At 72.0% G+C, this 46,575-nt stretch carries 39 protein-coding genes and 1 riboswitch; of the genes, 23 read left to right on the forward strand and 16 right to left on the reverse strand.

Going from position 1 to position 46,575, the window contains the following annotated elements; all coding sequences use genetic code 11:
* Positions 1-334: 334 nt before the first annotated feature.
* Positions 335-1,741 carry an alpha/beta hydrolase gene (locus K2X24_RS17535; RefSeq protein WP_292499611.1) on the forward strand — a complete coding sequence of 469 codons (1,407 nt, stop codon included), beginning with the start codon at positions 335-337 and terminating at the stop codon, positions 1,739-1,741.
* Positions 1,738-3,288 (forward strand): GMC family oxidoreductase, encoded by a 1,551-nt coding sequence (locus K2X24_RS17540; protein ID WP_292499612.1) that lies wholly within the window; start codon positions 1,738-1,740, stop codon positions 3,286-3,288. The genes K2X24_RS17535 and K2X24_RS17540 overlap by 4 nt, the downstream gene beginning before the upstream one ends.
* Before the next feature lie 324 nt (positions 3,289-3,612).
* Here the strand turns inward: K2X24_RS17540 and K2X24_RS17545 are convergent, their stop codons facing one another.
* The 3 genes from K2X24_RS17545 to K2X24_RS17555 form a co-directional block, all read right to left on the reverse strand.
* On the reverse strand, positions 3,613-4,491 hold the full coding sequence (locus K2X24_RS17545; RefSeq protein WP_292499613.1) for an SDR family oxidoreductase: 879 nt from the start codon (positions 4,489-4,491) through the stop codon (positions 3,613-3,615).
* A 67-nt stretch (positions 4,492-4,558) separates the two neighbouring features.
* A complete protein-coding gene (locus tag K2X24_RS17550; RefSeq protein WP_292499614.1) occupies positions 4,559-4,780 on the reverse strand; it encodes a hypothetical protein in 222 nt (73 codons plus the stop codon).
* Between the two features lie 87 nt (positions 4,781-4,867).
* A complete protein-coding gene (locus tag K2X24_RS17555; RefSeq protein ID WP_292499615.1) occupies positions 4,868-6,673 on the reverse strand; it encodes a glycoside hydrolase family 15 protein in 1,806 nt (601 codons plus the stop codon).
* Between the two features lie 314 nt (positions 6,674-6,987).
* Between K2X24_RS17555 and K2X24_RS17560 the strand changes: the two genes are divergently transcribed.
* The 5 genes from K2X24_RS17560 (at position 6,988) to K2X24_RS17580 (ending at position 13,627) form a co-directional block, all read left to right on the forward strand.
* Entirely contained in the window at positions 6,988-7,221 is a 234-nt protein-coding gene (locus K2X24_RS17560; protein WP_292499616.1) for a hypothetical protein, read from the forward strand.
* 2 nt (positions 7,222-7,223) lie between these two features.
* Positions 7,224-7,862 (forward strand): TetR/AcrR family transcriptional regulator, encoded by a 639-nt coding sequence (locus K2X24_RS17565; protein ID WP_292499617.1) that lies wholly within the window; start codon positions 7,224-7,226, stop codon positions 7,860-7,862.
* Complete coding sequence (locus tag K2X24_RS17570) at positions 7,859-9,097, forward strand: efflux RND transporter periplasmic adaptor subunit (RefSeq protein WP_292499618.1); 1,239 nt, start codon at positions 7,859-7,861, stop codon at positions 9,095-9,097. The genes K2X24_RS17565 and K2X24_RS17570 overlap by 4 nt, the downstream gene beginning before the upstream one ends.
* A 94-nt stretch (positions 9,098-9,191) precedes the next feature.
* Positions 9,192-12,284 carry an efflux RND transporter permease subunit gene (locus tag K2X24_RS17575; RefSeq protein WP_292499619.1) on the forward strand — a complete coding sequence of 1,031 codons (3,093 nt, stop codon included), beginning with the start codon at positions 9,192-9,194 and terminating at the stop codon, positions 12,282-12,284.
* 113 nt (positions 12,285-12,397) lie between these two features.
* Positions 12,398-13,627 carry an MFS transporter gene (locus K2X24_RS17580; RefSeq protein ID WP_292499620.1) on the forward strand — a complete coding sequence of 410 codons (1,230 nt, stop codon included), beginning with the start codon at positions 12,398-12,400 and terminating at the stop codon, positions 13,625-13,627.
* Positions 13,628-13,653: 26 nt separating this feature from the next.
* Here the strand turns inward: K2X24_RS17580 and K2X24_RS17585 are convergent, their stop codons facing one another.
* Positions 13,654-14,469, reverse strand: coding sequence for an oxidoreductase (locus K2X24_RS17585; RefSeq protein ID WP_292499621.1), 816 nt, complete (start codon positions 14,467-14,469; stop codon positions 13,654-13,656).
* Between the two features lie 239 nt (positions 14,470-14,708).
* On the opposite strand from K2X24_RS17585, the gene K2X24_RS17590 reads away from it, so the two are divergent.
* The 7 genes from K2X24_RS17590 to K2X24_RS17620 all read left to right on the forward strand — a co-directional run bounded on the left by K2X24_RS17590 (position 14,709) and on the right by K2X24_RS17620 (position 24,210).
* A complete protein-coding gene (locus K2X24_RS17590; protein ID WP_292499622.1) occupies positions 14,709-15,764 on the forward strand; it encodes a zinc ribbon domain-containing protein in 1,056 nt (351 codons plus the stop codon).
* Between the two features lie 79 nt (positions 15,765-15,843).
* A complete protein-coding gene (gene putA, locus K2X24_RS17595; protein WP_292499623.1) occupies positions 15,844-19,533 on the forward strand; it encodes a bifunctional proline dehydrogenase/L-glutamate gamma-semialdehyde dehydrogenase PutA in 3,690 nt (1,229 codons plus the stop codon).
* A gap of 155 nt (positions 19,534-19,688) precedes the next feature.
* Complete coding sequence (locus K2X24_RS17600) at positions 19,689-19,967, forward strand: hypothetical protein (RefSeq protein WP_292499624.1); 279 nt, start codon at positions 19,689-19,691, stop codon at positions 19,965-19,967.
* A 137-nt stretch (positions 19,968-20,104) separates the two neighbouring features.
* Positions 20,105-21,190 carry an iron ABC transporter substrate-binding protein gene (locus tag K2X24_RS17605; protein WP_292499625.1) on the forward strand — a complete coding sequence of 362 codons (1,086 nt, stop codon included), beginning with the start codon at positions 20,105-20,107 and terminating at the stop codon, positions 21,188-21,190.
* A gap of 71 nt (positions 21,191-21,261) precedes the next feature.
* Positions 21,262-22,269, forward strand: a complete 1,008-nt coding sequence (locus K2X24_RS17610; protein WP_292499643.1) for an iron ABC transporter permease — start codon at positions 21,262-21,264, stop codon at positions 22,267-22,269.
* Positions 22,270-22,282: 13 nt separating this feature from the next.
* Positions 22,283-23,059, forward strand: coding sequence for an ABC transporter ATP-binding protein (locus K2X24_RS17615; RefSeq protein WP_292499644.1), 777 nt, complete (start codon positions 22,283-22,285; stop codon positions 23,057-23,059).
* 80 nt (positions 23,060-23,139) lie between these two features.
* Entirely contained in the window at positions 23,140-24,210 is a 1,071-nt protein-coding gene (locus K2X24_RS17620) for a hypothetical protein (RefSeq protein WP_292499626.1), read from the forward strand.
* A gap of 60 nt (positions 24,211-24,270) precedes the next feature.
* On the opposite strand, the gene K2X24_RS17625 is transcribed toward K2X24_RS17620, so the two are convergent.
* The 7 genes from K2X24_RS17625 to K2X24_RS17655 all read right to left on the reverse strand — a co-directional run bounded on the left by K2X24_RS17625 (position 24,271) and on the right by K2X24_RS17655 (position 32,638).
* Positions 24,271-25,680 carry a TAXI family TRAP transporter solute-binding subunit gene (locus K2X24_RS17625; RefSeq protein WP_292499627.1) on the reverse strand — a complete coding sequence of 470 codons (1,410 nt, stop codon included), beginning with the start codon at positions 25,678-25,680 and terminating at the stop codon, positions 24,271-24,273.
* 86 nt (positions 25,681-25,766) lie between these two features.
* Complete coding sequence (locus K2X24_RS17630) at positions 25,767-25,970, reverse strand: CsbD family protein (protein ID WP_292499628.1); 204 nt, start codon at positions 25,968-25,970, stop codon at positions 25,767-25,769.
* A 109-nt stretch (positions 25,971-26,079) separates the two neighbouring features.
* Entirely contained in the window at positions 26,080-26,997 is a 918-nt protein-coding gene (locus K2X24_RS17635) for a PhnA-like protein (RefSeq protein WP_292499629.1), read from the reverse strand.
* A gap of 53 nt (positions 26,998-27,050) precedes the next feature.
* Entirely contained in the window at positions 27,051-27,380 is a 330-nt protein-coding gene (locus tag K2X24_RS17640; RefSeq protein WP_292499630.1) for a CsbD family protein, read from the reverse strand.
* A 232-nt stretch (positions 27,381-27,612) separates the two neighbouring features.
* A complete protein-coding gene (locus tag K2X24_RS17645) occupies positions 27,613-29,070 on the reverse strand; it encodes a helix-turn-helix transcriptional regulator (protein ID WP_292499631.1) in 1,458 nt (485 codons plus the stop codon).
* Between the two features lie 138 nt (positions 29,071-29,208).
* A complete protein-coding gene (locus K2X24_RS17650) occupies positions 29,209-31,395 on the reverse strand; it encodes a TonB-dependent receptor (RefSeq protein ID WP_292499632.1) in 2,187 nt (728 codons plus the stop codon).
* A 106-nt stretch (positions 31,396-31,501) separates the two neighbouring features.
* Positions 31,502-31,722, reverse strand: a riboswitch (cobalamin riboswitch).
* A gap of 106 nt (positions 31,723-31,828) precedes the next feature.
* Positions 31,829-32,638 (reverse strand): transporter, encoded by an 810-nt coding sequence (locus K2X24_RS17655; protein WP_292499645.1) that lies wholly within the window; start codon positions 32,636-32,638, stop codon positions 31,829-31,831.
* Between the two features lie 431 nt (positions 32,639-33,069).
* On the opposite strand from K2X24_RS17655, the gene K2X24_RS17660 reads away from it, so the two are divergent.
* The 7 genes from K2X24_RS17660 to K2X24_RS17690 are packed head-to-tail and all read left to right on the forward strand — an operon-like array spanning position 33,070 to position 39,927.
* Entirely contained in the window at positions 33,070-36,000 is a 2,931-nt protein-coding gene (locus K2X24_RS17660) for a monovalent cation/H+ antiporter subunit A (protein WP_292499633.1), read from the forward strand.
* Complete coding sequence (locus K2X24_RS17665; protein WP_292499634.1) at positions 36,000-36,368, forward strand: Na+/H+ antiporter subunit C; 369 nt, start codon at positions 36,000-36,002, stop codon at positions 36,366-36,368. Before K2X24_RS17660 ends, K2X24_RS17665 begins: the two co-directional genes overlap by 1 nt.
* 55 nt (positions 36,369-36,423) lie before the next feature.
* Positions 36,424-38,031, forward strand: a complete 1,608-nt coding sequence (locus K2X24_RS17670; RefSeq protein WP_292499635.1) for a monovalent cation/H+ antiporter subunit D — start codon at positions 36,424-36,426, stop codon at positions 38,029-38,031.
* Between the two features lie 8 nt (positions 38,032-38,039).
* Positions 38,040-38,543, forward strand: a complete 504-nt coding sequence (locus K2X24_RS17675; RefSeq protein WP_292499646.1) for a Na+/H+ antiporter subunit E — start codon at positions 38,040-38,042, stop codon at positions 38,541-38,543.
* Positions 38,540-38,824, forward strand: coding sequence for a K+/H+ antiporter subunit F (locus K2X24_RS17680; RefSeq protein ID WP_055957555.1), 285 nt, complete (start codon positions 38,540-38,542; stop codon positions 38,822-38,824). Before K2X24_RS17675 ends, K2X24_RS17680 begins: the two co-directional genes overlap by 4 nt.
* Positions 38,821-39,162, forward strand: coding sequence for a monovalent cation/H(+) antiporter subunit G (gene mnhG / locus K2X24_RS17685; RefSeq protein WP_238282135.1), 342 nt, complete (start codon positions 38,821-38,823; stop codon positions 39,160-39,162). The genes K2X24_RS17680 and mnhG overlap by 4 nt, the downstream gene beginning before the upstream one ends.
* A 33-nt stretch (positions 39,163-39,195) precedes the next feature.
* Entirely contained in the window at positions 39,196-39,927 is a 732-nt protein-coding gene (locus K2X24_RS17690; RefSeq protein ID WP_292499636.1) for a substrate-binding domain-containing protein, read from the forward strand.
* A gap of 170 nt (positions 39,928-40,097) precedes the next feature.
* On the opposite strand, the gene K2X24_RS17695 is transcribed toward K2X24_RS17690, so the two are convergent.
* On the reverse strand, positions 40,098-40,313 hold the full coding sequence (locus K2X24_RS17695) for a hypothetical protein (RefSeq protein ID WP_292499637.1): 216 nt from the start codon (positions 40,311-40,313) through the stop codon (positions 40,098-40,100).
* Between the two features lie 17 nt (positions 40,314-40,330).
* Positions 40,331-41,203, reverse strand: coding sequence for an inorganic phosphate transporter (locus K2X24_RS17700; RefSeq protein ID WP_292499647.1), 873 nt, complete (start codon positions 41,201-41,203; stop codon positions 40,331-40,333).
* A 241-nt stretch (positions 41,204-41,444) separates the two neighbouring features.
* Between K2X24_RS17700 and K2X24_RS17705 the strand changes: the two genes are divergently transcribed.
* The gene (locus K2X24_RS17705; RefSeq protein WP_292499638.1) at positions 41,445-43,025 is read left to right on the forward strand and encodes an alkaline phosphatase D family protein; all 1,581 of its coding nucleotides are present in this window, start codon (positions 41,445-41,447) and stop codon (positions 43,023-43,025) included.
* Positions 43,026-43,053: 28 nt separating this feature from the next.
* On the opposite strand, the gene K2X24_RS17710 is transcribed toward K2X24_RS17705, so the two are convergent.
* Positions 43,054-43,809 carry a helix-turn-helix transcriptional regulator gene (locus K2X24_RS17710; protein ID WP_292499639.1) on the reverse strand — a complete coding sequence of 252 codons (756 nt, stop codon included), beginning with the start codon at positions 43,807-43,809 and terminating at the stop codon, positions 43,054-43,056.
* A gap of 108 nt (positions 43,810-43,917) precedes the next feature.
* Between K2X24_RS17710 and K2X24_RS17715 the strand changes: the two genes are divergently transcribed.
* Positions 43,918-45,114 (forward strand): MFS transporter, encoded by a 1,197-nt coding sequence (locus tag K2X24_RS17715; protein WP_292499640.1) that lies wholly within the window; start codon positions 43,918-43,920, stop codon positions 45,112-45,114.
* A gap of 19 nt (positions 45,115-45,133) precedes the next feature.
* On the opposite strand, the gene K2X24_RS17720 is transcribed toward K2X24_RS17715, so the two are convergent.
* Together K2X24_RS17720 and K2X24_RS17725 are read right to left on the reverse strand one after the other, a co-directional pair.
* Positions 45,134-45,778: a hypothetical protein gene (locus K2X24_RS17720; protein WP_292499641.1), complete on the reverse strand. Its 645-nt coding sequence runs from the start codon at positions 45,776-45,778 to the stop codon at positions 45,134-45,136.
* 221 nt (positions 45,779-45,999) lie between these two features.
* The gene (locus tag K2X24_RS17725; protein WP_292499642.1) at positions 46,000-46,506 is read right to left on the reverse strand and encodes an ureidoglycolate lyase; all 507 of its coding nucleotides are present in this window, start codon (positions 46,504-46,506) and stop codon (positions 46,000-46,002) included.
* Positions 46,507-46,575: the final 69 nt, after the last annotated feature.

The following is a 46,575-nucleotide window of genomic DNA, read 5'->3' on the forward strand; positions in this document are numbered from 1 at the left end:
CGTTCGGTCCTCAACGACGGCACCTTCGGCGCCGGTACCCTCGGCTGAGCCGCGAACTCGCGGACCTTCCCGATGGCCTGGTACGGGATCGCGCCGCGAGGCGCGGCCCCTTCGCATGCGCGGGCCGGAACCCGCGGTTCGATCGGGTAATCCAGCACATCACGGAAACGTGAGGTTCTCTGCGCGAAGCCATGCGATGGCGCGCGTGCCCCTGCGGAGGTCGTCGTTCTCCGTGGGTTGGCTGGAGTGGAAGATCGTTCCTATCACCGGCTGCTGCCGAACGCCGCGTCGGGGTCGGCTTGAAGCGCCGCGGCCGCGCGCGACTTCCCCGGTCATGACCAGTCAGACGCCCGGACAACCGGTTCTTTTCGGCCTTCATTATCTCGGCGGGAGCGGCCGCGCCTTCGATCAGGTCGCCGCGCGCCTCGCCAGGCGCGTGACCTGCATCGCCCTGGATCTGCCGGGCTTCGGCGGGGCGGAGGCGGCGCGCGGATGGGACGTCGCCGCCATGGCCGACGCGGTGGCGGACCGCGTTCGCGCGGCGGCCCCCCGCCGCTGGATGCTGGCGGGCAACAGCATGGGCGCCAAGGTCGCCCTCGTCCTGGCCCGGCGGGCCGAGGACGGCGCCCCGGGCCTCGAAGGCCTCGAAGGCCTGGTGATCCTCGCCGGTTCCCCGCCCTCCCCCGAGCCGATGAGCGAGGACAAGCGCGCCGCGATGACCGCCTGGATCGATGCCGATCCGGCGACCCGAGCGCGCGAAGCCGGGGCCTTCGTCGATGCCAATGTCGGCGCATCCCTCCCCGACCGGCTGCGCGACGGCGCGGTGGCGGACGTCCTCCGGGCCGATCCCGCCGCCTGGAAGGCTTGGCTCGCGGGCGGCAGCCGCGAGGATTGGAGCGCGCGCATCGGCGTCCTGCGGACGCCCGCGATCATCCTGGCGGGGTCCGAGGACGCCGATCTCGGTGCGCCGGCCCAGGCCGCCCTGACGGCACCGCACCTCGCGCGCGGCCGGCTGGTGACCCTGGAGGGCACCGGGCACCTCATCCCCCTGGAGCGCCCCGACGCGGTGGCGGAGGCGGTGCTGGCCCTCGCCGACGGCGCCACCGCCGCCGTGCCGGAGGCGCCTTCCATCCCGGAGGCCTACGCCGCGCTGATCCGCTCCGAGCGGGTGAATACCCGCCTGCGCGAGGCCCTGCTGGCACGCGCCGAACCCGACGACCCCGCCTACCAGCCCCGGGCCCTCGATCCCGTCGGCCTCGCCATTCTGCGGGCGGCCTGCGCGCGGGTGCTGCCGCAGGACGGTCCCGGCCCCATCGACTTTGCCGCCCGCATCGACGCGCGGCTGGCGAGCGGAGCCGGGGACGGCTGGCGCTTCGCACGGCTCCCTCCCGACCCGGAGGCCTACCGCCTCGCCCTGCGCACCCTGGACGCCGCTGCCCGGACCCGGCACGGCACGCCCTTCGTCGCCCTCGCTGCGGACGCGCAGGACGCCCTACTCGGCAGCCTCGAATCGGGCGCCGTCTCCGGCGACCTCGATGCGGAGCAGATGGGCTTCTGGTTCGAGGACCTGCGCGCGGACGTGGCCCGCACGTATCTGGCCCACCCGGTCGCCCTGGCCCGCATGAACTTCAGCGGCATCGGCGCCGGCGGCGACACCGACCCCCTGCCCGGCTTCCAAGCGGTCGGCATCGGCCAGCGCGAGGCCTGGGAACCGAACGCCCCCCCGGAGACCGTCCGATGAATCTCGATGCGATGCGTCGCCTTGCTACCTCCGAGACCGTCGACGCGGTGGTGATCGGCACCGGCGCGGGCGGCGCACCCCTGCTGGCGCGCCTCGCCCAGGCCGGGCTTTCCTGCGTCGCCCTGGAGGCCGGGCCGAACTTCGACCCGAAGGGGTTCGCCTTCGACGAGACCCTGGCGGACGAGATCTACTGGACCGAGGAGCGGATCAGCGGCGGCGCGACGCCCGAGGCCTTCGGCGGCAACAACAGCGGGACCGGCGTCGGCGGCTCGACCCTGCACTGGGGCGCCTTCACGCCGCGGGCCGATGCCCGCGACCTGCGTCTCCACAGCGAGACCGGCGAGGGCGTCGACTGGCCTCTGGACTACGCCGAACTGGTGCCGTTCTACGAGCGCGTCGAAGCCTTCATCGGCGTCTCCGGCCCGGCCGCCTACCCCTGGGACGAGACCCGCGCCTATCCCCTGAGCCCCGTTGCCCGCAACGCCCCGGCCCAGGCCATGGCGAGCGCCTGCGCGACCCTCGGCGTGCGCTGCGCCGACGCGCCGGCGGCGGTGGTCTCCCGCGCCTTCGCCCAGGAACACGGCCCCACCCGGCCCGGCTGCATCAATTGCGGCTACTGCCACCAGGGCTGCCGCACCGGCGCCAAGACCAGCATGGACGTGACCTACCTGCCGCTCGCCGTCCATCATGGCGCCGAGATCCGGGCCGAGGCCCGGGTCCACGGCATCGAGCGCGCGAAGGACGGCCGGGTGACGGCGGTGATCTACCGCCAGGGCGGGATCGACCATCGGCAGCCCTGCCGCAACGTCTTCCTGTGCGCCGGCTCGGTGGAATCCGCACGCCTCCTACTGCATCTCGATCTGGCCAACGGCAGCGGTCAGGTCGGGCGCAACTACATGGGTCACGTCGCCACCCAGGTCTGGGGTACGTTCGCGCCCGAGATGCGGATGAACAAGGGCTATCCCTCCTCGCTCATCACCGAGGACATGATCCGCCCGGCCGACGCGGACTTCGCCGGCGGCTACCTCGTCCAGAGCCTCGGCGTGGTGCCGCTCACCTTCGCCAATTCCCTGGCGCGGGGCCGCAAGCTCTGGGGCCGGGCGCTCGCCGACCAGCTCGCCCGCTACAACCACATGGCGGGCATCGGCATCAACGGCGAGACCCTGCCCTGCGACGCCAACGTGCTGACGCTCTCCGACGAGGTCGACGCGCTCGGCATGCGCAAGGCCGCGATCAGCTTCGGCTACGGCCCGAACGAGACCCGCCTCAACGCCCACGCGACCCGGTTCCTGAACCGGATCTGGGAGGCGGCGGGCGCCACGGATCTCTGGACCCTGGAGCGCGTCGCCCACACCATCGGCACCTGCCGCATGGGCCGCGACGGCGACACGGCGGTGGTCGATCCCACCGGCCGCAGCTTCGAGGTTCCCAACCTCTGGATCTGCGACGGCTCGACCTTCCCGAGTTCGCTGGCCGCCAACCCGGCCCTGACGATCATGGCGCTCAGCCTGCGCAGCGCCGAGGCGTTCCTGAAGGCGGGACGCTGAGCACAAGCGACCCGGGTGGTGGCTCAGGCTGCCGCCTGCGTGGCTGACCGGACCGATGGACGAACACGCCCGTAAAGAGCTTTTGGCCGACGATTCCGATCACGTTGAACCGTTCCTCTCCGTCGATCTCGCGGACGGAGGGAACGATTAAATGATCTTCGTCCTCGAAGATCCGGTCGCCGAGCGTGAAGCGAAACGGGATGCGTCGCGCGGCTGGCCGCGTCCTTGGCAGGGTCAGACGGGTCTAGCGTCATCTCCGAAAAACGTGTGAAATTTCCGTGCTGATTGTAAAGCCGACTCGCGGCGATCCATGCCCACGTCCCCTCAATACATCGGCGTGCCGCCCGTGACCGGCACCAGCGCCCCGGTCATGTAGCTGCCCTCCCGCGAGGCGAGGAGCACGTAGGCGGGGGCGAGTTCGGCCGGCTGGCCGGCGCGGCCCAGCGGCGTGTCGGAGCCGAGGGATTCGATCTGCTCGGGGCTCTTCACGATGGGCTGGATCGGCGTCCAGACCGGGCCCGGCGCGACGCAGTTCACCCGGATGCCCTTCGGCGCCAGCAGGTTGGACAGGCCGATGGTCAGGCTCGCGATGGCGCCCTTGGTGGAGGCGTAGACCAGCATGGTCTTGTCGGCGACCTTGGCCTGCTGGCTTGTGGAGTTCACGATTGAACCGCCCGGCTTCATGTGCGGCACGGCCGCCTGGGCGAGGTAGAGCATCGCGAAGACGTTGGCGCGGAACGAGCCCTCGAGGTCCTCCGGCGTGACGTCGTCGAGACCTTCGTTGACTACCTGCGCGGCGGCGTTGTTGACGAGGATGTCGAGGCCGCCGAGTTCGGCCACGGTGCGGGCGACGAGGTCGCGGCAATGGGCCGGGTCGCGCAGGTCGCCGGGCAGGAGCAGGACGCGCCGGCCCGCCTTGCGCACCCATTCGGCGGTGTCCTCGGCATCCGACTGCTCGACGGGCAGGTACGAGATCGCCACGTCGGCGCCTTCGCGGGCATACGCGATGGCCACCGCCCGGCCGATGCCCGAATCCCCGCCGGTCACCAGGGCGACGCGGTCGGTGAGAAGCCCCTTGCCGACGTAGCTCGTCTCGCCGTGGTCGGGCGCCGGCCGCATCCGCGAGGTCAGGCCCGGCCGTTCCTGCTGCTGATCGCCGGGAAAGGGCGGCCGGGGACCGGCGTCACGGGGATCGATGGTCATCGGCGGGGCGCTTTCGGTGGCTGTCTTCCGAGGGAGGAGCCCGCCGAGCGGCGGGCCCCGGAGAGGGTCAGGCGGCCGCGTCGTCGGCTTCGAGGATGGTCTCGAGGTCGCCCGTCAGGGCGTCGAGCTGGTCGGAGGTCGCCCGGATCTTGAACGTCGTGCCGTCCTCGGCCTCGACCGCGATCTCCACGTGATCGTCGACCCGCGCGGCCAGGGCCTGCTTGAGGACGTAGGTCGTCACGTCCGTGGTCTTGTGGTCGGTGGTCTTGTGGTCGGTTGTGCTGGCCATGCTGCCGTCTCCTGGCGTGGTCCCGGGCAACGCGGCAGGACGGGGGTCGGATCTGCGACCAAAGCTCCCGCCGGATGCGGCGGCCCTTCAGAGATCGAGGCCCGACAGCGTCGCGGCGGCCTGGATCAGGGCGAGGTGGGTCAGCCCCTGCGGCAGGTTGCCCAGATAGGCACCGGTGACCGGGTCGGCCATCTCCGAATAGGTGCCGGAATTCCGATCGAGGGCGGCCACGAGTGCCTCGAACATGGCTTCAGCCTCCGCCGTCTCCCCGAGCAAGGCCTTGGCCTCCACGAGCCAGAACGTGCAGGCGAGGAAGCAGCCCTCCTCCGCTTGCGCGCCGGTGTAGCGGTAGTGGTAGGGGCCGCGCCCGAGTTCCCGGTCGATGGCGCGGCAGGTGGCGGCGAGCCGTTCGGGGTTGCCGAAGCGGAAGCGCACGGCCAGCGCCAGGGAGGCGTCGAGCTTCTCCGAGCCGGGATGCATGACGTAGGATTGCTGGGCTTCCGACCAGCAGTTCTCGTCGATCCAGGCGGCGACGCGGTCGCGGGCGCGGGCCCAGCGCTCGCGGCAGCTGCCGGGCAGATGTCCGCCATCGGCGAGTTCCACCGCCCGGGCCAGGGCCTGCCAGCAGCTGATCTTGGAGCCGGTGTAGTGCTTGGGCTCCGGCAATTCCCAGATGCCCGCATCCTTCAGCTTCCAGGATTCGGCGCATTGGTCGGCGAGCCCGGCGAGGAGCGCCCCGGTGCGCAGGTCGAGCATGTTGCCGTCGGCGACGAAGCGCTCGGCGGTCTCGAAGATGTCGCCGTAGATGCCGTGCTGGTGCTGGCCCGTGGCGGCGTTGCCGGTGCGCACCGGGCGCGAGCCGCGATAGCCGGCGAGGTCGATCTCTCGCTCGTCGGGCACGCATCCGCCCTCCAGGGTGTAGAGAACCTGCGCCCCATGCTCGCCGATATGGCGCATCAGCCAGGACAGGGCCGCGTTGGCCTCGGCTTGCGCCCCCAGCCGCAGGAACGCCTTGATGACGTAGCCGGCATCGCGGATCCAGGCGTAGCGGTAATCGTAGTTCTTCGAGCCGCCGATGCCCTCTGGCAGGGAGCTCGTGGCCGCCGCCGCGATGGCCCCCGTGGGCGAGTAGAGCAGCAGCTTCAGCGCCAGGGCGCTGCGCAGGACGGGCTCGGCGTAGCGGCCCCGATAGGCCAGCCGCTCGGTCCAGTCCCGCCATTCCTGGCACGACACGTCGATGCGCCCGTCGATCTCGCCGATGGGCGCCACCACCAGGGGCTGGTTCTCGGCCGCCACGATGGCGACGACCTCGCGCTGGCCCGCCCGGACCTCGACGAAGCCCGCGATGGTGTGGTCGTTCTCCGTCTCGATGCGGACGCCGTCGCTGGTGCGGAACAGCCCCATCATGCCGGCGACGTGGAAGGCGGTACCGTTGCTGTTGCCCGAGAGGTAGGGGGCGGCCGTGTCGCCCCGCGTGCCGAACACCAGCGAGACCCGGAAGCGCACGTGCCCCTCCAGGCCCTCGATCCGGCGGGCGAGTTCCGCCCAGGGTAGGCGCCCGGCCGGGCCGCTGTTCAGGCTCTCGGTGAGGCGCGCCCGCCCGGTCCGCGTGGTGAAGACGGTCTCGTGGACGTTGCTGCCGTCGCGGTAGCCGATCTCGGACGTGAACGGCGCCTCCGGCGTGATCGCGAAGTAGCCGCCCTCCTCCGGGCTGAGCAGGCGGTCGAACAGCGGCGGCGAGTCGAGGTTGGGGCAGCACCACCAGTCGATCGAGCCGTCCGCGCCCGAGAGCGCCACCGAGCGACCCTCGCCGATGGCCGCATAGGCTTCGATCGGGAGAAATCCGTCGGTGCGGGCGACGGGACCGCCCGCGCGGGGAAAGGGCTTCAACACGGTAGGGACGGCCTCGGATGGGGGAGCGGAGATACCGGCCGGGGCCGGGCGGGACGCCGCGAGCCGAGGGCCTAAGAGCGTCCCGAACATCCGGACCGGGTCGACCGGGTCCTCCGCGGGGGTCTGGTCGAACCCCTGTCGCCCTCGGCTGTTCCGATTCCGGCTTGCTTCACGTTGACACGTTGGCCCCGCCCGCAGGTTTGCCCCTGTGGCTCGGAGGCCGCATCGCGGTGCCCCCGCGCACCTCCAGAATGAACGCTCATTGACCAGTGAATGAACGTTCAATACGAACATGGAGTCGGTTGGAGGTTGCCATGCTGCGGACCCACGAGGATTTCCCGTTTCAGGTGTTGGTCGCGAAGGCGCGCGCGCTCGTGGCGCCGGATCACCTACTGCTCGGGGCCGTGCTGGTCCTCGGCTGGGCCGCCCTGATCGCCTGGACCGGCAACGGTTCGGTGGGCTGGCAGGCCCGCCTCTGCGCCCACGCGGACGCCGCCATCGCCGCCTGCCGGGTGGTCGCCCCGGCACCGGATGGAAAGGTCCTCTGAGAATGGCCTCGCCGGTCGGCACCCTCATCGACGCGCGCGCCGGCCAGGCCGCGCGCCGGGAACAGATCCTCGACGCCGCCTGCGCCTGCTTCGTGCGCAACGGCTTCCATCGCACCACGATGCAGGACCTCGCCCGCGAGGCCGGCATGACGGCGGGCAACTTCTACCATTACTTCCGCTCCAAGGAGGCCCTGGTGATGGGGCTCGTGCAGCGCGAGCGCGAGGGGGGCGCCCTCCTCGTCACGCAATTGCAACGCGAGGGCGACCGGCGCGGCGCGCTGTTCGGGGTCCTGGAGCAGTATTTCGGCGCCCTCACCCGGGACGAGGCGGTCCTGCGCCTGGAAATCTGGTCGGAAGGAACCCGCAATCCAGCCATCGCGGATCTGACCGAGGCTTCGGAAACGGAGACTCGGACTTGGTTCGAGGATACATTCGCGGCGCTCGCCACGTCGCCCGCCTGCGATCCCGCAGCCCTCTACGCCCTGCTGGCGCCCCAGATGACCGGGGTCGTCGCCAGCCGGGCGATTCTGCCGGATTTCGACATGGCCGGCGCCGTCGCGCAGATCCGCGCCCTCATCGAAGCCGGGCTCGACGGCCGGCTTCCCGCCATCCTCGAGGCCGCCCCGGAGTCCCATCGATGACCGATCCGCGCTTCGCCCTCGGCACGGTCTTGCTGGCCCTCGCCCTCGGGCTGCCGGCCCGGCCGGTGCTGGCGAGCCCCGCCCCGGCGTCGGCGAAAGCCGATCTCGTGCCGACGATCAGCGTCGTCGATGCCAAGCGGCGCGAGATCGTCGAGTCGGTGGTGGTCACCGGCACCCTGGTGCCGCGCGACGAGATCCTGGTGACGCCCGAGATCGAGGGCTACCGGGTCACCGAGGTGCTGGTGGAGGAAGGCGCCCGGGTGGCCCGCGGCCAGGTGCTCGCCCGCCTCTCGCGCGACCTGATCGACCGCCAGCTCGCCCAGCAGGCGGCCCTCGTCGAGAAGGCCGAGGCTGCCGTGCCGCAGGCCCAGAGCAGCATCGAGCAGGCGGAAGCCGCCGAAACCGAGGCGCGTCTCGCCTTCGAGCGGGCCCAGCAACTCCTCAGGACCGGCAACGCCACCGCGGCCGTGATGGAGGGCCGCACCGCCGCCCTGCGCCAGGCCGAGGGCAAGCTCGCCTTCGCGCGCAACGGCCTGCGCATCGCGCGGGCCGACCTCGCCCAGGCGCGGGCCGTGCTCGACGAACTCAACCTGCGTCTGGCCCGCACCGAGATCCGCGCGCCGGAGGCCGGCATCGTCAGCCGCCGCACCGCCCGGGTGGGTCTGGCCGCCTCCGCCACGGCCGAGCCGCTGTTCCGCCTGATCGCCCGGGGGGAGATCGAACTGGAGGGCGAGGTCATCGAGACCAGGCTGCCGCAGCTGCGCGAGAACGCCCCGGCCTGGATCGACCTCGGCGACGGGGTCCGCTTGCCCGGCAGCGTGCGCACCGTCTACCCGGAGGTCGACCGCGCGACCCGCCTCGGCAAGGTCCGCATCCGCCTGGAGCCGGACCCGCGCTTGCGCATCGGCACCTTCGCGCGGGGCGCCGTCGAACTCGCCCGCACCCGGGGCGTGACCGTTCCGCAGGCCTCCGTGCTCTACGGCGGGGCCAAGCGCAGCACCGTCCTGGTGGTCGCCGACGACGTGGTCGAGGCCCGCGAGGTCCGCACCGGCCTGTCCGACGACGACGACATCGAGATCCGCGCCGGGCTCGCCGACGGCGAGCGCGTGGTGGCCCGGGCCGGCAGCTTCCTGCGCGACGGCGACCGGGTCCGCCCGGTGGCCCTGGCCGTACAGGCGCCGGCCGTGGCCGCCGCGCCCTCCCCGCGCGAGACCGCCGAGGCGGGCGCGCCCTGAGCGGATGCCGCACGCCTTCCCCTTATGGGGAGGGAGAATGCGCGCCGATCGACCCGCCCATGAACCCTGAACGCAACCTCCTCCGAGCCCCCCCATGCGCCTGAACATCTCCGCCTGGGCGATCCGCAATCCCATCGCGCCCCTCGTGCTGTTCCTGGTGCTGATCGTGCTCGGCCTCGTCAGCTTCCGCGGCCTCGCGGTCACGCGGATGCCGAACGTCGACGTGCCCATCGTCTCGGTGACGATCACGCAGAGCGGTTCGGCCCCCGCCGAACTCCAGACCCAGGTCACGAAGTGGGTCGAGGACTCGATCGCCGGCGTGCGCGGGGTCAAGCACATCACCTCGGCGATCACGGAGGGCTCCTCCGTCACCACGGTCGAGTTCCGCCTGGAGGTGAACACCGACCGGGCCGTCAACGACGTGAAGGATGCGGTCTCGAAGATCCGCATCAACCTGCCGCGCACCATCGACGAGCCGGTGATCCAGCGCGTCGAGATCACCGGCCTGCCGATCCTGATCTACGGCGTGACCTCGCCCGGCATGACGCCCGCCGAACTGTCCTGGTTCGTGGAGGACAAGGTCGCCCGCGCGCTCCAGGGCGTGAAGGGCGTCGGCGGCGTCGAGCGCGTCGGCGGCGTCGCCCGCGAGATGCGCGTCACCCTGCTGCCCGATCGCCTGCTGGCGCTCGGCATCACGGCGGCCGACGTGAACCGGCAGCTGCGCCTCACCTCCGCCGACATGGCGGGCGGGCGCGGCGAGGTGGGCGGGCGCGAGCAGTCGATCCGGACGCTGGCCGCCTCGCGTTCCTTACGCGACCTCAAGGCCACCTCGATCATCCTGCCCGGCGGCCGCAAGGTGCGCCTCGACGAACTGGCCACCCTTGAGGACGCCATCGAGGAGCCCCGCACCTTCGCGCGCTTCAACGGCGAGCCGGTGGTGGCCTTCGCGGTCTCGCGCGGTTCGGGTGCCAGCGACGCCGAGGTGGCGGCAGGCGTCGAGAAGCGCATCGCGGCCTTCCAGGCCGACTATCCGGACATCCGGTTCGAGACCATCGATTCCTCGGTCTCGGCCACCATCGGCTCCTACGATTCGGCCATGCACACCCTGATCGAGGGGGCGGCTCTGGCCGTGCTCGTGGTGTTCCTGTTCCTGCGGGACTGGCGCGCGACGCTGATCGCCGCCATCGCCCTGCCGCTCTCGGTCTTCCCCACCTTCTGGGCGATGGACGCGATGGGCTTCACCCTCAACGGGATCAGCCTGCTGGCCATCACGCTGGTCACCGGCATCCTCGTCGACGACGCCATCGTGGAGATCGAGAACATCGTCCGGCACATGCGGCTCGGCAAATCGCCCTACCGCGCCGCCATCGAGGGGGCCGACGAGATCGGGCTCGCCGTCATCGCCATCACCGCGACCCTGATCGCGGTGTTCGCGCCGGTCTCGTTCATGGGCGGCATCGCGGGCCGCTACTTCATGCAGTTCGGCCTCACCATCGCGGTCTCGGTGTTCATGTCGCTCCTGGTCGCGCGCCTGATCACCCCGATGCTGGCCGCCTACTTCCTGCGCGACCACGGCCATGCCGAGGCGCGGGAGGGCCCGGTGATGCGCGCCTACGGGCGCCTCGTCGGCTGGTCGGTGCGCCACCGTGTCGTCACGCTGATCGTCGGCCTCGCGCTGTTCGCCGGCTCGCTCGCCTCGACGGGGCTGCTGCCCTCGGGGTTCGTGCCCAAGCAGGACAATGCCCGCACGCTGTTCATGGTCGAGCTCGCCCCCGGCGCCCGCCTGCCCGACACCGTGGCGGTCTCCGACCGGGTGGTGGCGCGCATCCGCGCCCTCCCCGAGGTGGTCTCGGTCTTCGTCGACGGCGGCCGCCAGGCCGGCGGCAAGCGGGAGACCCGGCTCGCCACCCTCATCGTCAACCTGACGCCGAAGAACCAGCGCGCCCGCAAACAGGCCGCCATCGAGACCGAAATCGCTGGCCTGCTCGCCCAGGAGCCCGATATCCGCTCCTGGACCCTGCGCGACGGCGGCCAGCGCGACCTCGCCCTCGTGGTCGGCGGCCCCGACGTCGACGTCGTCACGGAGGTCGCCGCAAGGCTCCAGCGCGACATGGCGGCGATTCCCCACCTCGTCTCGGTGATGTCGACGGCCCCCCTCAACCGCACCGAGGTCCGCATCCGCCCGAAGGCGGGGGCGGCCGCCGATCTCGGCGTCTCCACCGACGCCATCGCGGAGACCGTGCGGGTCGGCACCATCGGCGACATCGGCCTGAATCTGGCCAAGTTCAACGCGCCCGACCGCCAGATCCCGATCCGGGTGCAGCTGCCCGAGAGCGCCCGCGGCGCGGTCTCGCGCCTCGAGAACCTCAAGGTGCCGGCCAAGAACGGCGCCGCCGTGCCGCTCGCGGCGGTGGCCGACATCGAGCTCGACCAGGGCCCCGGCGCCATCGAGCGCTACGACCGGGTGGTGCGCGTGGCCGTGGAGGCCAACATGGAGGGCTCCGACGCGCTCGGCTCGCTCATCGCCCAGGCGCTGGAGACCCCGACCGCGAAGAACCTGCCGCCGGGCGTCACCATCCGGCAGACGGGCGACGCCGAGATCATGGCCGAGGTGTTCTCGGGCTTTCTCATGGCGATGGGGGCCGGGATCATGATGGTCTACGCCGTGCTGGTGCTCCTGTTCGGCTCGTTCCTGCAGCCGCTCACCATCCTGTTCTCGCTGCCGCTCTCCATCGGCGGCGCGATCCTGGGCCTCCTGATCCTCAACATGCCGATCTCGATGCCGGTGGTGATCGGCATCCTGATGCTGATGGGGCTGGTGACGAAGAACGCCATCATGCTCGTCGACTTCGCCGTCGAGGAGATGGCCCGCGGCGTCGACCGGGTCACCGCCATCGTGGATGCGGGTCGCAAGCGGGCGCGGCCCATCGTGATGACCACCATCGCCATGGCGGCCGGCATGGTGCCCTCGGCCATGGCCCTCGGCGTCGGCGGCGAGTTCCGCGCACCCATGGCGGTGGCGGTGATCGCGGGCCTGATCGTCTCGACCCTGCTCTCGCTGGTCTTCGTGCCGGCGGTGTTCCTGCTGATGGACAGCCTCGGCGCGCTCCTCGGCCGGGTCTTCGGACGCTTCGTCGGCGCCACCGACGAGGCGCCACTGCCCCACGGCGCCCTGCCGCATCCCTGACAGGTGCCCGGGGATGGGGCGGTCATCCGGCCCGACCGGGTTTCGCGCATCCCCGAACGGGGGCAAACACGCAGGGTCCGGACCCGGTCGCGGGTGCCCAGGAGACCCGAACCGTGCCAGACCCGTCCCCGGCCCGCCCGCCGCCGAGTGCCCCGACCCTGGCGGGCAACGCGGCGCTCGGCGTCACCCAGATCCTCCTGTGGGGCGGCTCGTTCTTCCTGATGGCCGTGCTCGCCGAGCCGATCGTGCGCTCGACCGGCTGGCCGCAGGGCGTGGTGGTGGGGGCCCTGTCCCTGGCGATCCTGGTCTCGGGCCTGCTCTCGCCCTGGGTCGGGCGGATGATCCGGCGCCATGGCGGACGCCCGGTGCTGATGGCGGGCGCCCTGGTCATCGCCCTCGGGCAGGTTCTGATGGCGCTGGCGCCGAATTTGCCGGTCTTCCTGGGGGCCTGGGTGGTCACCGGCATCGGCATGGCCGGCGCCCTCTACGACCCGCTCTTCGCCGCCATCGGGCAGGCCTACGGGAGTTCGGCGCGCGGGGCGATGACCCAGATCGCGATCGCCTCGGGCTTCGCCATCACCCTGTGCTGGCCGGCCTCGAGCTTCCTCGTCGAGACGGTCGGCTGGCGGGGCACCTGCCTCGTCTACGCAGGCCTCGCGGCCTTCGTGGTGGTTCCGCTCTTCGCCTGGGCGCTTCCGGCTCAGACCGGCACCGCGGGGCCCGTGGCGAAGGTCGTGGCGCCCGAGACCGGCGCGGCGCCCCTGGTGAGCCCGGCGGGCCGGGGGCCGCTGCCGGGCGAGCGCATCCTCGCCGTCACCTTCACCAGCGCGGCGGTGATCATGACCGCAATCTCGGTGCAACTGCTCCTCATCCTGCAGGCCAAGGGAGTGGCGGCCGGGACGGCGGTCGCCCTGAGCACCCTGATCGGCCCCTCGCAGGTCGGTGCCCGCATCCTCGAACTCCTGTTCGGGCGGCGGGCGCATCCGGTCTGGGCCCTGCTGGTGTCGAGCGGGAGCGTCGGCCTCGGCATCCTCATCCTGGCCTTCGCCCCAAGCTTCGCCTGGGCCGGCATCGTCCTGTACGGCGCGGGCAACGGCATGCGCACCGTGGTGCGCGGCACCCTGCCGCTCGCCCTCTTCGGCCAGGGGGACTACGCCGCCGTGATGGGGCGCCTCGCCCGGATGCCGCTCCTGGGCCAGGCCGCGACGCCCCTCGCCTGCGGCTATCTCGGCGCATGGCTCGGGCTCGACGTGCTGCTGGACCTGATGCTCGCCGTGGCGGCCCTCAACGTGGCCCTGTCCCTCGTGGTCGCCCGCCGGGCGATCCGGACCTCCGGGGCCTGAGACCGGGGGGAGGTCCGGGACCGCCGTCAGCCGGCGAGCCCCATCTGCTTGCGCAGGCTCCGGTCGAACAGGCCCGCCGGCGCGAACCGGCGCAGCAGGCTCACCTGCCGGGCGACCTTGCCGGCGGTGTAGCGCCGGCGCGGTGCCGTCGCGGTGGCCGCCGCCACCACGATCCGGGCCACCACCTCCGGCGCGTCGGCCGTCGCCATGACCGTGCGCAGCGTCCGCTCCGCGTCGGCGCGCGCCTGGGCGTAGAGGTCGAGTTGCGCGTCCGGCGCCATCTGGTTCCGGTCGAAGGCCGTGCGGGTATAGGCCGGCTCGACGAGGACGATGCGGATGCCCTGGCCACGCACCTCGTGGTCGAGGGATTCCGAGTAGCCCTCGAGGGCGTGCTTGCTCGCCGCGTAGAGCGCCATGTAGGGCGCCGGCATCAGCCCGAGGACGGAACTGATGTTGACGATGCGCCCGCCCCCCGCCGCCCGCATCGCCGGCAGCACGGCCCGGGTCGTCCGGATGACGCCGAACAGGTTGACGTCGAACAGGTCCTTCGCCTGCGCCACCGAGGATTCCTCGGCGCCCCCGCTGAGGCCGAAGCCCGCGTTGTTGACGAGGAGGTCGATCCGCCCGGTCTCGCCGCGCACGCGCTCCACCAGGGCCGCGACCGAGGCCTCGTCGGTGAGGTCGCAGGTCAGCATCGGGATCGCCACGCCCGGCAGGGACGCCGCCGTCCGGCTCGTGCCGAACACGCGGTAGCCCGCGGCGCTCAGCGCTTTGGCCGTCGCCAGGCCGATGCCCGAGGAGGCTCCGGTGACGATGGCGGTCTTCGGTTGGGATGTCGACACGGGAAGGCTCCTGGATCGGCGGCCACGCCGGCCACCGGCTTCCTGATAAATTACGAATATAATCTATAAGCGCAAGTGGACATGCGTGCCGGGCCGCACCCGCCGGGATGCGCGGCTTCGGAGCGGCCACGTCGGGGCTACGCGAAGGCACGATTCTGTCGCACAGATCGCGGCGAAGGGTTGGACGGGGACGGATTCCGCGCGCCGCGGCATCGCCCCGACCCCGACGAGGCCGCACGATGAGATCTGGCTCCCGATTGTCGGAACGGTGGTTCAACCTCGTTCTCTGGCTCGTGGCGATCGCCTTCGCGGTCTTCCTCATCGGGCTCGGCTCGCTCCTGGTCGGGGACCTGCCCCGGGTGGAGCAGCGCTACACCACAGAGCAGTTCCTGGAGCAGGACCGGGCGCAAGCCACGGCCGCCGCCCTCACGCGGATTCGCCGCGAGCGCGCCGACCTGCGGCGCCTCTCCGAGCAGGGGGAACTGGCCCTGGAGGCCGCCCGCGCGGCCTCCGAGAGCGCCCGCCAGACCTTCACCAACTGGCTCAAGACCCGGGATGCGACCCAGCGCGTCGACCAGGATCCCGGCTTGATCGAGCGCACGAAGCGCCTCGACGCCCTCAAGGCGGCCGAGCGCGCCATCGAGGAGCGGCTGGAAGCCCTGGCCAAGACCGGGCTCGACCTCTCCGAGCGGGAGACCGAGCAGGAGCGCATCGAGGCCGACCTGCGCGGGGCCGCCGAGGCCAAGCGCGACGCGGCCATGCGCGGGCAGGAGATGCGGGTGTTCGGCTACCGCCTCGCCCTGACCCTGCCGATGCTGGCCCTCGCCGGATGGCTGCTGCGGACGCGGCGGCGCAGCCGCAACTGGCCCTTCGTCTGGGGTTTCGCCATCGCGGCGGCCTTCGCATTCTTCGTCGAACTCGTGCCCTACATGCCGAGCTACGGCGGCTACGTGCAGTACGGCGTCGGGATCATCGTCACGGTGCTGGGAGGGCGCGCGGTAATCAACGCGCTGCACGCCTACAACGAGCGCCAGAAGGCGGACGAGGCCCGCCCGGATGCGGAGCGCCGGACCGAGATCGCCACCGACCAGGCCCTGCTGCGCCTCGCCAAGAAGGCCTGCCCCGGCTGCGAGCGCCCCATCGATCTGGCCAATCCGGAGACGAACTTCTGCCCGCATTGCGGCATCGGCCTGTTCGCGCGCTGCCCCGCCTGCACTCACCGCAAGAGCACCTTCGAGCGCTACTGCACCGCCTGCGGGACGCCCGGGTCGCCGGGGGCCGCCGCGGCGGTTTGACTCATCGGCGGGATACCAACGCGGCGCCGTCGGGCCTACACTCGGGCCGGATGCAGTGAGCCCCGTCATGAGCCCCGCCATGCCGACAGCGCCGAGCCCCCCGCCCTCGCCCCGGGGCGACGCCGACGCGGGGTGGGTCTTCCAGGACGACCCGCCGGCGCTCTCGGCCCTGCGGGCCGCCATCGTGGCGGCTTACCGGCGCCCCGAGGCCGAATGCCTGGCGCCGCTCCTCGAACGGGCCGCGCTGCCCCCCGAGGCGGCGGCGCGGGTCGCCGCGACGGCCCGCCACCTCGTCGAGACCCTGCGGGGCAGCGCGCGGCGCGGGGGCGTCGAGGGGCTGATCCGCGAATACGACCTCTCGAGCCAGGAGGGCGTCGCCCTGATGTGCCTCGCCGAGGCGCTGCTGCGCATCCCCGACGCGGCGACCCGCGACGCGCTGATCCGCGACAAGATCGGGACCGGGAACTGGCAGGCGCATCTCGGCCACAGCCCCTCGCCCTTCGTCAACGCGGCGACCTGGGGGCTGCTCGTGACGGGTCGGCTCACCGCGACCACCAGCGAGGCCGGGCTCGGCGCCGCGCTGACGCGCCTGATCGGGCGGGGCGGCGAGCCGCTGATCCGCCGGGGCGTGGATCTCGGCATGCGCCTGATGGGCGAGCAGTTCGTCACCGGCCAGACCATCGCGGAGGCCTTGGGCCGGGCGCGCCGGATGGAGGCCAGGGGCTTCACCTACTCCTACGACATGCTCGGCGAGGCGGCGGCCACCGCCGCGGACGCGGCGCGCTACGAGGACGCCTACCGGGAGGCGATCCACGCCATCGGGGAGGCCGCGAAGGGGCGCGGCATCCAGGCGGGGCCGGGCATCTCCATCAAGCTCTCGGCCCTGCACCCGCGCTACGTCCGGACCAAGCGCGGGCGGGTGCTGGCCGAACTCCTGCCCCGGGTGAAGGCGCTGGCGCGCCTCGCCAGGCACTACGACATCGGCCTCAACATCGATGCCGAGGAGGCCGACCGCCTCGACCTCTCCCTCGACATCCTGGAAGCCCTGGCCCTCGACCGCGATCTCTCCGGCTGGGACGGTCTCGGCTTCGTGGTCCAGGCCTACGGCCGGCGCTGCCCCTTCGTGATCGACTGGCTGGTCGACCTCGCCCGGCGCGCGGGGCGGCGCCTCATGGTCCGCCTCGTCAAGGGCGCCTACTGGGACACCGAGATCAAGCGCGCCCAGGTGGAGGGTCTGGCGGACTACCCCGTCTTCACCCGCAAGGCGCACACGGACGTCTCCTACCTCGCCTGCGCCCGCCAGCTGCTGGCGGCCCGCGACGCGGTGTTCCCGCAATTCGCCACCCACAACGCCCAGACCCTGGCCGCCATCCTGGAAATGGCGGGACCGGATTTCCGCCCCGGCGACTACGAGTTCCAGTGCCTGCACGGGATGGGCGAGCCGCTCTACGAGGCGGTGGTGGGCGCCGACCGCTTGGATCGGCCCTGTCGCATCTACGCGCCGGTCGGCACCCACGAGACCCTGCTCGCCTACCTCGTGCGCCGGCTCCTCGAGAACGGCGCCAACGCCTCCTTCGTCCACCGCATCGCGGACGCGACCGTGCCGGTGGAGGCCCTGATCGCCGACCCCGTGGCCGTGGTCCGCGCCATGGCGACGCCGGGTGCGCCGCATCCGGGCATCGTCCGCCCGCCGGACCTGTTCGGACCCGTGCGCCGCAACGCCGCCGGGCTGGATCTCTCCGACGAGGCCGCCCTCGCGGCCTTGAGGGAATGCCTCGCGGCGAGCGCGGGCCTGACTTGGACGGCGACCCCGTCCGGCCACCCGCCGGAGGCGGCCGCCGAGCCCGTCCGCAACCCGGCTGACCGGAACGATGTGGTCGGCCATGTCCGCGCCGCCGAGGCCGCCGACATCGCCGCCGCCCTCAACGCCGTCTGCGACGGCGCCGGGGCCTGGGCCGCCACGCCGGCTTCCGTCCGCGCGCAGGCGCTGCGGGGCGCGGCGGACGCCTTCGAGGCGCGGATGCCGGTCCTGGTCGGGCTCATCGTGCGCGAGGCCGGCAGGACTTCGGCCGCGGCCGTGGCGGAGGTGCGGGAGGCGGTCGATTTCCTGCGCTACTACGCGGCCGAGGGCGAGCGCCTGGCGGGGGCGGGCAGGCCGCGCCCCCTCGGGCCGGTCGTCTGCATCTCGCCCTGGAACTTCCCGCTCGCGATCTTCACGGGGCAGGTCGCCGCCGCCCTCGCGGCCGGCAACACGGTTCTCGCCAAGCCCGCCGAGGAGACGCCGCTGGTCGCCGCCGAGGCGGTCCGCCTCCTGCACGCGGCCGGCATCCCCATCGAGGCCCTGCGCCTCCTGCCCGGGGCGGGCGCGGTCGGCGCTGCCCTGGTGGCCGATGCGCGGGTGCAGGGCGTGCTGTTCACCGGGTCCACGATGGTAGCGGGCGAAATCCACCGCACCCTGTCCGAGCGCCTGACGGCGGACGGGGGCCCGGTGCCGCTGGTGGCCGAAACCGGGGGGCAGAACGCCCTGGTGGCGGGTTCGTCCGCCCTGCCCGAGCAGGTGGTGGCCGACGTCGTCGCCTCCGCCTTCGATTCGGCCGGGCAGCGCTGCTCGGCCCTGCGCATCCTCTGCCTGCAGGAGGAGGGGGCCGACCGCATCCTCGCCCTCCTGGAGGGGGCGCTGCGGGAACTCGAGATCGGCGACCCCCGGCGCCTCTCGGTGGATGTCGGCCCGGTCATCGGCGCCGAGGCGCAGCGCGGCATCCGCGCGCATGTCGAGGCCATGCGGGTGCGCGGCCACCGGATCGTCGAGGCACCGCTGCCGCCCGAGGCGGACCGGGGCAGCTTCGTGGCCCCGACGCTGATCGCCATCGCGGACGTCGCCGACGTGGAGCGGGAGGTGTTCGGCCCGGTCCTGCACGTGCTGCGCTACCCGCGCGCGGATCTCGATCGCCTGATCGCGCACATCAACGCCACCCGGTACGGGCTCACCTTCGGCCTGCACACCCGGATCACCGAGACGATGACGCGGGTGCTCGACCGGATCGAGGCGGGCAACCTCTACGTCAACCGCAACATCGTCGGGGCGGTGGTGGGCGTGCAGCCCTTCGGCGGCACCGGCCTCTCGGGCACGGGCCCGAAAGCGGGCGGTCCCCTCGCCCTGCGGCGCCTGCTGGCCGATCCGCCGCCCGTCGGAACCGGCGCGCCCGCCCCCGAGATCCCGGCCGCCCGGGCCTATGCGGACTGGCTGAGGGATACGGGCCAAGCCGATCTCGCCACCCGGATCGCGGCCCTCTGCGCCCGCGTCGGGCCCGGAACCGAGGTGGAACTGCCGGGTCCGGTGGGGGAGCGCAACCTCTACGCCCTGCGCCCGCGGGGTCTCGTCGCCGCCATGGCGTCTTCGCCCGTCGCGCTCCGTCTCCAGGTCGGGCTGATCCTCGCCACCGGCAACCGGGCCGTCGCGATCGGTCCGCAGGCGGCCGGGCACCTGCGCGGCCTGCCTGCCGGAGCCGCGATCGGGTTCGCCGCCGACCTCGACGACATTCCGGACCTGCGGGTGGTGCTCCACGCGGGCGACCGGGCGGATCGCACCGCCCTCGCCCGCCGGCTCGCCGCGCGGGCGGGACCGATCGTGGCGCTCCAGTCCCTGGACGTCGAGGCCCTGGCGGCGGGCCGGGACTACGACCCCCTCGGCCTCCTGGCCGAGCGCTCGGTCTCCATCAACACCGCCGCCGCCGGCGGGAACGCGAGCCTGATGGCGCTGGAGGACTGACGGGGCGGAAATCCGACATCCGGAGTTCCCGGCGCGAGGCCGCTTCACCTCCGGTTCAAGTGATATGGCCTAGCTTGGGCGGCCCTCGCGAGGGCGGGCGTGCCGAACCGGCCGCCGCCCTTCGCGTCGGCGTGCCCCGCACACGCACGGACCCCATGCTCGCCCCCGCGCCAGACACCTTCGCAACGCTCCTGTGGCCGGTCGCCGAGGGAGAGGCGCCGCCCCCGGCGCCCCTGCGGGCACCCCCGACCTTCCTGCGCAGCATCATGCCCGCCCTTGACCTCGCCTACGGCCTCTCCGACCTATCGGACATGTCGAATGGCCTGTCCGAGCGCCTGGCCGACCTCATCGCCCAACTCGGGACGGACCGCCCGCCCGTTCCCACCGAGCCCCGGGGCGACGCGGCCCTCCTCCCGCTGGCCGACGCGGCGTGAGCGGCGGGCCGGGTTTCGCGCACATTCGGGACAAACCGACGCCGACCTTCGGCTCGGCGATGGCTGGCCGGGGGCAAGCCGCCTAGATACGTCCGCCTAGATACCTTCGGCCTGGACGGCATCTCCCGGAAGACCGCATGCGCCTGCCCACCTGCCTGCCCCGTCGCGCGCGGCCCGGCCCCGCCCGGCGGTCGGTCCTCGCGGGGATCGCCCTCGTGATCGGGGGCGCCGCCGCGCCGGCCTGGGCCCGGCCCTTCACGGATGCGGCCGGGCGGGTGGTGGAGGTGCCCGAGCGTCCGCTGCGCATCCTGGCCGCCGGCCCGCCGGCCTCCGTTCTGCTCTACACCCTCGCACCCGACCGGATGCTGGGCTGGATCCGCAGCCCCACCGCAGAGGAGAGGCCCTTCCTCGCGCCCGGCGTCCGGGACTTGCCCGCCACGGGGCGCCTGACCGGGCGCGGCGGGACCGCCAACGTCGAAGCGGTCCTCGCCCTGAAACCCGATCTGATCGTCGATGTCGGCAGCACCGCCCCGACCTACGCCTCCCTCGCCGACCGGGTGCAGGCCCAGACCGGTATCCCTTACGTGCTCCTCGACGGGCATTTCTCGCGCACCGCCGAGAGCTACCGGCAGCTCGGTGCGCTCATCGGCGCGCAAGCCGCCGCCGCCGACCTCGCGGCCTCCGCCGAGGCCATCGTGGCCGACGTGGCCCGGGTGGTCGCCACGGTGCCGGAGGCGCGGCGCCCGCGCGTGTACTATGCCCGTGGGCCGAAGGGGCTCGAGACCGGGCTCTCCGGCTCGATCAACCTCGAACTGCTGGAGGTCGTCGGCGCCCGCAACGTCGCGGCGGCCGCCGGTCCCGGGGGGCTGGCCGCGGTCTCGCCGGAGCAGGTCCTGGCTTGGAACCCGGACGTGATCCTCACCCAGGATGCGGGCTTTCGCGCCGGGATCGCCGCCGATCCGCTCTGGTCGGGCCTCGAGGCGGTGCGCGCGGGGCGCGTCTACCAGGCCCCTGCCCTGCCCTTCGGCTGGTTCGACGCGCCCCCCGGCGCCAACCGCCTGATCGGCATCCGCTGGCTCGCGCACGTGCTCTACCCGGATCTGTTCCCGCAGGCGCTCGACGACGCGACGCGGGACTTCTACCGGCGGTTCTACCATGTGGAGCTCGACGCCCGGCAGGTCGAGACGCTTCTGTCGGGCGCGACGGGCGGCCGGACCCCGTGACGCCGGAGCGCGAGGCCGGTCCGGCGCTTGGCCCGCCGCCGGGTGCCGCTGACACGCGGAGCGGGCACCGGCTGCCGGCAGTGCTCCCGGTCCTGCTCCCGATACTGGGACTTCTCGCCCTGGTCGTGCTGGCGCTCGCCACCGGGCGCTACTCCGTGCCCGTCGGCGACGTGTTCGGAATCCTCGCCGGAAAGCTCTTCGGCCTGCCGGTGCGGGCCGAGCCGGCGATGCAGATCGTCGTCCTGCAGGTGCGCCTGCCCCGGATCCTCGCCGCCCTGGTGGTGGGGGCGGGCCTCGCGGCGGCGGGGGCGACCTACCAGGGCCTGTTCCGCAATCCCCTGGTCTCGCCGGACATCCTCGGCGTCTCGGCGGGGGCCAGCCTCGGGGCGGTGCTGGGCATCTTCCTCGCCCTGCCGGTGGCGGCCATCCAGGGCCTCGCCTTCGCGGGCGGGCTGGGGGCGGTGGCCGCTGTCTACGCCGTGGGCGCGGCGGTGCGCCGGCACGATCCGGTCCTGACCCTCGTCCTCGCGGGCGTCGCCATCGGCGCGGTGCTGGGCTCGGCCATCTCGCTCCTCAAGGTTCTGGCCGACCCCTACAACCAGCTCCCGGCGATCACCTACTGGCTGCTGGGCAGCCTCGCCTCGGCCAGCCTCGGGGACGTCGCCGCCATCCTGCCCGCCATCCTCATCGGCCTCGTGCCCCTGGTGCTCCTGCGCTGGCGCATGAACCTGATAAGTCTCGGCGAGGAGGAGGCCCGGGCGCTCGGCGTCGAGACCCGCGCCCTGCGCCCGGTCCTGATCGCGGCCGCGACCCTGGTCACTGCCGCCGCCGTCTCGGTGACGGGGGTGATCGGCTGGATCGGCCTCCTGGTGCCGCACGTGGCCCGCCTGCTGGTGGGCCCGGACTTCCGGCGCCTGCTGCCGGCCTCCCTGATCCTGGGGGCGGGCTACCTCCTCGCCGTCGACCTCGTGGCCCGCACCATCGCCCCCATCGAGGTGCCGCTGGGCATCCTCACCGCGCTCATCGGCGCGCCCTTCTTTCTCTGGCTGCTGGCCAGCGGCAAGCGGGGCTGGTCCTGATGCGGGATGTCTCCTGATGCTCGAGGTTTCGGGTCTCGCCTTCGGCTACGGCCGCCGCCGCGTCGGCGCCGGCCTCGACCTCACCGTGCGGGCCGGCGAGGTGCTCTGCCTCCTCGGCCCGAACGGAGGCGGCAAGACCACCCTGTTCAAGACCCTGCTGGGCCTGCTGCCGCCGCTCGCCGGCGCGATCCGCCTCGACGGCGAGGACGTCGCCCGCTGGTCCCGCCGCCGGTTGGCGGCGCGCCTCGGCTACGTGCCCCAGGCGCAGGGGGCGACCTTCCCGTTCCGGGTCTCGGACGTCGTCCTGATGGGGCGCGCCAGCCGGCTCGGCCCCTTCGCGAGCCCCGGTCCGGCCGACCGCGCGATCGCCGGTCGGGCGCTGGCGAGCCTGGAGATCGCCCACCTGGCGGAGCGCACCTATACGGAGATCAGCGGCGGCGAGCGCCAGATGGTGCTGATCGCCCGGGCGCTGGCCGGCGAGCCCGGTCTCCTCGTCATGGACGAGCCCACCGCCAGCCTGGATTTCGGCAACCAGACCCGCGTGCTGGCCCAGGTCCGGCGCCTGTCGCGGCTGGGCATCGCGGTCATCCTCTCGACGCACGACCCGGACCACGCCTTCCTCTGCGCCGACCGGGTGGCACTCCTGCACGAGGGGCGCCTCCTGGCCCTGGGCTCACCGGCCGCGACGATCACGCCCGAGACCCTCGCCCGGATCTACGGAGTCGCCGTCGCGGTGGTGCCGCTGCCGGGGTTCCGCCAATCCGTCTGCGCCCCGCTCCTGCCGGACTAGCCTGCCCGTGTCCGAGGTGCCATCTGTCGCCGTCCCCGGCGGCATTCCCCGGCGGCATTCCGCGCGAAACCGATGGGACGATGATCTATTCTCAGCGTAGCGACGGCCTCGGAACCCGCATCCTGTCGGCGATCTACGCGCGGTTGCTGTCGGAGCAGGTCGGCGTTCCGATGGGCGTGATCTGGACGCCCCTGGGGTGGCCGTTCCTGGTGCGCGACACGCCCCTGATGCACCCTCGGCACCTGCCCGAGATCTTCGCCAGCCTGCACCTCTTCCGCGACGCGGCGGAGGGCGCGCACGGGGAGATCGTCCCCCACGAGGAAGTCGTCAGCACCGAGCTCTTCAGCCTGTACTACAACCGGGACGAGCTCTCCGGGCTGTCGCGCGGCGAGGTCGCGCAGATCGCCATGATGGGCCGGGGCGTCAATTACGACTTCCCGGGTCCGCTGTTCGACTTCATGGACCGGGATCCCACGCGGAAGGCGGCCGTGTCCCGCATCGCCGCGACGATCAACTGGAGTCCGGCCGTCGCGGCGGCCATCGCGGAGATCGACGGGCGCTTCCAACTCGGCCGGTGCCTGTCGGTCCATGTCCGGCGGGGCGACATCCTCGAGATGCTGTTCGCCTACGACCTCGACGATCTCGCCGGCGACGGCATGACCCAGATTCTGCAGCGCTACACGCCCCTGCAGGCGTATTTCGAAGCGATCGATGCGGCCGGCCCCGATGCGGGCGGCATCGTCGTCTGCACCGAGGACGACGGCGTCGTCGAGCGGTTCGTCGCGCGCTACGGGCCCGACCGGGTGGCCTCCTGCGCGGGGATGACCCTCACCGACAACCAGCGCGCCGCCGTCGACCTCATCCTGCTGTCGCGCTCGCGCCGGATCATCGCGCCCGTGCTGAGCTTCTTCTCGCAATGCGCGGCGGAGATCGGCGGCACGGTCCTGCAGAACACCGCCTGGCACCTGCGGGAGACCACGGGCGAGATCGACGCCATCCTGGCCGCCTCGACGGCCGAGCGGGTCGGCGCCGTGCGGGCGATCCTGTACCGGGCCGCCCACCGGCTCTCGGCCCAGAACGAGCTGGGCCTGGAGGGCTATTACGAGGACCTGATGCGGGCGGCCCCGGGGACGGACCGGCACGAGCCCTGACGATCGCGGCGTTCGTTCCGGGGGGACGATCCGGACGGGCTCCTGCCCAGGGTCTCGCCGTCAGGGCGCTGCGGCGGCTTCCGTCGATGTGGTGCGGCCGGCCAGATCGCTCGACTCGGCGGCATACTGGCTGGCCGCGATGGTTCGCTTGACCGTGGAGCGGGCCGCGTCGATGGCGATGGCGGCCGCCGACATGGTCCGGGCCTCGGTCGGGCGTTCGAGGGCGTGCTTGGCGATGTCACCGGCGAGATCGTCGATTTCGCGGGCGAGTTGTTCCAGGCGCGGCGCGTCGGTGCTGTCCTGCGCCTCCTGGCGGATCGCCAGCAGACGGTCGGTGGCCTCCTCGACGCGCTCGCGGCGCAGGCGCGACAGGCGCTGCCCGACCCAGGCCACCGCCGAGCCGATGCCGCCGCCCAGGAAGGCCACGAGGTAGATCCAGGTCTCGTAGCGCTCGATGAACCCCTGCTGCTCGCGCTCGAAGAAGTCGACGGCGCCGGGATGGATGGGAAGCCGGGCGCTGGTGGCCTCGGCGGTGCTCTCGTATTTCGGAGCCTGCATGTAGTCGGCGGCGGGGGTGGTGTTGGCCATCCCGCTACGCATCTCGAACAGGTGCTGGGTCACGTCCGCCGCCACCGAGCGCGCGAGGCTGGTGCGCGCCATCAGGCGGTAGGAGGCCCCCACGGTGTGGACGTCCTCGGCCGGCACCTTGGGACTCCCGCCGAAGGTCTCGGCCGGCATCGTCACGGATTGGAGCCGGGGCATGCGCGCGATGATGGCGTCGACGTTCTCCACATCCACGAAGGCGACCTTCCGGTTCCGGCTGACCCCCTGGACGATCCCGACGATGCGCTGGGCGGTCGGTGCCGTCGGGGCGATCACCGAAACGACGGCGTCGATGCGCTTGGCGGCGAAGGCCGCCGCGAGATCGGCTTCCGCCATCTCCACGAGGACGACGTGGCGCGGCGGCACGGCGCCCTCGGGCTCCCGGTCGAGGAGGGTGAGGCCGTAATGCTCGACCATCGCCCGGATCAGGGCCTGATCCGCGTCGCGATGGGCGAGGATGGCGAGGCGCTTGCGGTCGAGGCTCGGAAACCGGGTCAGCCCGGACGCCTCGGGCGAGGCGATGATCATGGCCTGGTCGCGCAGGATCGCCAGGGTCAGGCCGTTGTCGGGCAGGTCGACGTCCGGGCGCACCACCGCGAGGTCGGCCCGGCCGTCCTGGAGGGCGGCGGCGCTGTCGCGCACGTCGTCGAAGGCCAGGAGCTTGAGCCGGATCTCCTTGTGGCGTTTGGCCAGGGCATCCGCGTAGGCCTGGATCAGCGCCGGCTCCGTGCCGTCGCGGGGGGCCACCGCCACCGTCAGCACCGTGGCCCGCGAGACCCAGTAGGCCGTGCCGGCCCCGGCGCCGAGGAGGACCGCCAGCAGGAGGAAGACGAGTTCCGGGCGCAGGAGGAGCTTCGGGAACCGCATCGGTCAGGGGCTCCTCGGAATTTGCGCCCGGTGACGGCCGAGACCGCCGGCCGCTCGTGGAGGCGGCACGGCGGGACCCGTCGCGATCAGCGTTTTCCGGTGATCTTGTCGGCGAGCGCGGCGGCGCCGTCCTTGACCTCGCCGACGGTGCGCTGGGCCTCGCCCTTGAGTTCCTGGGCCTTGCCCTCGACGATCAGTTGGTCGTTGCCCGTGACCTTGCCGGCGGCCTGCTTGATGTTGCCGGCGGCCTCGTTGGCTAGGCCCTTCAGCTTGTCGGTGGTGCTGCTCATGAGGTGTCTCCTTCGGGTTACGTGCGAAGTAGGTTTGCGGGGAATGCGGGGCTGTGAGACCCGGCCGGTCGCGGGGACCGGCCGGGGTTCGCGGGTTAGTTCAGGCGGATCAGGCGCGGCGGGCGGCGTAGCCGTCGGCCAGGGTGTGGAGCTTGGGGGCGCCGAAGCGGCCGCCCAGGAAACCCGCCAGCGCGCCCAGGATCAGTGCCAGCGCGCCGTAGAAGGCGCCCTGCGTGGCGGCGGACTTGGCCGCGACCGCCGCGGCCTCGGCCTTCTGCTTGGCGGTCGCCACGGTCTCTTCGTACTGCTTGCGGTAGTCTTGGATCTGCGTCTTGGCCTGGTCGACCGGAATGCCCTGGGCCTTGGCCAGCGCGTCGGCCGCGCGGGTCTCGGCCTGGGCCTTCTGGGCCGGATCACCCGTGAACAGGGCGCGGATGGCCGCCACGGCGGCGTCCTTGGCCGCCTGCGGGTCCTGGCCGGCGGCCTGGTTGCGCACCGACTGCTCGATGCCGTCGAGGGGGTTGGAGATCTTGGACAGCGAGGGCGCCGCGGCCTGGGCCGCCGTCTGCACGGTGCCGCCCACGAGCGAGCCGGCCCCGCCCAAGGTGCTGGTCACGCCCGAGAACGCGCCGCCGATCAGCCCGCCGGCCGCCGAGGTGAGCAGGTAGAGCACCACCAGGGTCGTCACCGCCCAGGAGACCAGACCGTGCAGGCCGGCCGCCCCCGTGACGGGCTTGCCCGAGAGACGGCCCGCGATGAACCCGCCGACCAGCGAGGCCACCACGCCCGAGGCCACGAACCAGACGCCCGCGCTCAGCGACAGCGTCGAGGCGGCCGGGTTGTCGGCGGCCACCGGGCCGACGCTCGACAGGCCGACCCCCACGCCGACCATGTTCAGGATCACCTGCGTCACCAGCGCGGTGACGGCGCCCGCGAAGATCGCCCCCCACGAGACCTGGTTCAGGAGCACCGTGCGGGTGTCGGCCGCGGGGAGGGATGCGGGGGGAATGCTGGACGAGGTAGCCACGTTGAGAAACTCCGGTTTTCGAGAGGGTTGATGCGCGGGCGTCAGAGCTTGGCTCAGAGCTTGGCGACGAGGAGGCCGAGGCCGAAGCCGACGAGGCCGGCCACCAGCAGCGAGGCGTGGGGCCATTCGGCGGACCGGTCGTGACCCTCGCGCAGGTAACGACGGCCCTGGTCGTAGGCGTCCTCGGCATAGTCGTAGGCCTGGTCGGCGGCATGCCGCACGGTGTCCTTGGCCTGGCCGTACACGTTCTCGGCGGTGCCCAGGGCCTCGCGGGCGCGGCCCTCGAACGAGTCCCGGTTCGAGCCCGTGAGGTCGCCCACCGCGCCCTGTACCTTGCCACCGAGTTCCTTGACGGCGCCCGTGATGCGATTCGTATCCACCATGGTTCTCTTCCTCTTCCGTTGGGTTCCGGTCCGATGGGCGTGATGCCGATGGGACACGCATGGTCCCACGTCTCACGGCGCCGGTCGGACAGGTCAGCCGAGCGTCGTCCGGGTGGACGCGCCGCCCTCTGCCGATCGTGGTCCGGATGATCGTGGCCACGCGGTTTCGGGGCTGATGTGGTCCGCAACGAGCCCACATCAATAGTAAAAACGTATTATCCGATGGTTTTTTCTACCCAGTCGACCCGGTGGGAAATCCGTTGTTGCGACCCCACACGATGGCCTCCGAGCGCTTGTGGACGTCGAGCTTGCGGTAGAGGGCGGCGGCGTGGTTGCGCACGGTGTTCTTCGACAGGTTGAGGCGCCCCGCGATCGCGTCGTCCGAGAGCCCGGCGCAGATCAGGTCGAGGATCTGGCGCTCGCGCACGGTCATGTTGGGCGAGACCGTGTCCCCATGCTCGCCGCCCGGCTGTCGCAGGTTGGCGAGCTTCTCGATCAGGCCGCGGCTGAACCAGGAGGTGTCGGCCATCACCGCCTCGATCGCCTCGAACAGATCCCGCTCCGTGCGCTTGCGCTCGGTGATGTCCTGCAGGACCAGCAGCGCGAAGGTCTCATCACCGATCTCGATCCGCTCGGCCGAGACCAGGCAATCGAGGTTGTTCCCATCCTCGTGCCGGAGGCAGACCTCGAGGCCGAGCACGTAGCCCGTGCGCGCCACCGCGGTCTCGAAGCGGGTCCGCGCGGCCTCGTGCACCCAGAGATTGAGATCGGCCGGCGAGCGGCCCGTGACGGCGTCGGCCCCGTAGCCGAAGACGCGGGAGAAGGCCTCGTTGACGCCCGTGACGGTAAAGCCCTCCGCCCGCACCAGCAGGGTCGGCACGGGGGTGAGGCGGAAGGCCTTGGCGAAGCGCTCCTCGCTCTGGCGCAGCGCCGTCTCGGCCTTCCGGCGCAGTTCGAGATCGGCGAAGGTGAACAGCATGCAGGGCTCGTCGCCGAGCTCCATCGGCTGCCCGGCGACGATGACGAAGCGCGAGCCGCCTTCCGGCAGGTCGAGGCAGGCCTCCATCTGCGGAATGGTGCCGCCCGCGTTGAGGCGGGAGATCGCCAGTTCGCGATTGCGGGCCCCGGCCAGCACGTCGACCTCGTAGACGCTGCGCCCGATCACGGCGTCGCGGGTGTAGCCGGTCATCTCCAGGAAGCCGAGATTGACCTTGACGTGGCGCAGATCCGACAGCCGGCAGATCACCGCCGGTGCGGGGTTGGCGTTGAAGGTCGTCTCGAAGCGCTCCTCGGCCTCGAACTGCTCGGAGACGTCCTTGAGGATGAGCGCCAGGCAGCTCGGCCGGCCTGCGCGATCGGTCGCCACGAGGCTGCGCAGGGAGTGCACGAACGCGACGTCGGGCTGATCGGTGCGCGTGACCTCGACCACGACATCGTGGAAGGTCTCGCCCGAGACCACCCGCTCGATCGGGTAATGGTCGGGGGCGCGGTTGTTGCGGTAGCGCAGGGCGAAGCGCTCGCGGTAGGCGTCCACGGTGGCGCCGAGTTCGTCGAGGGAATCGGCCCCGTGCATCGCGAGCGCCGCCGCGTTGGCGTAGGCGATGGTCTGATCGGGTTCGACCAGGATCACGCCCTCGCTCAGGCCGGCGATGATCTGCCGAAGCTCATGCCTGTCCACCCCGACAACCACCGTCGCACCACCTTCCGCATCGCCTGCATCGGACGGGATCGTAACGGGGGCCCGCCCGGGCAGTTCCGGTACGGAGCGTCGGAGAACTGGTATATTCGGATTACTGACGTGAACGTGATCCACCAGGGCCTGCGGGCCCTAGAACCGCCCCGCCAGGGTCAGGCGCAATGCCGTCGGCTCCACCGGATGGATGTGCCGGTCGGCGACGCCGTCGGCCGCCTCGCCCGGCAGGCGCGAGGTGTAGAAGTAGGTGATCTGGTCCGCCCGGGCGTTGGTCAGGTTCAGCACGTCGAGGGACAGGCTGACCCCGTTGTCGAAGGTGTAGCCGACCCGGCCGTTGACGAGCGCGGTCGGGCGAGAGCGCACCGAATTGTCCTCGATCAACGGTCGCGGCCCGAAGTAGCGCAGGCGCAGGGAGCCGAACCAGCCCGGACCCTGGCCGAAGGTGAATCCGGCCGAGGCGATCGTGGTGGGCGCTTCCGGCACCCGGTTGCCGATGGGGTCGCGGTCCGCGAAGCGGGCGTTGGTCACCGTCAGGTCGCCCTCCAGGGAGAGCCAGGGCGTCACCGCGTAGCGGTTGGTCCACTCGATGCCGAAGCGCCGGGTGGGGCGGCTCGGCTCGGTGGTGCCGCTGTCGCCCTGGAACAGGTTCTCGGACGCGAAATCGAGTTGGAACAGGCTCACCGCCGTCTCCAGCCCGCTGAGGCTGCGGTTGCGCAGGCCGATTTCCGACCCCGTCGAGGGCACGAGGAAGGGCGAGCGACTGATGTTGAACAGCGGGCTCGCCGGATCCACGGTGGCGGTGACGCCGCGGGCGTCGTTCGAATGGAAGCCGCCGCCGTAATTCACGTACACTTCCGTGTCGAACCAGGGCCCGAGCACAAGACCGAGCTTCGGGTTGACGATGCCGTCCCGCGCGCGGCCCGAATTGGCCGGCGTGTCCGAGCGGACGTCGGCGTAGTAGCCGTCGGCGCGGAAGCCGACGCTGGTGCGCAGCCAGTCGGTCCAGCGGACCCGGTTCTCGACGTAGAACGCGGCGCTCGCCTCCAGCACCCGGTCGTCGAGGATGCCCGAACGGAACTGGCGGCTCGTCGTGTTGGCGAGCCCGACCCGGATGTTATCCGTGCGGGTCTGGACGCCGATCTCGTTCTCCATGGCCAAGCCGAACAGGTTGCCCTGGAAGGTATGGGAGACTTCGCCGCCGCCGAGCACCCGGCTGTCCCGCTGGCGGAACTGGTCGCCGGCGACCGGATCGTTGAGGAAATAGGTGAAGTCGTTGAACAGGTTCATCCGGTAGCGGATGACGTAGGCGCTCGCCCGGGTGAGCCCGGCCTCGCTCGTCCGGCTCCAGCGGCCGGACAGCGAGAAGCGGCCTGTATCGCCGCCATCGGTGGGGTTCAGGGTGCCGAAGCGGCCGATGATCTCCTCCGCGACCGCCCGCTCCGGGATCTGGTTGGTGGCGTTCCACTTCGCCCAATAGGCCATGCCCGTCAGGGCGAAGCCGTCGAGGGCCGTGCCCTGGCTGTAGCGGACGACGCCGTTGAGCTTGGCGAGCCGGTCCGGCACGTCCCAGGGGCCGTCATAGGTCTGGGCCTCGCCCGCCACGAGGAGGTGGCCCTGCCCGAGGGGCGCGGAGGCGATGCTGAGCGCGCGCTTGTAGCCGAAGCTGCCGAAGGAGGTGAGCGCGAGGTTGCGCTCGACCGTGTCGAGATAGTCGATCCGAACCGAGCCGGCCGAGGCGAAGTCGCCGTCGCGGACGAAGTAGGGGCCCTTGTGGAACGCCACCGCGCCGACGAGTTCGGGGATGAGGAAGTTGAGGTCGGCGTAGCCCTGGCCGTGGGCGTGGGTGCGCATGTTCACCGGCATGCCGTCCACGTGAAGCGCGATGTCGGTGCCGTGGTCGAGGTTGAAGCCGCGCAGGAAGAACTGGTTGGCCTTCCCCTCCCCGGAATGCTGCGAGACGATGAGGCCGGGCACGCTCTCCAGGGCCTCGCCCGGCCGGGTGATCGGCCGGCTGTTGAGGGTGGCTCCCGAGATCACGCCGGCGCTCGCCGCATCGACGCTCGGTAAGCCGCCGCCGGTGCCGGTGCGCCCGCCGACGAAACCCGCATTCGAGACCGGTCCCGCCGAGGCCGGTGCCGGAAGCTCCGCCGTCACCGAGAGTTCGGCGAGGTCCGCCTGCGCGGTCTGGGCCGCGGCCGTGCGGACCGGGGCGCCGTAGGACACGAGGCCGGCGCAGGAGGCCAGGAGGAGGGTTCGGCAGGCGGGCCGGGTCGGAGCGGACGATCGAGAACGGCGGGACGAAGGGGAACGAGCGGACGGCATGGAGCCTCGGGCGACGTCTGTGGCACGTCACCGCGAAGACGCCGGTCCGGATGCCGCACGGCATCCACCCCGACACCCACCAGGACACCCCGCCCGATGCGTTCCGCGTGTGACCACGACTGACGGCAGGTCTCCTGGCTCGCGGGTCACCGCCCTCTCATCGTCTTCCCAGGTCCCGGGGCCTGACGGACCCTTCACCCAGTGACGCGTTGATGAGGGGCTCGCCGCTCACAGTTGCGGGGGCAGCCGCGGCGTTGGGGCCTGAGCCCCGCACCGCGTTCCCTTTCGATCCTCAGTGAAAGAGGAACCGTCACCCGTCAGGAGGCCCGAGGAGCCCCGGCCGCGTCAATGGGAGGCCGCGCTTTTCACAGGCCCTGTGTCCGGCCGGTGACGATGGCGCGCGGCCCCCGCCGGAGATCGCGGGCGGATGCCGCTACTGGCGCGCGATCCGGCCCGGTCCCGCCACCGGGAGGGTGGGCGCTGCGGCGTTGGTGCCCTCCTTGTAGATGGGCACGATGACCCGGAGCCACCCGCGCGTCTCGCGCCCGCCGTAGTTGCGCTCCGCGACGTCCCGCGTCACGTAGGCCTGCAGGTTCACGGGGCCGAAATTGTACCCGACGAGGCCCCCCACCGCGACCTGGCCCTGGCGCTGGTAGCCGGGAAACCGGGTCGGCAGATCGGTCGAGGCGAAGGCCACCGGCCCGACCTCCCATTGGCCGAACTTCTTCGTCGCGGTGAGGTCGAGGTTCAGGTAGTCGGGATAGACCCCGCCCTGCGGCGAGACCGGGTCGATGAAGATGCCGTAGAGGAGGTTGGCCGTGAGGTTCAGCCCGTCCCCGGTGTAGCTCGCCGCGAAGCGGTGGCTGAAGGACGCGTTCTGGGTCAGGAACCGCGTCTCGATGGGCAGGTATCCGCCGAAGAGGTAGCTCACGCCGAACTTGTTGCCGAGGTCCCAGGCGAGCTGGCCGGCGAGCAGCGGCTGGCCGATTCCGCTCTGATAGGGCGTCCCGCGCGGGCTCGAGGCCACCACGGGCTGGATCGCGATGAGGTTCAGGCGGGCCCCGAACAGGGTCCAGGGCGTGGACCAGACGAAGGCCGGCAGGTTGATGTTCGATTCCGAGTCCAGCGGGCGGGTGTCGCGGACGCCGAAGCTCGAGGTGTTGACGAAGTAGAGGCCGACGGGGAGCTGTGCGCCGGTGGGTAGGCCGATGGTCTGGCCCGGCTGGGCGGCGGATCCGGCCATCGCCGGGGCCGACCCGAGGAGCAGGAGGGGGAGGCCGCGCGACAGGCGGCGCAGGAGGGACCGGAAGGCTTGGGACGGGGTCTCGATCTCGGATGGGCTGCGGATCACGCCTGTCTCCCTGGGCCCGGCGGCCACGTGAAGGCGCCGGGAACGGCGCCACGCCGGCCGGGCGTGTCCCAGTCAGACGAACGGCCGCCGCGCTTTCATCCGCCCGGTGACGGGGCGGTTCCCGCATGTCGGCGCTCGCCACCGCGCGTGCCGGCCGCTATACGCACCCTGACGTGGATGAGCGCCTCCGACGATTCGCCCGGAGCGCCGTCCGTACCCGAGAGAGGGCGGTTCCGCCCGACGACGGGGGCGTCCAAGCCTGCCCGTCGTTGCTTGTTTCCCCGTCTTTGCATGTCCGCCCGCTCCTCTCATCGCCCGAGCTGATGCCGCCTCAACTCCTTCTCGCCACCGCCGCGCTCCTGCCCTTCCTCGGCAGCGCGGCCGTGATCTGCCTGCCCGGACACGCCCGCAATGCAGCAGCGCTCCTGGCCGGGCTGGTGATGGTGGCGGCCCTCGCCTGCATCGGCCTGCTCTACCCGGCGGTGGCCGGCGCCGACACCGTCGCCTGGAGCCTGGACTGGCTGCCCACCCTCGGCGTCCAGATCGTGCTGCGGCTCGACGGCCTGTCCTGGCTGTTCGCGGTGCTGGTGCTGGGGATCGGCGCCCTCGTGGTGCTCTATGCCCGCTACTACATGGCGGCCGAGGACCCGGTCCCGCGCCTGTTCTGCTATCTGCTGGCCTTCGTGGGCGCGATGCTCGGCATCGTGCTTTCGGGCAACCTGATCCAGCTGGTGGTGTTCTGGGAACTGACCAGCATCGTCTCGTTCCTGCTGATCGGTTACTGGTCCGACAACGCCTCGGCCCGCGACGGGGCGCGGATGGCGCTCACCATCACGGCGGCGGGCGGCCTCTGCCTGTTCGTCGGCATGGTGCTGATCGGGCACATCGTGGGCAGCTACGATCTCGCGGTGGTGCTCGCCTCCGGCGACGCGATCCGGTCCAGCCCGCTCTACCTGCCCGCCCTGGTCCTGGTGCTGGCCGGGGCGCTGACCAAATCGGCGCAGTTCCCGTTCCACATCTGGCTGCCCCGCGCCATGGCGGCGCCGACGCCGATCAGCGCCTACCTGCACTCGGCCACGATGGTGAAGGCCGGCATCTTCCTGATGATCCGGTTCTGGCCGGTGCTCGCCGGCACCGAGAGCTGGTACTGGATCGTGGGCACCGCCGGCATGGTGACGATGCTGGTGGGCGCCTGGAGCGCGATCTTCCAGCACGACCTCAAGGGCCTGCTGGCCTATTCCACGATCAGCCAGCTCGGGCTGATCACCCTGCTGCTCGGCCTCGATTCGCCGCTCGCCGTCGTGGCGGCAATCTTCCACACGGTGAACCACGCGACCTTCAAGGCCTCGCTGTTCATGGCCGCCGGGATCATCGACCACGAGACGGGTACGCGGGACATGCGCCGCCTCAGCGGGTTGTGGCGGGCGATGCCCTACACCGCCACCCTCGCGATGGTGGCCGCCGCCGCGATGGCGGGCGTGCCCCTCCTCAACGGCTTCCTGTCCAAGGAGATGTTCCTGGCGGAAGCCGTCGACAACGCGGGCGACCACTGGCTCAACCTCGCCCTTCCGGTACTGGCGACGTTGGCCTCCGCCTTCACCATGCTCTACTCCGTGCGCTTCATACGCCAGACGTTCTTCGGGGCCGCCCCTCACGACCTGCCGCATGCGCCCCACGAGCCGGTGCGCTGGATGCGCATTCCGATCGAGTTCCTCGTCTTCGTCTGCATCGCCATCGGCCTGGTGCCGAACCTCACGATCGGACCCGTGCTCGCCGAGGCGGTGCGCGCCGTCCTCGGCGCGCGGACGCCCGACTACGACCTCGCGATCTGGCACGGCTTCAACGCGCCGCTGGCCCTCAGCGTCGTGGCGCTGCTCGGCGGTGTCGCGCTCTACGTCGTGTTCGGGCGGCGGATCAACAGCAATCCCCGGGGCGGCCCCTGGCTGATGGACCGCCTCGACGGCGGCCGGCTCTTCGAGCGCGCGATGACGGGTCTGGTGACCGGGGCACGCGGACTGGAAGGGCACCTGGGCAGCGAGCGCCTCCAGGTGCAGCTGCGCATTCTCTTTCTCACCGTGCTCCTGGCCGCCGTGCTGGCGGGGGTCGCGCGCGGGCTCGATCTGTTCGCCCCGGGGAAGAGCACGGATTTCGATCCCGCCTTCGCGCTGATGTGGGTGGTGGGCGCGGCCTGCGCCGTCGGCGCGGCGGAGCGGGCGAAGTACCACCGCCTGTCCGCCACGATCTTCGTCGGCGGGGCGGGGCTGGTCAGCTGCCTCACCTTCCTCTGGCTCTCGGCCCCCGACCTCGCGGTCACGCAGATCCTGGTCGAGATCGTCACCACGGTGCTGCTGCTGCTGGGCCTGCGCTGGCTCCCCAAGCGCGACGCGGCGATCCCCGCGCCGGCCGCCGAGGTGGTCCGCGCGCGCCGCCGCCGCATCGTCGACCTCTGCATCGCGGGCTTCGCCGGCCTCGGCCTCGCGGGCCTCGCCTACGCGGTGATGACGCGGCCGGCGGTCGACGGCATCGCGCGCTGGTTCGTCGAGGAGGCCTATCCGCGGGCGGGCGGGCGCAACGTGGTCAACGTCCTGCTGGTCGACTTCCGGGCCTTCGACACGCTGGGCGAGATCTGCGTGCTCGGCATCGTCGGGCTCACGGTGTTCGCGCTCCTGCGCCGCTTCCGGCCGGCTTCCGACAGCCTGGGGCGGCCCCGCCAGCAGGTGAGCCACGACGCCTACGACGCGGCCCGCGCCGACCGCAGCCCCGGCGAGACCGCCGCCGACGCCCTGCTCGTCCCCCGCGTGGTGATGACGTGGCTCTTCCCCTTCATCGTCCTGCTCGCCCTGCACCTGTTCCTGCGGGGGCACGACCTGCCGGGCGGGGGCTTTGCCGGCGGCATCGCGCTCACCATCGCGTTCATGCTGCAATACATGGCCCAGGGCGCCGAGTGGGTGGAGGCGCGCCTGCGCATCCAGCCGATCGCCTGGATCGGGATCGGCCTGCTGGTCGCGGTCCTGGCCGGCGCGGGCTCCTGGCTGTTCGGGCGCCCGTTCCTCACCGCCTACTTCGCCTACTGGGAGCCGCCGCTGCTGGGCAAGGTGCCGGTGGCGAGCGCGCTGCTGTTCGATCTCGGCATCATGGTTTTGGTGGTGGGCGCGAGCGCACTCATGCTCGTCGCCCTGGCCCACCAGTCCCTGCGCCGCACGCGCTCCGCCGAGGCCGAAGCGGAGCGGACCGCCGAGGGAGAGACCGTCTGATGGAGATCGTGCTGTCGCTGGGCATCGGCGTCTTCGCCGCCTCCGGCATCTGGCTGATGCTGCGTCCCCGCACCTTCCAGGTCGTGCTCGGCATCTCGCTGCTGAGCTACGCCGTCAACCTGTTCATCTTCGCCATGGGGCGGCTCACGGTGGGGGCGCCGCCGGTGCTCGGGGCGGGCGCCGAGGTCGTCTCCGTCGACGATCCCGTCCCCCAGGCCCTGGTCCTCACCGCCCTGGTGATCGGCTTCGCACTCACCGCGCTCTTCCTCGTCGTCCTGCTCGCCGCGCGCGGCGTCACCGGCAGCGACCACGTCGACGGGCGCGAGCCGCACCAGGCCGAGCCCCATCCCGGGCACCCGCATCCGTGAGCCCGCACGCCAAGGACTCGCAAGCCATGAACTCGCAAGCCATGAACCGGTATCCATGAGTCCGACCGCCCTGAGTGCCCCCGCCGCCAGCGCCTGGAACGACCATCTCGTCGTGCTGCCCGTCGTGCTGCCGATCGCGGTCGCCGGGGTGATGTTCCTACTCGACGAGCGCCGGCGCCGGCTGAAGGCGGCCCTGAGCCTGGCCACGGTGCTGGCGCTCCTCGGCATCGCCCTCGTGCTGGTCGGACGGGTGGATGCGGGCGCGCAGGTCTACCGCCTCGGCAACTGGGCGGCGCCCTACGGCATCGTGCTGGTGGTCGACCGGCTCTCGGCCCTGATGCTGGCGCTCGCCGGGGTGCTCGGCCTGTGCGCCCTCGTCTTCTCCTTCGCCCGCTGGGGGCAGGCGGGGCCGCGCTTCCACGGCCTGTTCCTGCTCCTCCTGATGGGCGTGAACGGCGCCTTTCTCACCGGCGACCTGTTCAACCTGTTCGTGTTCTTCGAGGTGATGCTGGCCGCCTCCTACGGCCTCGTCCTGCACGGCTCGGGCGAGGTGCGGATCCGGGCCGGCCTCGGCTACATCGCCGTCAACCTCGTCGCCTCGCTGTTCTTCCTCGTCGGCGTCAGTCTGATCTACGGCACCATGGGGACCCTCAACATGGCCGACCTCGCCCGGCGCCTCGCGGCGCCCGCGAGCGGCGAGCAGGCCCTGTTCGAGGTCGGCTGCGCCGTGCTGGGGCTCGCCTTCCTGATCAAGTGCAGCGCCTGGCCGCTCGGCTTCTGGCTGCCGACGACCTACGCGGCGGCGAGCGCGCCCGCCGCCGCGGTCCTGGCGATCCTGAGCAAGGTCGGCATCTACGTGGTGGTGCGCCTCAGCCTGCTCCTGTTCGGCTCGGGGTCGTCGGCCGGCTTCGGCCAGACCTGGATCCTCGCCGCCGGGCTCGCCACGATGGCCTACGGCACCATCGGCATCCTGGCCGCCCGAGACCTGACCCGGGCGGCGGGCTACGCCGTGATGATCTCGTCGGGCACGCTGTTGGCGACCCTGGGCACCGGCAGCGGCGGGGCGCTCGCGGGCGCCCTCTATTACCTGTTCGGCTCCACCCTGGCGGCCGGCGCCCTGTTCCTGCTGGCCGAGATCCTCCAGCGGGGCCGCGACCCGGCCCGGGCCGACCAGCCCGTCTTCGCCGACGAGTACCGCGATCCCTTCGACGATGCCGGCGCGACCGAGGTCGGCCGCGCCCTGCCGGCGGCGGTGGCCCTCCTGGGGATCGGCGTCCTCCTGTGCACCCTGATGCTCGCCGGCATTCCGCCGCTGGCCGGGTTCGTCGGCAAGCTCGCGATGTTCACCGGGCTGGCCGCGGGCCCGATCACGGCCCCGGCCTGGTGGCTGATCGCCGCCCTGACCCTCTCCAGCTTCGGCACCCTGATGCCCCTGGTGCGCTTAGGGATTCGCAACCTCTGGGTCCCGAGCGACGACCCGCCGCCGGTGTTGCGCCCCACCGAGTTCGCCGCGCTCGCCGGCCTGCTGGCCGCCTGCCTCGCGCTGGCCCTCTGGGGCGGCCCGGCCCTCGCCTACGCGGATGCGACCGTGCGCTGGCTGGAGCAGCCGCAGGATTACGTCCGTGCCGTCCTGGGTGCCGCGTGGGAGGGCGTCCGCCCGTGAGCCGGATCTTGCGCCCGTTCCTGCCCTACCCGCTGCTGTCCGTCGGCCTCGCCGGTACCTGGCTCCTCCTCAACGCGCCCTTGAGCCCCGGCAGCGCCGTGCTTGCCCTCTTGGTCGGACTGACGGTTCCCGCCGTGATGCGGGCGCTGCGGCCCCCCGCCGTGCGGGTGCGCGCGCCGGGCACGCTGGCGCGGCTCCTCGTCGTCGTCCTCTACGACATGGTGCGCTCCAACATCGACGTCGGCCGGATCATCCTCGGGCTGCGCCGCGGCACACGTCGGACCGGCTTCGTGGCGATCCCCCTCGACCTGCGCGAGCCCTTCGGGCTCGCGGTCCTGGCGATCATCCTCACGGCCACGCCCGGCACGCTCTGGGTGCGCTACGATTCCGGCACCGGCCGCCTGCTCCTGCACGTCCTCGATTATACGGACGGGGACGAATGGGTGCGGCGGGTGAAGGACCGCTACGAGCGCCCCCTGATGCAGATCTTCGGGAGAGGGAACAGCGCATGAGCGCCACGACGGTTCTCGATTGGGGCCTCGGCCTCGCGCAAGGCATGCTGGTGCTGGCCATGGCGCTCGCCGCGTGGCGGATGCTGCGCGGTCCGCGCGCGCAGGACCGGATTCTCGGCCTCGACACCCTCTACCTCAACGGGATGCTGGCGATCGTGGTCCACGGCATGCGCACCGGCAGCGGCCTCTACTTCGAGGCGGCGCTGATCCTCGGCATGATCGGCTTCACCGCCACGGTGGCGCTGGCCAAGTTCCTGATGCAGGGCGAGGTGATCCAGTGAGCGGCGCGGACCTGCCCGCCTGGGCCGCCTGGCTGGTCGTCGCGCTGGCGATCGCCGGGGCCGGCGTCTCCCTCACCGGGGCCCTCGGCCTCGTCCGCCTGCGGACGTTCTACGAGCGCGTCCACGCGCCGACCCTCGGCGCGACCCTGGGCATGGCCCTGATCCTGACGAGTTCGATGGTGCTGCTCTCGCTCCTCGAGGGCCGCCTCGTCCTGCGCGACGCGCTGATCGGCGTGTTCCTCACGATCACGACGCCGGTCACGCTCCTGCTGCTCGCCCGCGCCGCCGCACAGCGGGACCGGCACGAGGGCAATCCCGGCGCGCCGCCCGAGATCTGAGGCGGCCCGCATGCAATCGACGGGAGGGTGAGCATGGAGCGCGCGACGGACAGGCTCGGGGTGATCGTCTCGGGCGGCTTCTGGGAGCCGTACCAGGCGCTGCTGCCGGAGTTCGCCCGCGACACCGGCATCGCGGTCGAGACGCTCTCGGGGGCGTCCCAGGGGACGGGTCCGAAGACCATCGGCTGGCAACTGGAGCACGGTGCGAGGATCGACGTCGTCGTCCTGTCGCGGGAAGGGCTGGACGAACTGGCGGCAGGCGGTCGGATCCGGGCCGGCTCCGACACGCCCCTGGCGCGCGCGGCGCTCGCCGCGGCCGTCCGCCTGGGCGCCCCCAAGCCCGACATCCACACCCGCGAGGCCTTCCGGCAGACCCTACTCGACGCCAGCACGGTCGTCATGCCGGGCAGCACCAGCGGCCTGTTCGTGCGGGACGTGGTGTTCCCGCGGCTCGGGATCGCCGATCGGGTCCGCGCCAAGGTTCTGCTCCGCGGCACGGATTCCACCGCCGCCCTGGCCGCCGGCGAGGCCGACCTCGCCCTCGGGCCCGTGAGCGAACTCGTCGGCCAGCCCGGCATCGAACTCGTCGGCCCCCTGCCCGACGCGGTCCAACTCGTCCAGGTCTTCACCGCCGCGATCGTCGACACCGCGCACCGGATCGCGGAGGCCCGGCGCCTCATCGCCTTCCTGGCTTCGTCCCGGGCGGCGGCCGCGATCCGGCGGTTCGGGATGGAGCCGGCCGGCGCCGCCGCGGAATCCGCTTAGGTCCGGAAAACTTCGAAGGGTTCCGGATGCCGCCCGCGCCGAACGGGCTCTGGCCCGACAATGACCCTGGCGAGGCCGGCCGGTGCCGCCCCACCAGGGCGATGTCATACGCGCACGATCGCGATCCTCGCCCCCGTCGGCAGCGCTGACCGCCCCGGGCCTCCCGGAGATCAGCGCCCCGGGGGCACGGGCGGCCCGGCTGGCGGGTGCTTGAGCACCTCCGCGACCTCCTCCCGCGACTTGCCCCGGACCCGGTATCCCATCGCCTCGAAGCGCTCGATGAGCGAGGGGCTCTCGGCCGCCGAGCAGGCGGCCCACTCCGCCAGGGCGGCGTTCATGGCGCTGAGGCGATCTGCGGGAATCGCATCCGGGTTGGGGTCGGTCATGGGGGCCTCTTGTCCGATCAGAACACGTGTCGCAGCAGGAAGAACAGGATCCCCGCGAGGGTGATCGCCGCCGGCAGGGTCAGCACCCAGGCCAGCGCCATGTTGCGGACGGTCGCCATCCGCAGGCCCGATCCGTTGGCCGCCATGGTTCCGGCGACGCCGCTCGACAGGATGCGGGTCGTCGAGACCGGGAGCCCGTAGAGTTCGGCCACCCCGATCGTGCCGGCCGCCACCATCTCGGCCGAGGCGCCCTGCGCGTAGGTGAGGTGGGTCTTTCCGATCTTCTCGCCCACCGTGACCACGATGCGCTTCCAGCCGGCCATGGTGCCGAGCCCGAGGGCCAGGGCGACGCGGACCTTCACCCAGGTTGGTAGGTAGAGCGTGCCGTCGTTGAGGAGCCCGGTATAGGATCTGAGCGTTGCGGTTTCCGCTTCGGAGAAGGCGGCGCCGGCCTGCAGCGGCAGGCGGATCGCGTCGGAGGCCAGGTACATGTCGTTGCGCAGGTTGGGGGTCTGGGCCGCCGGGACCCGCTTGATCACCCCGTAATTCTCGACGTTCGCGGCGATGTCGGCCGACAGGGCGGCCAGGGGCGCGTAGATCGCGGGCTGGTTCAACGCCTTGGAGCGCAGGACCGCATTCGCCGTGTCGTGGAAGCCGTTCACGAACTCGAAGCCCAGGGCGATGAGCAGCGCGAGCCCGAAGAGGATGAAGGCGCCCACCGCCAGCGGTTCCTGGTGGACCGCGTTCATGTCGGTCACGAGGCTGACGACCGCGTAGGTCAGCCCACCCACCAGGACCAGCAGAAAGGCGATGACGCCGCCCGGATGGATGCGGTGGTCCATGCGCGGAAAGCGCCGGGGCGCCGCTTCCCGCGCCCATCCATCCGGCATCGCGGCAGCGTCGGACAGGGCAGCGTCGGACATGGAGGTTCCCGGGTATCGGTCAGACGATCGTCCAGGCGCTATCCCGCAAGTGATACAGGCATGTGACAGGCTGCCGCAAGCGGCACGGATTCGGGATTAAGGCGCGATCTTTCAAGGTCATGCGCCTGTCGTCGGTCGGGCCGTTGCGTCGTCAAGGCGTCAGACGGGTGCGGCATAGCGGGGTCGTCCCGAAGGGAGTCCCCGAATCATGTCCCGTTCGAGCCTGACCCGTCGTCCGTTCCTGGCCGGTGCCGCCGCCGGCCTCGCGGGCCTCGGCAGCGGCGTGTTCCGCCCCGGCCTCAGCCGGGCCGCCGACCGCCCGGTTCTCACCCATGGCCTGCAATCCGGCGACGTCGATGCCACCTCCGCCATCGTCTGGGCGCGGGCCGATCGGCCCTGCCGGGCGCTGATCGAGTGGGCGACCACCGAGCGCTTCGCGGAGATCCGTGGCGGCGTCTTCGCAGATGCGCTGCCGGTGAGCGACGGCACCGTGAAGGTCGCCCTGACGGACCTGCCGCCGGGCCAGGACGTGTTCTACCGGGTCCGCCTGCAGGATCTCGCCGCGCCCACGATCCTCGGCGCGCCCCAGGTCGGGCGCTTGCGCACCGCGCCCGCCGAGCGCCGCTCGGTCTCGTTCTGCTGGTCCGGCGACACGGCCGGCCAGGGCTGGGGCATCGACGAGGCCCGCGGCGGCATGACGATCTACGCGGCCATGCTGCGGAACCGACCGGACTTCTTCCTGCATTCCGGCGACACGATCTACGCCGACGGCCCGATCGCGCCCGAGGTGCGCCTGCCCGACGGCACCCTCTGGCGCAACCGCGTCACCGAGGCGGTGTCGAAGCCGGCCGAGACCCTGGAGGAGTTTCGCGGGCGCTACCGCTACAACCTCACCGATGCCAACGTCCTGGCCCTCAACGCCGAGGTCCCGATCCTCGCGCAGTGGGACGACCACGAGGTCACGAACAACTGGTGGCCGGGGGAGCCCCTGACCCGGGCCGAGCACCTGCGCAAGGCCTATCGCGACCCCAACGTGCTCGCCCTCCAGGTCCGGGCCACGCGCGCGTTCCACGAATACATGCCGATGCGCTTCGCGCCCTCGGAGCCCGGCCGCGTCTACCGTAGGATCGCGTACGGTCCCCTGGTCGACGTCTTCATGCTCGACATGCGCTCCTATCGCGGGCCGAACGGGGAGAACCGGCAGGACGCCTACGGACCGGAGTCCCACTTCCTCGGGCCGGTTCAGCTCGCCTGGCTCAAGCGTGCGCTGCGTGCCTCCCGCGCGACCTGGAAGGTGATCGCCGCCGACATGCCCCTCGGACTCGTCGTGCCGTACGATTCCGACCGGCGGTTCGGCTCCGAGGGGATCGCGCAGGGGGACGGGCCGCCGCTCGGCCGCGAGCTCGAGATCGCCGATCTCCTGCGCTTCCTGCGGGATTCGGGGATCCGCAACACGGTCTGGCTCACCGCCGACGTGCACTACGCAGCAGCGCATTACTACGACCCGAACCGGGCCCGGTTCCAGGAGTTCGAGCCGTTCTGGGAATTCGTCGCCGGCCCGCTGCATGCCGGGACCTTCGGACCCAACGCCCTCGACGACACGTTCGGGCCCCAACTGCGCTTCGTGAAGGCGCCCCCGAAGGGGCAGGTGAACCTGTCTCCGGCGGCCGGTTACCAGTTCTTCGGCCATGTCGCCGTCGACGGCGGCACGGAGCAGATGACCGTGACCCTGAAGGACGCCGCCGACACCGCGCTCTGGTCCGTGACTCTCGATCCGGTGCGCGGCTGACGCGGGTCCGAGCGCCCTGCCCGCGCGGTCAGGCTTCGCGCGCCTCGCCGATGAGCGCCTCCGTCCGCCCCCGCAGGGCCTGGAGGCTGCGGTAGCCGACCAAGGCCGCGACCTGGCGCGGCGCCCGGCCATCGGCGGCAAGCGCGAGCGCCCGCACCACCCGGGCCCTGGCGCGCCACTGTCCGAAGCTCAGGCCCGTTTCCCGGCGAAACCCGCGCGTCAGGGTCCGGCGGCTCAGGCCCGCCTGATCGGCCCAGGCATCGAGGTCGAGGTCGAAGGCCGGGTTGTCGATCAGCCCGAGGCAGACCCGCCGGAGACGGGCGTCGCGCGGCAGGGGCAGCGTCAGACGGGTCTCGGGCGCTTGGGCGATCTCGTCGAGGACGAGGGCGGCCAGGTGCCCGCCGCGCCCGGCCTCGTCGTAGAGGACGGGCTCGCCCGTGAGGGCCACCAGGGCGGCGGCCAGGAGGGCCGAGACCTCGATCACGCGGGCGCGCACGGGAAAGCCGGCGATCGCCTCCACCGCGAGGTAGGCCGAGCACATCGCCACGTCGCCGTGCATGACCACCGCGTGCGGAAGGCCGGGGGGAATCCACAGCGCATGGCCCTCCGGCACCACCCAGGTTCCGTCCTCGGCGGTGGCCATCATGAGGCCGGCGGTGGCGTAGAGGAGTTGCGCGCGCGGGTGGTGGTGCCGGTCCGTGCGGCTGCCCGCCGTGAAGGTCTTGGGCATCACCGCGACGGCGCGGGGGACCGCCTGGTAATCTTCGGCCCGGATCGAACGCATGGCGCCCTCCTCTCCACGCTCCTGCCTGGCCCGATCGCGTACACCTTCGACCCGACGGCGTTCAACGGGTCATGTAGGCAGAAATCCGCCCCGCGGAGATGCCTGCCCATGGATGCCGACACCCTGTCCCGCCGCACCCTGCGCTTCGTCAACGTGGCGCATGCCCTCGATCACTTCGTCCTGCTGATCTACCCGACCGCCGTGCTCGCCATCGCGGCGCAGACGGGCCTGAGCTACGGCGAGCTGATCACGCTCGCCACCGGCGCCTTCGTGGCCTTCGGCCTCTGCGCCCTGCCCATGGGCTGGCTCGCGGACCGGTTCGGGCGCCGGACCATGCTGGCGATCTTCTTCTTCGGCTACGGCCTCTCCTGCCTCGGGGTGGCGAGCGCGGGCAGCCGGACGGCCTTCATGGTCTGGCTCTGCGTGCTCGGGCTGGCTTCGGCGATCTACCATCCCGTCGGCTCGACCATGCTGGTGACGCATGCCCGGCGCCTCGGGCGCGATCTCGGGGTGAACGGCGTCTGGGGCAATGTCGGGGCCGCCACGGCCTCGGGCGTGACGGCGCTGCTGGCCTCGGGATTTGGGTGGCAGGCGGCCTTCGTGGTGCCGGGCCTGTTCTGCCTTGCCTGCGGCACGGCGTTCCTCGCCCTCGTGCCCGGCGACGGCGAGGGGTCGCAGGCCAGGGCCGGGGCGAAACCCGTTCTCTCGGTCGCGCGCCCGATTCCCCTTCTCATCGTGTTCGTCTGCGCGATCATGGCGGGCGGGATGACCTTCAACATCACCACGATCGCCCTGCCCAAGGTGGTCGACGAGCGCGTCGGCGACGGGCTGCCCCTGATGCTGATCGGCTCGGTCGCCACCCTGGTCTTCGCGTTCGGGGCCCTGACCCAGCTGCTGATGGGGCGCCTGATCGACCGCTACAGCCTGCCGGTCCTCTTCCTCGGCCTGTCCATCCTGCAACCGCTCGGCCTCGGCCTCGCGGCGGTGAGCACGGGCGTGCCCCTCCTCATCGGCCTCGTCCTGACGATGGCGGCGCTCTACGGTCAGGTCGTCATCAACGACGCGATGGTGGCCCGCTACGTCCCCCCGGTCTATCGCGCCAGGGCCTACAGCGTGCGCTACTTCCTCGGCTTCACGGTGAGCGGGTTCGTGGTGCCGCTGATCGCGCTCCTGCACGACCGGGGCGGGTTCGGATTCGTGCTGGGGGTCGCGGCAGGGTTCGGCGCCGTCATCGTCGCCGCGGCCCTCGGCTTCTTCCTGCTCACGCGCCGCGAGGCGGCGCGCAGTCTGGCGGCGGCGGAGTAGAACGCCGCCCCGGGCAGGCTCAGGCCGGGATCGGGCGCGCCGCGTCCGGCCGGCGCGGGCCGAGGCCCGGCACGAACAGCCCGGTCGCTGCGTCGTCGCGGGCCTTCGACCATTGCCAGAATGCCCGGTCCAGATCGTGTAGCGGCACCCGGTTGGCGCAGGCCAGATCGCGGCAGTACCCGAGATAGGCGAGGTAGAGGTCCAAGGGCATCGAGGCCCGGGCGCCGATATCCAGGGGGCCGCAGCCCAACGCCCGGAATCCCCTTGGGTCGAGCACCGAGTAATGCTCGGGCCGGATCGTCGCCAGGATCGCCGAGGCCACCGGCACGGCGACGCCGGAGAGCCCCACCAGGACCGCGACCGCCGCGCGTGGCGTCGTGGCGAGGAGGGCGGTCCGCAGGGCGTCGGCCACTTCCTCGTCGCTGTTGCGCGAGGGGCGGCTGCGACCGCGGTCATTCACCTTCCAGGTCAGGATCGGCGCGAGCTGGTCGCGGCTGAAATCCCCCGCGCGAATGCGGGCGCCGGCCGCGAAGGCCGCCCGCTCCCGCGCGTCGAGCCTGTAGGCGCCGGCGAGGCGCGGAATCTCGGAGGCCGGGAACTGCAGGTCCAGGGACAGGGCGGCGTCGCGGGCCGCGCGGCTCCGTCCGGATGCGCCTCGCGCCATCCATCGCGATCCGAGCCCGATGCGTTCCGCCGAAGCGTCGCCGACAGAGCGAACCGTCACCATGAAGCCTCCTCGCCGAGGCGGGCCCAATCGTCCCGCTCGAAACATCGTTATACGACGTTTCGAGGCGTCACATGGTTTTTTGCGACATATATGGACGGCGGTAACGTCGCGCCGAGGCGGGCGACGATCTCCGCGGCGAGGCACGGTCGCGGGGCCGTTCAGGTCCGATCCGGCACCTGAACCGTCCAGGCCTCGTCGAAGACGAATTCCTCGAGGTTCGACCCGGGCCCGCCCCGGTCGATGACGAGGAAATCCTGAGCCTCGCCCAGGGGAGTGAGGACGCCGTGCCAGGTGTTGATGGCGTAGCAGACGCCCTGTCCCGGCGCGGTGAGGAAGGCCCGGGGCCGGCCGGGCCTGCCGTCCTCGTCCGGGCAGACCGTGACGAGGAAGGGCGCGGCATTCAGGGGCACGAAGGCCTGGGCGCCGAGGGGGTGACGCTCCACGAGCCCGAGGGACAGCGGCAGCGCGTAGGGCTCGGCCTCGACATGACCGATCACCACCCGGCTCCCGCCCCCTGAGACCACCACCTCGGCGAGGTCGTGGAAGCGGCGGGCCTTGCCGGCGTTCATCGGGCGCGGCGCGACGGTGTCCTTGTCGATCACCGTGCCGAACGGGGCGAAGGCCTCGGCCGTCAGCGGCTCGGCGACGATCCGGCGCCCGCTCATCGGGCGGCCCGTGCGGGTGCGAGGGGGGCGTGTCGGTTGACGTCCTTGAAGAGGAGGTAGCGGAAGGGT

This window comes from Methylobacterium sp. (assembly GCF_019750675.1).
Lineage (GTDB): Bacteria > Pseudomonadota > Alphaproteobacteria > Rhizobiales > Beijerinckiaceae > Methylobacterium.

What these genes read in the sequence shown, in the direction of transcription:
- K2X24_RS17570 (WP_292499618.1), top strand. Translation starts at nt 7,859, where the DNA reads ATGACCGATCCGCGCTTCGCCCTCGGCACGGTCTTGCTGGCCCTCGCC.
- K2X24_RS17625 (WP_292499627.1), bottom strand. Translation starts at nt 25,680, where the DNA reads ATGCGGTTCCCGAAGCTCCTCCTGCGCCCGGAACTCGTCTTCCTCCTG.
- K2X24_RS17630 (WP_292499628.1), bottom strand. Translation starts at nt 25,970, where the DNA reads ATGAGCAGCACCACCGACAAGCTGAAGGGCCTAGCCAACGAGGCCGCC.
- K2X24_RS17605 (WP_292499625.1), top strand. Translation starts at nt 20,105, where the DNA reads ATGCGCCTGCCCACCTGCCTGCCCCGTCGCGCGCGGCCCGGCCCCGCC.
- K2X24_RS17535 (WP_292499611.1), top strand. Translation starts at nt 335, where the DNA reads ATGACCAGTCAGACGCCCGGACAACCGGTTCTTTTCGGCCTTCATTAT.
- K2X24_RS17575 (WP_292499619.1), top strand. Translation starts at nt 9,192, where the DNA reads ATGCGCCTGAACATCTCCGCCTGGGCGATCCGCAATCCCATCGCGCCC.
- K2X24_RS17600 (WP_292499624.1), top strand. Translation starts at nt 19,689, where the DNA reads ATGCTCGCCCCCGCGCCAGACACCTTCGCAACGCTCCTGTGGCCGGTC.
- K2X24_RS17565 (WP_292499617.1), top strand. Translation starts at nt 7,224, where the DNA reads ATGGCCTCGCCGGTCGGCACCCTCATCGACGCGCGCGCCGGCCAGGCC.
- K2X24_RS17620 (WP_292499626.1), top strand. Translation starts at nt 23,140, where the DNA reads ATGATCTATTCTCAGCGTAGCGACGGCCTCGGAACCCGCATCCTGTCG.
- K2X24_RS17545 (WP_292499613.1), bottom strand. Translation starts at nt 4,491, where the DNA reads ATGACCATCGATCCCCGTGACGCCGGTCCCCGGCCGCCCTTTCCCGGC.
- K2X24_RS17550 (WP_292499614.1), bottom strand. Translation starts at nt 4,780, where the DNA reads ATGGCCAGCACAACCGACCACAAGACCACCGACCACAAGACCACGGAC.
- K2X24_RS17680 (WP_055957555.1), top strand. Translation starts at nt 38,540, where the DNA reads ATGAGCGCCACGACGGTTCTCGATTGGGGCCTCGGCCTCGCGCAAGGC.
- K2X24_RS17715 (WP_292499640.1), top strand. Translation starts at nt 43,918, where the DNA reads ATGGATGCCGACACCCTGTCCCGCCGCACCCTGCGCTTCGTCAACGTG.
- putA (WP_292499623.1), top strand. Translation starts at nt 15,844, where the DNA reads ATGCCGACAGCGCCGAGCCCCCCGCCCTCGCCCCGGGGCGACGCCGAC.
- K2X24_RS17640 (WP_292499630.1), bottom strand. Translation starts at nt 27,380, where the DNA reads ATGGTGGATACGAATCGCATCACGGGCGCCGTCAAGGAACTCGGTGGC.
- K2X24_RS17660 (WP_292499633.1), top strand. Translation starts at nt 33,070, where the DNA reads ATGCCGCCTCAACTCCTTCTCGCCACCGCCGCGCTCCTGCCCTTCCTC.
- K2X24_RS17705 (WP_292499638.1), top strand. Translation starts at nt 41,445, where the DNA reads ATGTCCCGTTCGAGCCTGACCCGTCGTCCGTTCCTGGCCGGTGCCGCC.
- K2X24_RS17650 (WP_292499632.1), bottom strand. Translation starts at nt 31,395, where the DNA reads ATGCCGTCCGCTCGTTCCCCTTCGTCCCGCCGTTCTCGATCGTCCGCT.
- K2X24_RS17710 (WP_292499639.1), bottom strand. Translation starts at nt 43,809, where the DNA reads ATGCGTTCGATCCGGGCCGAAGATTACCAGGCGGTCCCCCGCGCCGTC.
- K2X24_RS17695 (WP_292499637.1), bottom strand. Translation starts at nt 40,313, where the DNA reads ATGACCGACCCCAACCCGGATGCGATTCCCGCAGATCGCCTCAGCGCC.
- K2X24_RS17670 (WP_292499635.1), top strand. Translation starts at nt 36,424, where the DNA reads ATGAGTCCGACCGCCCTGAGTGCCCCCGCCGCCAGCGCCTGGAACGAC.
- K2X24_RS17560 (WP_292499616.1), top strand. Translation starts at nt 6,988, where the DNA reads ATGCTGCGGACCCACGAGGATTTCCCGTTTCAGGTGTTGGTCGCGAAG.
- K2X24_RS17665 (WP_292499634.1), top strand. Translation starts at nt 36,000, where the DNA reads ATGGAGATCGTGCTGTCGCTGGGCATCGGCGTCTTCGCCGCCTCCGGC.
- K2X24_RS17540 (WP_292499612.1), top strand. Translation starts at nt 1,738, where the DNA reads ATGAATCTCGATGCGATGCGTCGCCTTGCTACCTCCGAGACCGTCGAC.
- K2X24_RS17590 (WP_292499622.1), top strand. Translation starts at nt 14,709, where the DNA reads ATGAGATCTGGCTCCCGATTGTCGGAACGGTGGTTCAACCTCGTTCTC.
- K2X24_RS17700 (WP_292499647.1), bottom strand. Translation starts at nt 41,203, where the DNA reads ATGCCGGATGGATGGGCGCGGGAAGCGGCGCCCCGGCGCTTTCCGCGC.
- K2X24_RS17690 (WP_292499636.1), top strand. Translation starts at nt 39,196, where the DNA reads ATGGAGCGCGCGACGGACAGGCTCGGGGTGATCGTCTCGGGCGGCTTC.
- K2X24_RS17725 (WP_292499642.1), bottom strand. Translation starts at nt 46,506, where the DNA reads ATGAGCGGGCGCCGGATCGTCGCCGAGCCGCTGACGGCCGAGGCCTTC.
- K2X24_RS17655 (WP_292499645.1), bottom strand. Translation starts at nt 32,638, where the DNA reads ATGGCCGGATCCGCCGCCCAGCCGGGCCAGACCATCGGCCTACCCACC.
- K2X24_RS17720 (WP_292499641.1), bottom strand. Translation starts at nt 45,778, where the DNA reads ATGGCGCGAGGCGCATCCGGACGGAGCCGCGCGGCCCGCGACGCCGCC.